Consider the following 57,671-nt stretch of genomic DNA (forward strand, 5'->3'; position numbering starts at 1 on the left):
CCATATGTCTGACCATCAAAACATATAAATTAAATAATTCTATGTTTTAATTTTTAAATAAACCATCACACAAAGTGCGTACAACATAATATTTATGCCTTAAATAATATTATGCTTTAAAACTGAACAAATAAACAGCAAAAAACACTGCCGATTTGATACTATTTATAATAGTAAACAAAAATTTATATAATCCCAAATAAATAATCAGCGCCAGACAGCATAAATACAAGAGAAAAACACATCAGCATATATAGACCAATCAGCATCTGAAAAATTAACTATATTAAAATAAAATTCTATATTACATTGATATTTAAAAGAATCATTCATACTCAGAAAAATAAAATATGAACAAAGTAAAATAAATGATTTTAAATCGCCAGAAATTCTGAAAATTCTTGTACTGATCCAGTACCTCACCTAAAAACCGATAACAAAAATATTAATTAGTATTATGAAAGTTTATACCGGTTCAAAAACACATGAACGCCCTATTTTCAGAACGAACCAGATAACATATCTGCCCGCATCCTCAACCAATAAGCTACCGCCTCAACATACAGATATCAGCAGCAAGAGCAGTACCGCGAGTGTTACAATGGCCATAAATTCACGTAAAGAGCCATGACATGAAGAAAATAACGCCCCAAAGCTATGAAGAAGCCATCCAGCAACTGGAAAAAATTACTGAATCGATGCAAAACAACGATTTGCCTTTAGAAGAATCACTGGCAGCCTATGAATATGGTCAGGAACTGGTGCAATACTGCCAGCAGAAACTGGCTGAAGTAGAACAAAAACTACAGATACTTGATCACGGTGAATTAAAGGAGTTGAAACTTGAAGCAGAGGAGTGACTTTACCAGTTGGCAAAAACAGGCACAAACATACACCGAACAAACCCTAATCCGATTGTTACCACCAGCCAGTCAACTTCCTGCCCCACTGATTGAGGCCATGCACTATGTCATGCTGGATGGCGGCAAACGTTTGCGCCCGATGCTGGTTTTGGCTGCGGCCGAACTGGGCAACGCCATTACAGAAGCAGTGGATTATGCACTGGCCGCCGTCGAATGCATTCATATTTATTCCCTTGTACACGACGACATGCCGGAAATGGATAACGATAGCCTGCGTCATGGCAAAGCAGCCTGCCACATACAATATACACCAGCAACAGCCTTACTGGTTGGCGACGCCCTGCAAAGCATGGCATTCAGCCTGCTAAGCCAGCCAACCAGCCTTGCTGCCACACGCCAGCTGCACATGATACAGACACTGGCACAGGCTGCCGGCTGTAATGGCATGGCGGGCGGACAGGCCATTGATCTGGCTCATGTGGGTTTGAGCCTGAATCAAACCGAACTTGAGCGCATGCATCAGTTGAAAACCAGCGCACTGATTCGCGCAGCAGTCACACTGGGCGGACTTTGCTGTCAGGACATCGATCAGCAGGCACTAACAGCACTCGACAACTATGCCGCCCATCTGGGACTGGCTTTTCAGGTTATTGATGATGTACTGGATTATGAACAGGACAGCCACATATTGGGCAAGACTGCCGGTAAAGATGCTCAGGCCAACAAACCTACCTACGTTAGCCTGATGGGGCTGACTACAGCACGCCAGTATGCCGAAAACCTGGTACAAAAAGCTATTGATGCGCTGGCTGGTTTTGATCAGCGTGCAGTTCACCTGCGCTCACTGGCACAATTTGTTGTTGCCCGCAACCATTAGATGCACATCATACCTAAAGAAAACAACCATTGCTGTATAAATGCCAGACATCCCGTTTCTGCCATATGTACAGATATTTACCAATCAGCCAGTAGACGGAATAACTAACGCAGCCGCTTACCAGATACCCAGTCAACAATCTGGCTGGGTTGTTTGCGCCCGCCAGTGCGGCCACTCAAAATCATCACCCGACGTCCAAACTGGCGCCTGACTTCCCGTTCCGTGCGACAGACTTTTTTTCCAGCTCGGTTACATGAAGTAGACACCAGCGGTCTGCCTACAGCCCTGCACAAAAAGCGCGCCGTAGCCAAATCCGGAATGCGTACCGCCAGTGTTTGCCGGCCTCGCCCACGCAACGCCGGCAGAACCTGCCGCCGCCGTACTGGTAACAACAAAGTTCGTGGTGCCGGCCACTGCTGAGTGATAGCGGTTATTTCAGTTGTGGTCAATGGAGCCAGCAAAGGTTGCAGCTGAGAAAAATCAGCAGCAATAACAATCAGACCCTTATGTTGCGGCCGTTTTTTCAGCGCAATCACTTTTCGTAGCGCCGGCGCATAATCAGGCAGACAGCCAAGCCCATAACTGCTTTCCGTCGGATAAGCAATCAGACCACCTTGACACAGATGGGCGCGCAGACGATGTAAAAACCGGCCAGCCGGCCGGACAGGATGGCGCATAAAAATTCAGAGAAATAAAACCAAACTATTATAATAGCAGTACAGAATAAACCAGACTACTCATGCACCCAGAGACTACCATGATCACTGATGAACAACTATTGCGTTACAGCCGGCATATTTTACTGGATAAACTGGATATTGCCGGACAGGAAGCCATTCTTGCCGCACGGGCACTGGTGATTGGTGCCGGAGGCTTAGCACATCCGGCACTCACGTATCTGGTGTCCAGCGGAGTAGGGCACATCACCGTTGTAGATAACGATAGCATCGAAATCAGCAATTTACAACGCCAGTACTGGTTTAGTGATCAGGACATCGGTGAGGCAAAAGCCCGTGTATTGTGCCGGCAACTACAGGCACATCATCCACATGCTCAATTACAGCCGGTTGTGGCCAGAGCAGATACCAGCCTGTTACAACAACAGGTACAGCATGTCGACATTGTTCTGGATTGTACCGACAATTTTGCCAGCCGCCGTCTGATTAATCAGGTCTGCTTCAATGCGCGCAAACCACTGGTTTCAGCCTCAGCCTTAGTATTTGCTGGGCAATTGGCCGTGTATGATTTCCGGGATGGCCACGGCCCCTGTTATCAGTGTCTGTTTGAAAAAGAAATGAATGACGAAGGTTCCAGTTGTGCTAAAAATGGTGTTTTTGCACCACTACTGGGCATAATGGGCGCAGCACAGGCAAGTGAGGCGTTACAGGTAATTGCTGGTATTCACCCGTCAGGCTGCTGGTTACACTGTTTTGACGCCCATCACTTTCAGTGGCAACGTTTCCAGCTGGCGGCCAATCCGGACTGCCCGGTATGTGGACAAACAGCTTTATCCACAAAACCTTGTGGATAAAGCTGTGTATATCTGTATTATTTCTGAAAATCAGACAGCTTGCGATCCTGACCGGCTTTCCAGCCGGATACAGTAATCACCAGTGCAGCCAACAGCATTAACCATAATGCAGGAAACCATGAATGAATGATATCGTGCAAAGCACCCATTAATACCGGCCCCACCGACGCTAACAGATAACCACAGGTTTGTGCCATTCCGGATAACAATACCCCCTCAGTAACACTATCGCTGCGCAGACTGAAAAACATCATACTCAGACAGAAAGCCCCACTGATTCCCAGCCCCAGCAGCAGTACCGCCGGTAAATAGCAACTACGCCACGGCAACATCAGCAATAATATCGACAATATCAACGCTACCCCACACATCGCACCAATCCAGTGCTGCTGTTTTAATCTGGCTGCATAAATTGGTATCAGCAAATTAGTCGGTACCATCACCAACTGCATCAATCCAAGCCAGCCACCGGCCTCAGTTGCAGACACACCGGCTTTGGCCACAATCAGCGGCAACCAGCTAACCGTTGAATAAAACAGGAATGACTGAAATCCCATAAACAGAGTTACCTGCCACGCCAGCGGGTTACGCCACAGATGTAACGTGACTGTGCGTGAGCGTACAACCGGTCTGGGTATAGCATTAGCGGCTTTAAAGGGCCGCCACCAGATCACCATCGTCACCAGCGCTGGCAGCACCCAAATCATCAGCGCACCGCGCCAGCCCCACAGATTGCTATGCGCCAGAGGCGCGCTTAAAGCAGAACCTGTGGCTCCGCCTAAATTCATTACCAGTGCATATAATGCCGTAACCAGCCCCATTTTTAATGGAAAATACTGTTTTACCATGCTCGGAATCAACACATTACCAACCGCAATCGCACTGCTGAGTAAGGCCGTACCGGTTAGCAGCAAAAACAATCCGCTACCACAGCAACGCAGCACCAGCCCCAAAGTTAATACCCACAGAGCAAAAAAAACCATTTGTTCCGAGCCCAGACGTGCAGCTATTCTGGGGATAAAAACGGAAAACAGACCAAATGTCAGCAATGGCACCGTAGTCAGCAATCCTGCCAGCGTACTGCTCATCTGCAACTGAGCCTGAATATTCTGCAATAAAGGTCCCACACCAGTCAGAGGTCCGCGTAAAACAAAAGCCAGCGCCAGAATAGCCAGAAAAAGACTAAGCCGGTGCTGTGTGTTCGATACAGTCGAATTCGTTTTCATTACCTCACCAAATACCATTACCCTTAATCTGATAGATTAAGACTGAAAAAACATTTAATTTAACGGCCACCGCTGCACTAACGCACGACCGCATTCCAGACCAGCTGCATAACTATAGCGCAAACGACCGCCATCACGGCACAGGCGTCCGGCCATTTTTTTGTCATCAGGAGGATTGATTTCAATAATAGAGCGACAGTTTTCAGCCTGTCGCATCCATGCCAACGTAGCATTATAATGCTTTACCCGCTGACGTAATGCCTGTGCAAACCCGCAAGCAGATAAGTGCCGCGCCAGCAATGCATCACCCAAACCACCTTTCTTAACATAATCATGTGAGCGGGTGCGAATAACCACCACTTGGCCAATATTTGGCTGCGACAAAGCCCACCGTACCGGCAAAGCATCTGCCACACCACCATCAAAATAAAATTCATTATCAATTTGTACTGGCTTGCGGATAAAAAAGGGAATTGAGCTCGAAGCACGCAACACTTCCAGAAAAGATTCGGGTTTGGCAACAGCATATCGTGGCAGACCACTAACTGCATTACTCAGCACGATCCGGAAATCACGCTGCTGCGCAAACATACGCTCATAATCCAGCGGATTTTCCTGTTGTACCACCCGCCATAACCAGCCAATATCCATCAGATCGCCACCACCAATAAAGCGTGACCAGCGAATAAATTCCGGCCGGCATGATTGATCAAGCAACACAGCCAGATTGCGCCCTTCTTGTCCCGCCAGATAACTGGCAATAATACTGGCGCCGGAAGATACCCCAACCAACAAAGTAAATGGATTAAATTCTGCCTGTAAAAAAGCATCGGTAACCCCACTACTGAACGCAGCGCGCATTCCTCCGCCCTCTACAACCAATGCAATCTGCTTTCCGGCTGGCTCCTGCTGAGCATCAGACATTATTTACCATTTCCATGTTTATGTAATATTAAATTACCATTATTATATTATTAAATATATAATACTAGTTGAATTAAATCAATAAAACACCCAACAGACGCATCACTGTTCAGTTCATTACAAGCTATTCACATTTTAATTTAACGTATTACCAAATCATAAAAAAAACTTCCGGATTCAGAAGAAATCCGGAAGTTGCTTTAGCATTCAGCAAATGGTTTAGTTATTGCTCCATTTGAAGCCGATACCGGCATTAAAGCCAACCTCTTTGCCTGTGGTGGAAACACCAGCACCCCAGCCAATATTACCGCCATTGCTGATTGCCTTATAGTTGGCGCCTACAGCAGTATAGCCACGATAGTTACCAACACCCACACCAACTGCCTGTTCACCGGCATTCAGAGATGGCAGATAAGCACCGGATAAGGCCATGGCTAATGCAGTACCAGAATAAGCACGACGTTCAGTACGTTGCAAACGCTCATTTACCTTATTCACATATTTATTGACGTTATTAATCTGATTATTAACACCTTTAAGCTGAGCCACATTCACAGCATCTGTGTCCTCAGTACCTGCCGCAACTCCGGTTATCTGACGGTATTCACCATTCGCTGCATCACCTACCGATACCGCGCCATAATGCTTACTCGTTGTTTTACGGATTGCGTCTGCCTGCTGCTGCGTTGCCGTTACCGGAATATAACCTTCTTTTCCGGCTACCCTATCCGCTACTGATCCGGCTCCCAGTGCAACACCTCCGGCTTGTTTTACCTGTGCACCGTTGCCTAGCGCAACAGCATTGGTTTCTGACGCACGTGCATCATTACCTATCGCAATGGCTGCTGTACCACTGGCCAGTGAAGCTCCGCCTATAGCTATCGAATCATTACCCCGAGCCGCTGATGCTGCTTTTGCAGAATTAATCTTGGCATACTTCGTACCATCATTGTGTATATTATTCAGCGCCTCAGCTACACTTTTTGCTGTCTTATCGGTTCCATCAGTAGCAGAAGTACTGTAGCTTGGCGTCACAATACCACCACTTACTGAATTAGGCGTACCCAGTGCTGATGCTATTGAGTTAATACTACTGCTAATTGAAGTTGACAGGCTGATCAGAGCATCGTGTGAAATATTGCCTGTAGGCAAGCTATTTACCCGTGTCGTCAGATTATCCAGATCGTTTTTCACATCCCACAGCTGGCCTGCATTAACTGCATCGGTAGAATTTTTTGCGATATTGCCACCAGCTACATTGATAATTTTTTTCTTTCCGTTTTCTTCGCCATGGCTTGCATCATAGGCTTTCAGAGAGCTATTCCATTGCAATGCATCGGCTTTCAGGCTACTAATATCGGTATTTTGCAGCTTACTGGTTATCGAAGACAGACTGGATAAAGTGGCGGTAGATAAGCTGGCCAGATCACTTTTCACAGTAAACAACTGTCCGCCCACTACTACTTCATGCGAACCCTCTACAATATCACCACCTTCCACATTAATAATCTTGCGATAAATGGGGGCACGAGTCAGATTATTTGGTTTTCCGGCATCAAATCCGCCTTCATCATTATTCCATTGCAGGGTGTTCTCTTTCAGATAATCAACCTCTTTACGAACTTCCTGACTTGCAGTAGACAAACTGCTCAGACTGGCACTCGTACTACTTGTCAGCTTATCCAGACCGTCTTTGGCTGTACTCAGACTAATTGACAGACTATCGTATCCGGTCGATATGGAGCTACTGATGTTGTTGATTTCGGAAATCACTGTTGTCGAAATTACTGTTGACAAACTGTTCAGGCCTGTTGAAGTAGAGCTGGACAGGCTGAAGAGCTGGCTGCCATTGATAGCATCAGTAGAATCTGCTGCCATACGGCCCGCTGCCACATTACTAATGCGCTGTGCTACACCATTATGGCTGGCATCATAGGCATTCAGAGAGCTGTTCCATTGCAAGGCATTCTGCTGTAATGAAGTCAGATTCTGATTAGTGGCGCTCAGACTGGCCGTTAAGTTGTTCAGATCGGTTGTTGTTGACAACGATAGACTGCTCAAACCAGTGCTGACACTAACCAGCCCTGCCTGAGTGACAGTCGACAGACTATCCAGACGGGTATTTGCTGCATTCAGACCAGACACAGTAGATGATGACAGACTGCTCAAACCGGTGCTGGTACTGTTCAGACCTGTCTGCGTCAGTGTTGACAGACTATACATCTGAGCGCCGTTAACGGCATCACTTGAGCCGGCACTAATGTTGCCACCAGTAATCCCTGTTAATTTCTGAGCAAAACCATCACGAGTTGCATCATAGGCGGTGCCATTCCATTGCAGCGCATCTTTCTGCAATGCAGCAACCTTACCAGTAGCAGAATCCAGTCCAGTTGACAGACTGGATACATTTTTATTTACCGTACTCAGACTATCGGCCACGATGCTAGACAGGCTGCCGAGCTGATCGTGAATAACGCTACTCAGATTAGTCGACAAACTGCTCAGACCGGTTGAAGTAGAGTTGGACAGGCTGAAGAGCTGGCTGCCGTTGATGGCATCAGTGGAATCCGCAGTAACATAACCAGCTGCTACATTGGTAATGCGCTGTGCACTGCCGCCATGGCTGGCATCGTAAACACCGCCATTCCATTGCAAGGCATTAGCCTGCAAAGTAGCCAGATCCTGTTTAGTGCTGCTCAGTCCGGAAGATAGGCTGCTCAGTCCGGTACTGGTGCTGGACAACCCTGTCTGAGTGACAGTCGACAGACTATCCAGACGGGTATTTACTATATTCAGACCAGATGAAGTAGACTGTGACAGACTGCTCAAACCGGTGCTGGTACTGTTCAGACCTGTCTGTGTCAGTGTTGACAGACTGTGCATCTGGGCGCCGTTAATAGCATCACTTGAATCCGCACGAATATCGCCACCCATAATACCAGTCAGTTTCTGAGCACTGCCATTGCGCGTTGCATCATAAGCACCATCAGAACCAATGCTACTATTCCACTGCAATGTATTTTGCTGTAACAAGGTGACATTGTTATTAGTAGTACTCAAGCCAACAGATAAACTGGATACATGGCTGTTTACAGTACTGAGGCTGATAGAAACCGTGCTCGACAGACTACCCACCTGATTGTTGGTAATATTACTCAGGTTAGTCGATAAACTGCTCAGTCCGGTTGAAGTAGAGTTGGACAGGCTGAAGAGCTGGCTGCCGTTGATGGCATCAGTAGAATCTGCTGCCATACGGCCCGCTTCCACATTGGTAATACGCTGCGCGCTGCCACCATGGCTGGCATCATAGGCTGCACCATCCCATAGCAATGCATTTTTCTGTAATGCATTTACTTTGGCATTAGTTGAATCCAGAGCATTATCCAGTTTAGTTGACAACGATCCTAGACCGGTTTTCAGCGTTCTATTCAGATTATCTGACAGATTAGACAGACCCGTTTCAGCTGTAGTAGATAAAGTTCTTAATCCACTATCTAGACTGGTAGATAGGCTGCTGACAGCAGTATTGGTGGTAAACAGCTGGCCACCAGTAACCACATCGCTGGAACCCGATGATAAAGAAGCATCAGCCACATTGGTGATTCTTTCTTTTCCGCCTGCTACGCCATGACTGGCATCATATGCTTCACCATTCCATTGCAGTGCATTTTTCTGTAATAGACTTACATTGCTGATAGTAGAGCTTAGATTATTATCGACAGCAGTGGAAAGAGAACTCAAACCACTAGACAGCGACTTATTCAGGCTAATTGAAAGATCACTCAGGCCAGAAGAAGCCGAACCAGACAAACTACTCAGCCCATTAGACAAGCGATTATCCAGATTGCTGATACTGGTATTGGTATTGAACAACTGTTTACCGGTTACAACATCGCTGGAATCGGCATCTAGTGTAGCATCCTGAACATTGGTAATCTTTTGTACGCCATTTGCAACACCATGGCTGGCATCATAAGCTTTGCCGTTCCATTGCAAAGCATCCTGCTGCAAACTTGTGATATCAGAATTAGTAGTACTCAAACCATTACTGAGTGCAACAGACAGGCTGCTGAGCCCCTTAGCAGATAAACCCTCTAGTGAAGTAGACAAACTACTCAAACTGGCTACTGTCGAGCTAGAAAGAGTATACAACTGCTTACCCGTTACAACATCTGTTGAATCTGGTGCAAGATTACCATCCAATACATTGGTAATGCGCTGGTTTTCATTTTCATATTTGGCGCTGTAAGCCTTATCAGCACTACTCCATTGCAAAGCAGATTTTTGCAGAGCAGTGATATCTTTCTGACTACCATCCACAAGTGTAGACAAGCTATTAATAATCGAGGTAGAAGAGCTATTTAAAGCTGTACTTAAGCTACTATAACCTCCACTAATTGATGTAGATAATGAATTCACATCAAGATTAGTTTCATATAGCTGCGCACCAATAACCACATCAGAAGAATTTGGTGTTACATCACCTCGAGCCACACCAGTAATTTTCTGCTCAGCACCATCTTTATTACGCGCGTCATATGCTGTTATATTTGAATTCCATAACAGTGCCTGATTTTTTACCTCTGTTATTTGAGCTTTGCTGTCAGCTAACTCTGAGCTAAACGAGGTTTTAACATCATTCAGTTTAGTTACAGTAGCAGTAGAAAGGCTGAACAACTGGCCACCATTAATTACATCAGTTGACCCCTGATCAGTATTACCAGCTTTAACATTGGTAATTTTCTGCGGAGCATCATTATGGCTGGCATCATATGCATTATTTTTCCACAGCAGAGCATTACTTTGCAGCGTACCAACACTATCATTGATACTGCTAACCACTGTAGACAGGCTACCGATATCTCTTGAAGTTGAAGTATTCAGTTGGTCTGACAAACCACTCAACCCACTAGAAACACTTCCACTTAAAATAGCCAGATTTGAATTGGTTGTATACAGCTGGCCGCCATTAACCGCATCGCTGGATGTAACAGATGTAATATCACCAGCGGCAACCTGAGTAATTATCTGTGCACTACCCGCACGGGAGGCATTAAAAGCATTACCTTCCCATTGTAACGCATCAGTTTTCAGCTTCTGAATGCCTGTAGCTGTAATAGAGCTCAAACTGCTTAAGGCTACACTTATACTGCTATTATTAGTACTGATAGAACCTGATACATTATCTACTTTTTGGGTAAGCGCTCCAGAAAGGGTTGTAATCTTGCTGTCAATTTCTGTCGACAGTGTTAATAGCTTCGTATCTGCCTCTTGCAAACTCGTTGCAGTGTTTGTTGACAGTGTACTGATCTTGGTATTGGTAGTATATAACTGCGCGCCGATAACCACATCACTGGATGTACTTGATTCTATATCACCAGCAGCCACATTAGTTATCTTACGATCTATTCCGCCATATTTGGCATCATAAACACCGCCCTTAATCTTTAAAGCTAGATCATCAAGACGCTCAATACTGTTGCTGGTTGAAGTTGCCAGTTCCTTAATCTTCTCGTTAGTGCCTTTAATTTCTTGCCCGACAGAATCGGATACTTCTTTTATCCGCTGTTTTAATTGACTCTCACTCTGTGTAATGGCAGTAGAGAGACTAGAGATACTGGAATTAGTTGTAAACAGCTGTCCACCATTAACTACATCAGTCGATGTGGCAGAAGAGGTATCACCGGCAGCAATATTTGTAATTTTCTGTAATTTTCCGTCGCGGCTAGCATCGTATATATCATTTTTCAGCTGCAACGCATCACGATTTAACTTATCAATACTGGTTGAAACGCTATCAATAGTGTTGTTGAGTTTATTCGTTGATTGAAACAGTTTCTCATTAACGGAAGTAGACAATTTCTCAAATTTATCTACTGCAGTAGAAATACTGCTTCCCGCAGTAGAACTTAAACTGGATAATGCCGTATTTGTAGAATACAACTGTCCGCCATTAATGGCTTCAGTTGACCCCGGCGCAGAAGTATCACCGGCTTCAACATTAATAATTTTTGCTGCTTTTCCCCCGTGTGCCGCATCATAAGCCTGTTGATTCGAATTCCATTGTAATGTATCTTCCTGCAAATGTTGAATACTGGTTGAAACCGAATTACTTACCGAAAATAAACTAGTAGAGATTGTACTAATGCGGCTATCAACGGAAGTTACAAAAGTACTCAGGCTGGAGTTAACTGACGAAATACTTGTAGAAGTAGATAAACTCAGATTAGATAAATTACTGTTAAGCGTACTTAAACTGCGTGAGGTTGAAGAAGACAGTGAGGAAAGACTGGATGACGTGGAACTATCCAGACTTCTTAACTGCGCCACATTTACAGCATCAGTATCCTCTGAACCTGCTGCCAGCCCGGTAATCTGCCGAGTGATGCCTCGTTCAACATTACCAATAGCCACGGCGTTTTCTGTGCTTGTCCATACTGATGATGATAGTTCGTCGGCACGAGTAACACCAGCCGAAGGATTATATCCGGTTTTACCTTTTGCTGTAGCAGCCACAGAATCGCTACCCAGAGCTACACCATTATCAAGAATGACCTTAGCATTTTTACCTATAGCAACACCATTAATTCCGGAAACCTCAGTATAATTACCCAGAGCCAGAGCATCAGCGGCACTGACTTTAGCGGCATTACCCACTATCATGGCACCGCTGGCTTTTGCAGAAACGGTATTGTTATTACCCAATATCCTGACATTATCGGCTTTATCTGAGCCAGCAGAATCAATTTCAATAGTATTCTGATTACCAAATACGCCAGTATTGTTAGCAGCGATCACACCGTTCTGATTACCGAAAGAATAGCTTCCGTCACCTTTTACTTCTGTTACTCCGCTAGCATCTGCTGACGTTTTACCATTTACTCCATCATATAGAGTAGTTGTAGCAGAACCACCAATAGCGCCAGAACCTTTGCCGCTGACTTTATTGGCTGAACCAATACTGATACTTTGTTCGCCCGTTGCCTCAGCAGAATTACCGATAGCCACAGCCGAATGTTTTTGAGCCTTTGCCTGTACGCCTAATGCTACAGTACCATCTTCACTGGCCTCAGACATCAGACCAGCTGCCACACTGCCCACACCTTTAGATGTAGCTACTGAACCCAAAGCCACACTGGAAACACCGGTAGCCTCAGCGCCAACACCAAAAGCAATTGAAGCACGCCCAGAAGCCAGAGCTGCCGTTCCGATAGCCATTGCACCACCGGCGGTAGCAGTAGCATTAGTACCGAAAGCCACTGAATAGTTACCACTGGTATAAGAACCACAACCGGAGGCAAAAGAATGGACGCCATAAGCTACCGGCATTTTACTTTTAGAACCACCAGTGAGGGTTCCCTGCATGGCTGCAGTATTAGCATTTACAACGCCGGTGTTTGTACCATATGGATTTTTATTGTTAAATGCCCGATTTTCAGCAAAGCGATTATATTCTTCTAATGCGCTTATTTCATTAATGCCATCACGACCAGGTTCTCCCCTACCCGCAACATCATCAGCACCGCAGGTAAGACGAGCGTCAGGAAGCAGCGTACCATTACCACTATTTGCAAAATCATTGGCACCATTAAGAATAACAGAACCGTGGCTGGCGTGTTTATAGCCAGATTGAGGCAAACCATTATCACCTCTGTTATCACCCCCGATAATCGCTGTGTTAGCAGCATATACAGTTGCTGATAGTAACGATATATTCAAAACTGAGGCCACAAGACTCAGTCTGAAAATTGAACTAAATCTGGACTTACTGCTTATTAGGCCAGCAGCAGGCAAAAAGGAAACTGTATCAGATTTAGTCCTGCTTTTAGCTAGTTCGGAAGCAGCTACCCAAGTCTGGGTTGATTCATTCCATATAGCACGATATATTTTATTCAATTGGTTTACTCCTGATTAGAAATCATGCCGTCAAACAAATTTTAGATAACTAATAGATATAGTTAAAATTTAAAGTTAAATCTTTAAGTAATATAACATAAATATTTGTTTGCATGAAGTAAATAAGAGCAGATAACAATTAACTGGATTCAATAGCAGCTATTTTTTTATAATTATAAATATTTGAAAGATATATATATTTAAAATATTAAATTTTTATATTGTACATATATCTATGTTTATTAAATACATTGTTTAGACAACATTATTGTCTTATTAACACCACAATTTCCCGATTAACAGCTATTTACCCTGATTAAAAAATAATTACCAATTGGCATATTTTTAAATACTGGCAAAAAATCATTGATTATCAAAAATTCAATCCGCTAAAAAAGGGACAATTTATTTAAAATCAGACCATACCGTATCAAGCGTAGAAAAATGGCTGGTTAGCACATCAACCAGCTACTAGCAATAAAGCGGTTAAACACGATAACCGGCATGATTAGCGGCTAGTGTTAAAGCATATAGAAAATTCTGCCAGTCATCCTCACACAATAATGATTATTCGTTTTATCAGATCTAAAATTTGCTTTGGATAATATGCAGATACATTAAGATGCTAATAAACAGCAGACAGATCAGTTCTGTCTGCAAAACAATAAAATTTTCAGCCAGCACCATAACAATATAACAAATACTATTACTGCGCCATTTGCTTTTCAACATCAATTAAAGCCCGGCGGGACAGAGCCAGATTTGCTCTACTGCTGTCTAGGACAGAATACAAAAACAGGCTGCCCAGCTTTTTCAGCGGCCGGATCAGATGATATTGATGACCAAGGGTAATCAGTATATCTTCAATTTCATCGTTCAACTCCAGCATCTGCATGGTTTTGATTTTTGAGCGGATAACTTCGGTACTGCTGGCTGCGGCAATTTCCAGATCAATTTTATTGATAGCACTACCAGCCATCAGCATCCCATTATCATAATCAACCACTGCAGCTGCCAGTGCACCTTCTACGTTGAGTAATTGTGCTACAACAGCCTGATAATTCATTTTCTTATCCCCGAATAGTGAATATACATAAGCCAGATGATACCTATATTGGCTTTGCTATTTTAACGGTGTTGGAATTATAGCATATTCTGTGTCTGATTAATGCTATATTCTCTTTAGGCTACCTGAGGCAGAGGATGAAAAGCTGAAGACAATTGTCGATTATGTGGAAAAGTTACCCACTCATACGTTTCCGGCTGAGCCAGTAATTTACGCAGCAGCGCATTATTTATTGCATGGCCGGATTTATAGCCTTCAAAAGCACCGATAACCGGATGACCAAGTATATAAAGATCGCCGATGGCATCCAGAATTTTGTGACGCACAAACTCATCCGGATAACGTAAACCTTCCGGATTAAGAACATCCATATCATCAATTACAATCGCATTACTCAGGTTTCCCCCCAGCCCCAGATTGTGGCTGCGCATCAGCTCCACTTCCTGCATAAACCCAAAAGTCCGCGCCCGCGATATTTCATCCACATAAGACTGCCCAGCAAAATCAATCTGAAAAGTCTGGTTGCTGCGATTAAAAACCGGATGATCAAAAGCGATAGTTAAGGTAACCTGAAAACCATCATAAGGAGTAAATCTTACCCATTTATCACTTTCTGTAAGCATGACCGGCTGCTTAATCCGTAAAAACCGTTTTTCAGCAGGCTGATCAATCACTCCGGCATCCTGTAACAGATAAATAAAAGGTAAACTGGAACCATCCATGATGGGAATTTCCGGCGCATTCAGTTCCACAAGAATATTATCAATACCATAGGCTGCGAATGCCGACATAATATGTTCTATAGTACCGATACGAATACCATCTGTTGTGACTACAGTGGAAGACAGACGCGTATCATTAATCAGTTCAGGCGTCAGCCGTACTATCCGCCCCTGTTCTCCGGCCAGATCAATCCGCCGGAAACGAATACCACTATCCGATGCTGCCGGATGCAGTCTGAGCCGTACCCGTTCTCCAGAATGCAAACCCACACCGGTAACACTGATACTTTTTGCTAGTGTACGCTGCAACATGTCTATATTCCTGCTTAATCCGATTGCACTATGGTAGCGAATTTCCCCAATCTAAGTAATGAATTTTATCAAAAAGTGGATAAATTATCGCTATCAGCATTCTTTTTCGGCAGTTATTCACAAGCAGACTAATTTCTATCAAAGTTATCCACATAATCCACAATTCATACCCCGAAGCAGGTTTTGACTTGTTAATACACAATCACATGATTAATTTGAACTTTTTAAGTTTTCCACAGGATGTATGGCTTCTTCTTTATCCCCATCCTTTTATTATTTATATTTTTATTTGAATAGTAATTCAATACTACACATGTTTTCTTAACCCGGTAACTTCAACAATATTGTCTTTAATCTGAAACAAAACATCCCAATCAAGTAAGTGCATAATAAAAATCTTGTCTGCATGATGCTGATGTGCAGGCCGCGGATCCTGAGCCAGACTCTGGGTAACTAATTGATAGTAATTTGAATCTAAAGAAAATAATGCCAGTTGTTCTAAAGCTGTCTGCGACCAGTACACGCTTAGTAATTCACGCTCATGTGCAAAACCACAATTTACATCTGGTTTAGACTCAACAAAAGGAATATAGGGTTTGATATCAATAACGGGAGTCTGATCCAGAAAATCCACCCCGCTTACATGCAAACGGATCTGTGGACAATATTCAATCTGCTCAAGTTTAACCAGTGACAGACCAAGATGGTTCGGGCGGTGCGGACTGCGAGTGGCAAAAACGCCTTTTTTTTCTTTTCCGCCCAGTTTCGGTGGTCTGATCAAAGCTTGCCAGCCATCTTTAATGGTTGCATGAAAAACAAACTGTACCCAGATATAGTCGTAATCATTTAATCCGCGCACACAATCAGCGGTGAATTCTGCAGACAAATCTATATATGCCCGTGCTGCCGATACCAGACCCGGCTGCCGGGCAACACCAAACTTTTGTTTATACGGAGAATAAACGTAGCCAATTGGTTGGATCGTCCAGTGCACATGCGGCACTGTGGAAAAAGAAGACATAAAACCGGACACCATATTATTTATCTGAACAGCAACTATTATATGAAACAAGTGTATATATATGTATATAAATTGTGGATAAAATATGCAGCTTATTATTTAGATTGGTATTTAATTTTAAGCAGATTTTTTTTCACAGTTGATAACTGCTCACTGCCCACTTTTTACCATTGAAGTAGCTGGCTTTGAATTAAAACTAAGTTTATTTAACATGTTGATAATTATTAATAAATTTACATTTTGCTTAGCTGGTGTCAATTGCTCGGCAGCATTCTGGCGTATATAAATGCTCTGATTGTGGATAATCAGTATCGCTGGCGCACTGATGGCTCCACATTAATTGTCGCTATGTGGATATTGTCTGGGATTGCGCTTAGCCTGAATAATGTAAAGATCAAGCTTAAATACAGTGGCTGATTACAGTATTATCCTTAGCTGTTAATAAACCTGTCAGAGTAGGGTAGTGGTTAAATATATAATTAATATTATTAATTTATCTTCCTGTCTGGCATGTTTCGTAATCAGTCAAGAGTGCATAGCTGGCGGAAAATATCGGTTATCGTTATTGATTAAAATATTGTTCAGCAGGGGCTGCAATGTGTGAAGGAATGCATCTATGGCTGCCAACGGATATTATCCACAGGCTAATGATGCCAGTAGAATGTTACTACCGGCTAATTATCGTCAGCTTACCTGTACTTATGCTACTATGTCAGGTTAGTTAAGAATTATGGTAACAGTTGAATCATATTAATTGGCTGATTTTCTATATTAGGATGGTTCGGATGAAAGTATTGGTAGCAGTAAAACGCGTTGTTGATTACAACGTCAAAGTACGCGTAAAAGCAGATGAATCAGATGTGGACATTGGTAATGTAAAAATGTCGATGAATCCGTTTGATGAAATAGCGGTGGAAGAGGCTGTACGTTTAAAAGAGGCAGGCAAGGCTACTGAAGTGGTTGTGGTATCGCTCGGGGTGAAACAGTGTGAAGAAACCCTGCGGACAGCTCTGGCCATGGGCGCTGATCGTGCTATTCATGTGGAAACGGATGAGGAACTCCAGCCACTGGCTGTCGCTAAGCTGTTAAAAGCTGTGGCCGCTATAGAACAGCCACAGTTATTATTGCTGGGTAAACAGGCAATTGATGATGATGCCAATCAGACTGCGCAAATGCTTTCAGCCTTAATGCAGCTTGCTCAGGGCACTTTCGCCAGTAAAATAGAACTGGCTGGCGATGAAGTACTGATTACTCGCGAAATTGATGGCGGGCAGGAACGGCTGGCGCTGACCTTGCCTGCGGTAATCAGTGTTGATCTGCGCCTAAATGAACCGCGCTATATCAAGCTACCCAATATCATGCAGGCTAAAAAGAAACCGCTGGAGAAAAAAACAATAGCTGAGCTGGGCGTGGATATCAGCCCTCGGCTGATACAGCTGAAAGTGACTGAACCGGCCGCCCGTTCGGCAGGTATGATGGTTGAAAATGTAACCGAACTGGTGGACAGGTTACATAATGAAGCTAAAGTTTTTTAAAGGAGATACCAATGTCAGTACTGATTATTGCTGAACAGCAGCAATCCTGTCTGGATGAGGCTACCTTGTCTGCGGTATCAGCCGGACGGCAACTGGGTGAAGTAGATATTCTGATTGCAGGACATAACGTGGCTGAGATAGCCATGCAGGCTCAGCAAATAGATGGTGTACGCAAGGTTTTGCTGGCAGATGCAACTGTCTATGCTCACGCTCTGGCAGAAACATTGGCTCCGCTGGTGGTGCAACTGGCTGACTCATATAGCCATATTATTGCTGCTGCTACCAGTTTTGGTAAAAATCTGCTGCCGCGCGTTGCTGCCTTACTTGATTGTGCCCCCGTTTCCGACGTAACGTCGATTGTAGATACGCAAACCTTTATTCACCCGATTTATGCCGGCAATGCATTACAGACTGTGCGCAGTCAACAGTCAAAACAGCTACTTACTATTCGTACAACAGCATTTGCTCTGGCCGAACTTACTGGCGGACAAGCTGTTATCGAACATATTGCTCCTGTGGCCGTACCACAGCTGAGTCGTTTTATCGATCTTCAGCTGACAGAATCCGAACATCCGGAATTGACCACAGCTAAGATCGTGGTAAGTGGCGGGCGCGGGCTTGGCAGTGCAGAAAATTTTGCAGCTTTGCTGAATCCGCTGGCCGATACCCTGAATGCAGCTATTGGTGCTTCGCGTGCAGCTGTAGATGCAGACTATGCCCCAAATGATTATCAGGTAGGGCAGACTGGTAAAATTGTGGCACCCGATTTATATATTGCTATTGGTATTTCTGGTGCTATTCAGCATCTGGCCGGAATGAAAGACAGTAAAGTAATTGTGGCTATTAATAAAGATGCAGATGCGCCTATTTTTAAGGTTGCTGATTACGGCTTGGTGGCTGATTTACATACCGCTGTTCCTGAACTCATTCAGCAGATAAAAGCAATTGCCTGCTGAATTGGTGATTACAGATATAGCAATGTTTCACGTGAAACATTACACTATGTAGCCAGTATGGTAAGTTGATTACTCATTTTCGTATCCGGTATAAAAATATTTTTATTGTTTATTGTTACCGCTGGGTTGCCTGAATATGAGTTGTATTCAGGCAGTTTTTATTATACCGTTCATAAAATTTCTGTTTGGTGTATACCCATGAATTGTTTACATGATAATCAGAGTTTTGCCTTTGCATCAGATAATTACGCTGGTATACACCCTAAAATTTTACAAGCATTGATGGTGGCTAATGGTGGCCATCAGCCTGCATATGGTGCAGATGTCTACACTATTGCCTTGCGGCAGAAAATAAAACAGTTATTTGGCGAAGAGGCTGAGGCTTTTCCGGTTTTCAATGGTACCGGTGCGAATATTACTGCTCTACAGGCATTACTGCCTCGCTGGGGAGCAGTCATCTGTGCTGATAGTGCACATATTCAGTGTGATGAGGGTGTGGCACCTGAACATATGGCTGGTGTGAAGCTGTTAACTATTGCTACCACTGATGGTAAATTAACACCACAACTGGTTGCAAAACAGGCTTATGGTTTTGGAACAGAACACCGCGCTCAGCCAGCTGTGGTGTATATCAGTCAGACAACTGAACTGGGTACTTGTTACAGTGTGGCTGAAATCCGCGCGCTGGCTGATTACTGTCATCAGCATAATATGAAGCTATATATGGATGGCGCCCGGCTGGCCAATGCACTGGTAGCAGAAAATACGGATGTCAGAACCATGATTGCTGATACAGGTGTGGATATGCTGAATCTGGGCGGTACAAAAAACGGGATGTTACAGGGTGAATGTATTATCAGCATGTGCGCCGATACGCATGCAGCCATGCCGTATTTACGCAAAATCAATGCCCAGCTCGGATCCAAAATGCGATTTATTTCTGCTCAGTTTCTGGCTTGGCTGGAAGATGACTTGTGGCTGAGTTTAGCAGCCAACAGTAATCTTATGGCAGCACGTCTGGCGGCATCACTGGCTGGAATTCAGAATATTACGCTTACCCGCAAAACGCAGGCTAATGCAGTATTCGCTGTTTTGCCAGCTGCCGCCCGCACCCGGCTGCACCAGCTATTTCATTTTTATGACTGGGATGAAGCCAAAGGAGAGGTGCGCTGGATGACTAGTTTTGATACCACTGCTGAACAAGTTGATGCTTTTGTGGCAGCCATCAGACAGGCTGTAGCAAAAACATGAATCCGATTTATCAATATACTACGCTGGCTGCTCCTGCACAGGCCGAATTTAAGGATAAAGGCAGCCGTTTTCTGGCATTTGCCTGGCCGGTACAAAGTGAAGCTGAAATCCGCCAGCATGTGCAAACATTGCGTGAGCAGCATCATAAAGCACGACATTGCTGTTTTGGCTGGCGTCTGGGCGTAGACGGTAACCGTTATCGTGCCAATGATGATGGTGAACCCGCTGGTAGTGCCGGCAGACCAATTCTCGGCCAGATTGATTCTGCGGCCATTACAGATGTTCTGGTGGTAGTAATACGCTATTTTGGTGGTACCTTACTTGGTGTGCCGAGGCTGATTCAGGCCTATAAAACGGCAACAGCTACTGCGATAGCAACCGCTGATAAAATCCGTCTGGATGTATGCCAGCAATTACAGCTTTATTGTGATTATGCACATCTGAGTGAAGCATTGCGCTGGTGCAAGCAGCAGCAGGCGCAAGTATTGCAGCAGGATTTACAGCAGCGCTGCTGCCTGCATGTACGCATACCGCTTGCACAACTGGAAAATGCGCTGGCTGTTTTACGGCAACAGCGGGCAATTGATGTTAAACTGGACTATTGAATAGCGCAGATTATTGCTTAAAGGTACAGATAAAGATTTACAGACAATCTGCGAACCATATTCTGGCGAGGGGAATATATGAAAATACTGGTCATAGGTAGTGGCGGGCGAGAACATGCTCTGGCCTGGCGGCTGGCACAGTCGCCTAAAGTGAGTACAGTGTATGTGGCGCCGGGTAATGCCGGTACTGCTACTGAACCGAAACTGCACAATATTGCAATAAGCGATCATCAGCAACTGATTGCATTTTGTCGTGAACAGCAGGTTACGTTTACAGTAGTTGGACCAGAAGCACCACTGGCCGCCGGAATTGTGGATGATTTCACTGCTGCGGGTCTGGCTATTTTTGGCCCGAGCCGGTATTGTGCCCAACTGGAAAGTTCCAAGGATTTTGCCAAAGCATTTATGGCCAGAGAGGGAATTCCTACAGCAGCCTATCAGACTTTCACAGATGCCGATGCTGCACATCAGTATGTTAATCAAAAAGGTGCTCCTATTGTGATTAAAGCAGATGGTCTGGCTGCGGGCAAAGGCGTAATCGTAGCCATGACACTGGTAGAAGCTCATCAGGCAATAGACGATATGCTGCTGGGCAACGCCATGGGCGCAGCCGGAGCCAGAGTGGTTATTGAGGAATTTTTACAGGGAGAAGAGGCCAGTTTTATTGTAATGGTAGATGGTGAACATGTTTTACCTATGGCTACCAGTCAGGATCACAAGCGTTTACTCGACTACGATAAAGGACCTAATACTGGCGGAATGGGAGCTTATTCACCTGCACCGGTGGTGTCCCCGATTGTGCATCAACGGGTCATGGATGAAATCATTCTGCCTGTGGTAAAAGCCATGCAGGCTGCTGGCCATCCTTATCGCGGTTTTCTGTATGCAGGTCTGATGATTGATGCAACTGGTGCTCCGTATACTATCGAATTTAACTGTCGTTTTGGTGATCCGGAAACACAGCCGGTTATGTGCCGCTTACAAAGTGATCTGGTGGAGCTGATACAGGCAGCACTGGCTGGCGAACTTAATACGGTAACCGCGAGCTGGAGTAGTCAGACTGCTGTTGGTGTAGTATTGGCTGCCGCCGGTTATCCACAGGCACCCCGCAAAGGTGATGTGATTTCCGGTGTGGTTACTGCCAATCAAACAGGTAAAGTATTTCATGCCGGTACGGCACTAAATTCCCGCCATGAGCTGATTACTAATGGTGGGCGGGTACTGTGTGTAGTGGGTCTGGGCACTGATGTGAATGCAGCACAGAAACAGGCTTATGCTGCTTTGGAACCAATACATTTTGAAGGGATGCAATACCGGCATGATATCGGAGCAAAAGCGCAGAAATCAGCAGATGGCTGAACAGACCATCAGCAGCTGTATTTACAGTTTTGCCAACTCATTTAAATTATTGATTCTTGGCTATTATAAATTTAAGCATTAATGAAATGGATTGTGGATAATATTTTATGTAGCGGTACAGACTACAAGCAGAATAATACAAGATAAAATTACTGGCCATGCTGGTATATCTGGCTGCTGAGCAAAAAAACGGATACGATTATGCAATTGTTTAGCAGCTTCCGATAAAAGGTAGGTTTATCATTTCTTTAATAGCCTGCCTGATTCTGTTTACCTATCCAGTTTTTCAGCTTATTTATCTGTTCAGGTAAACTTATTGAACGCCGAACCATTCAGGGAGAGATTATCGGCAGACTGATAGCCGTAAAAAATATACACAGTTTTATTTTATTCAATGTCTTGCAGGCACTTCTCCTTGTATATTGTGTGGATAGTTGTGAATAACACGGTTATAATCATCAGCTTTCTGGTACGGCTGTGCCAAGGATATTAACGGCTATACTAAAAATTCTTTATGCGGATATGATGTAGTGGTAGCATAACTGCTTCCCAAGCAGTTCGGGCGGGTTCGAATCCCGTTATCCGCTCCAGCAGGCTTAAAACCATTGCTGAGCACAGAATAAATAGCTGTAAACTGAATCCAACAAAAGTATCCCCATCAATCTTAGCTGAATGGATACTGCATTGACATAGATATACACATGGATAAAACTTACGCTATGAAGGCAAGGTTGCAGTGTGTTTATCACAGATTAATTATCTGCTAAGGCAAAATAGATTTTTTTGGCAGAACAACATTTTGATGCAGAAGTAATTGCTGGCTTTAGTGGCTATTAATGCAGGACGAGGCGGATTGCTTACAGTTCATTAGAAAGTAATCTTCTAAAACCTCATATGGCGTTTTGCCCGGAATCGCTTTATGCAGTTTAACACTAATTAGTTGCTAATAAACCGCTTAAATTTTGGTTTCCTGTCTTTGCAATACTGAAATATTTACTGATTAGCCATCTGCATTTATGCCTGCGTCCCTGTTCAGCTTGATTACTCGTCTGTGAACAGGCGGGCTTGTTATATTCAGCCTTATTTGATGGTTATCACATATTTTTAACAAGCTGGTATTTTCATATTCTCTGATGCACATGTTCAATATCTGAATGAATACATTCAATAACATCAGGCTAAAACATCATGTGCAAAACCTGCGCTAAGCTAAATTGAAATAGAGCGGAGTCAATACCTGCGTATCGTTTGCGCCAGAAATCAGCAATCGCGACAAATAACTATTTTCTGCCCAATTACTTTATCTCAGTATTAAGTAAAGGCTGAGGTTTGGTGTATATTACATTTTGTCCGGACAAATGGTGTTATAGCACTTAATTAGCCGTCTTAATTTATTTCCAATGGCTTTCAACTTTAACCAGACATTTGAGCGCATAGTTTTATAGCGTCCATTCTAATTGGCAGTGCGGCTGTACATTACTATAGATTTAATATGTATTAATCCACTATTGCCCGAACAGGCAGATAAAACGGTCTGCTTGAACTACTGTGAATATATTAACAATATCCTGTTTACTTAATTCACTGTTAATGCTAATGATAATAGACATAAGCTAAGTTATTTAGCATATTGTCGCTTTTATAATACATCTAATTCCGGATAAGCAGATGATACATTAGTGATGTAAATACTGGTTCTAATTCTAAAATATATATAATATTTTGTTTATAAAAAAAATTTATTTTAGGCCAGATTAAGTGGCCGTTGAGCCAGTTAAACAGCCGTACTCAGTTAACTACAATTATACAAATATTTATGTTATATTACTTAATAATTTACCTTAAAATTTAACGAATTTTTAAGTTATCCGGATATTTTTGATAAACGCATGATTTTAAAAAATTAGGAGTAAACCAATTGAATAAAATATATCGTGCGATATGGAATGAGACCACTCAGACTTGGGTGGCTGCTTCCGAATTGGCTAAAAGTAAAACCAAAGCAAATACAGTTTCTGCCCAGACCTCAGTACGATCGCTGGTAGGTAAAATCAGCTTGAATACCTTTAAAGTAGGCGTGATTACGTCGTTAGTAAACATGTCTTTGGCTATTCCAAATGCTTATGCTGCAGATCGGTTGAATGTGAATGGTTATAACATATGGGGTAACGCTGGACAGGTCAGTGTCAATGCAGTTATTCTGCAGGGAGATGATAATGTTTGTGGTCATGACATTGTTGCAGGTCGTAGTAGTAGTCTTTTTGGTCTTTCAGCTCTGGAAGAATATAAACGGTTTGCACAAAATTACGCCTCTGTTATAGGCAACAAAACCTATACTCCATACGGTGAAACCACTAAAGTAGAAATTTGGTCGGCAATTGGTATTACCTCTGGCAATTCAGGTTATCAGTCAAACAATACTACTGGTGGAGCGAATGAAGGCAATGGAAGGGCATATGGTGTTAATTCATTTGTTTATGGCTGTGGTTCTTACGCTACGGGTAATCATAGTCTCGCTTTCGGTGCTAATGCCACAAGCATAGCCGGCGGTGCTCAGGCGTTTGGTGTAGCTGCACTGGCTAGTGGACGTGCTTCCAATGCTATCGGTGTGTCATCACAGGCTACAGGTGTATCTGCTGTTGCCTTAGGTTCTGTAGCTAATGCTGATGGAGTGGGCAGCGTTGCTCTTGGCTTGCAGTCAAATGCAGCTGTAGATGGAGCTGTAGCAGTTGGGGTGCAATCACAGGCTGATGGGAACTCCGCTGTAGCCATCGGTAATAGCAATGTGGCTGCTGCAAAGGAAAGTATCAGTATTGGCTCCGGTAATGCGGTTTCGGGAGAGGGGTCAATCGCTGTGGGCAACTCGGGGGCAGCGACCAAGTTCAATTCTGCTGACGGTCTGCAAGCTGCTGGGGCATCAGATTATACCCGTATTACAGGAAACTATACCCTGTCTTTGGGTAACAGTAATTCTGGTGCTGATACTAATTCTGATATTACAGCTGCCAATACCACTATATTCGGAAATAATAATCACATTAATCATGCTATTGTTAATGCACATATTATAGGTAACAACAATGCAGTGGATGTTGCTGCAGACGCTAACGGTAGTAGCACAATAGTAATTGGTAATAATGTCAATGTCAGCGCAAATGATACTCTGGCGCTGGGTAACAATACCACTGTCAATGGTATTGGCGCAATTGCGGTGGGAAATCAAGCCAAAGCCACGGCTAATGGTGCGGTTGCTCTGGGTAACGGCTCGCTTGCAGATAGAACTGAAAATACAGCTGGCTATAACCCTGATACTGATTCGGACGCAGGCACACCAGTATGGAAAAGTACCTCTGGTGCTGTAACAGTAGGAAACTCGGAACGAGATATTACACGTCAGATAACAGATGTTGCAGCCGGTACACAGGATACCGATGCCATCAATGTTGCCCAGTTAAAGAATCTGTCTTCTTCTGTTTCAGGCAGTGTGAGTAGCTTGTCTACAAGCCTTGAGGCTGCTCTGCCTCCAATTAATACTGCTATTGAAAGTGTTTCCTCTTCAGTATTTGATAACATAACTGAAATTGATCGCATAATAAATTCTACTTCATCAGATACCAATGAAAAATTAGGAAAGATAAGCACAAATATCTCTGACTTGGAAACTTCTTCTGCTACAGATATTGATTCATTAAAACAGGTTGCATTGCTGTATACAGATGGTGCTTATAATGTTGGTTCTTCCGACAACAGAGATCAGCATAAAATAATCAATGTGGCTGCTCCTGCGCAGCTTTCTGCTGATTCTACCGATATGGTTAATGGCGGGCAGTTGTATACAACAAATTCTGTCTTGAGTAGTTTGTCATCCACAATACATAATGGTCTTAATATCCTCAATATAGACGCGGATAAATTGGAGTCATCCGTTAGTAACTCAGTGGACGCCATAAATGAAGGAATAAATAAATTAGCCTCAAGTAATAATGGCATCAGCAAGTTGCAGCAAACAATACTGGCATGGGATAATAAAGAAGCATTCGTTTCCAGCGACGAAAAGAAAATAACCGGTGTGGACGATGGCAATATTGGCAGCATAGATTCTACTGATGCTGTAACTGGTAAACAATTACGTGCTACTAACACGCTGGTTAATAAGGTGAAACAAGACGTCAATGACAGTTTAACTAAGAATGAGATTGCAGTTAAAGATCTGGAATTAAATGCAAAAGAGCAATTGACGGCAAGTTTCGACAATTACAAAGCATTGTCTACTTCAGTTTCAACAGGTATCAGCCAGATAACCCGTGATGCATTTTTGTATAATGATACTAAAGGAGTATATGAAGCAGATACGAATAAGCCCCTGCAAAAAATCAGCAATGTAGCAGAGGGTGACGCAATCCCAGGATCTTCTGATGCGATTACTGGCGGACAGTTATATAAAACAAACGTCAGTCTATCAACTTTGTCTTTTTCTATTTCTACCCAATTGTCTTCTATAACCAAGGGTCGTGGTGATCTTTCAACTGGAGCAAGTACTGATCTTAGCAGTTTATCTACTACAATATCCACAAGTCTGGATAACTTAACGAGCTCAACTTCTTCATCATTAAAGACGCTAAATAGTAATCTGCAGGGATTGTCATCTTCTACATCTACTGCTATTAGTAATTTGCGGGAAAATACTATACTGCGGGATGAGGCAGATTCGAAATTTCATGCCACTCATCATGGTGTGGCGCAGAAAATCACCGGTGTTGCTCCGGCCGATATAAGTAATCCCAATTCAACGGATATGGTTAATGGCGCGCAGTTGTATACCACTAATTCGAATATTACCAGCCTGTCCAGTACGGTTAGCAGTAGTTTCAGCAGTTTATCTAATTCACTATCTGCGTCAGTTCACCAGCAGCTGACACAAGTATCGACCAACCTGAATGTAGTTAACGATAAAATATCTGCTTTGCAAACTGATGCTCTGCAATGGAATGAAAATGCTCAGGCATACAGTGCTAGACATGATCATGATGGTAAAGTTGAAGACCAGAAAATTACTCATGTTCAGGCCGGTGATATTGCCAGCTTGACATCAACTGATGCAGTAACCGGTGGCCAGTACTATGATCTGAATACTTCAATAGATACTCGCGTAGGCGAGCTTAAAACATCTGCCCTAAGTTCGGTTGGTGATGTTAATAAAGATATCTCCACTTTACAGCGACAAATGTTGCGGCTGGCCGGTGACAGTTTTAATGCTCAGCGGGTTGAACAAAACCAGAAAATAACTGGTGTTGCCAAAGCTACTTTGAATAGTGCATCAACGGATGCTGTCAATGGAGCACTACTTTATTCTACAAGTGTATCTTTGAGCACATTAGCAGATTCAGCTGCAAGTCATCTGTCTGATCTGCATTTACAGTTACAGCAGAATTCTGACGATACACTGCAAAGCGGGACAAACCTTGTAAATAGCCTTAATACTAGTATTGATGCTTTACAGAAGGAAGTAATGCAGTGGAATGGCTCAGATAAAGCATACAGTGCCAAACATGGTATTGATGGAAAACAGAGAATTACCAATGTAGCTGCTGGCAATATCGCACCGGGCTCAACTGATGCGATAATTGCTGCCCAGATTCACTCATTCTCCCTTTCTACTGCTTCAGCAATAGAGGAAGTAAATCAAGAATTAAATGGTGTATCCGCAAGCGAAATTAGGAAACTGGCAGCTGCTATTGAAAACGGTCTTAAAACGCCTAACAGCAATATAGCAACATTAAAGCAAAATGCATTGCAATGGAATAGCTCTCTGAAAGCCTATGATGCCAGCCATGGCGTAGCAGGCGGAAAGGAAAAAATTACCAATGTAGCTGTTGGCAATATCGCACCAGGTTCTACTGATGCAGTGACTGGTGGTCAGTTATCTAAAACTAATGCTGATATCATACGTCTGAGTGCGACAGTTGACACAAATTTGGGTGGGCTTTCTAGCGATATAAATAATCATCTTAATGCTGAAAAGAACAAGCTGAGCAATTCTATTACTGCTGGTATCAATCAACTGGCAAATAGTATAAATCTTGAGATACAGGAAGCTGATTCCAGTATCGAGACTCTGAAACAGACTGCATTGCAGTGGAATGGTAGCGCTTATGATGCCAGCCATGGTCAGGTAGGCGGCAAAAATAAAATCACTAATGTCGACCAAGGTAATGTACATGACAAATCTACCGATGCCGTAATTGGTGATCAGTTAGTCCGCACCAATACCAGTGTTGCCTCTCTATCTACCAGTTTGGATAGCGGATTGAGTAGTTTATCCAGCTCAGTTGCTTCAAATCTGACTAATTTTTCAAGTAATTTTAATAATTCACTGACTAATAAGTTGGATTCTTTCTCGATGGCTATCGACTCTAGTCTGGCTGCTACGGATGCTAGTTTGAGTACCATTAAGCAAAATGCATTACTGTGGAATAGTAGTTTCTATGATGCCAGCGATGCTAATGGCAATAAGGCGCGCATTACTAATGTGGAAGCAGGCCGTATGGCAGCAGATTCTACTGATGCCATCAACGGCAGCCAGCTCTTCAGCCTGTCCAACTCTACTTCAACCGGACTGAGCAGTTTATCGACTAACCTGAGTAATATTACCAACAATCAGGTGGGTAGTCTGTCGAGCACGGTTTCTATCAGCCTCAGTACTGTAAACAGCCATGTATCCAGTTTATCTGTTGGCTTGAGTACAACTGATATCAATGTAGCTGCATTGCAGCAGAATGCATTGCAATGGAACAGTGTAAGAGGTGTTTATGATGCAACGCGCAATGGCAGTGCTCAGAAACTGACTGGTATTATTGGTGGCGATATTCGTGCGGATTCAAGTGATGCTATTAACGGCGCCCAGATGCACAGTCTGTCAACACTGACACAGACAGGTCTGAACAGTACCAGCACCGGTTTGAGCAGTCTGTCACAGTCTACTTCATCTGGTCTGAATATAGTAAATACCCGTCTGGATAGTCTGTCGACTGTCACTCAGACAGGGTTGTCCAGCACCAGTACCGGACTGAGCAGCCTATCTTCCGGACTGAGCAGCACTAAACAGGATCTGGCTACTTTGCAGGCTAATGCCTTGCAATGGAATGGCGGTGTTTACGATGCCAGCCATGGCGGCAGTGCACAGCGCATTACCAATGTAGCAGCTGGTTATGTTACTGCGGATTCCACTGATGCCATCAACGGCAGCCAGTTCTTCAGCCTGTCCAACTCTACTTCAACCGGACTGAGCAGTTTGTCGACTAATCTGAGTGCTGTTACTGACAACCGGCTGGGAGGTCTATCCAGCATCGTTGCTGATGGTTTCAGTACGGTAACCGGTAACGTATCCAAACTGTCTACCAGCCTGAGTACAACTAACAGCAATATCATCTTGTTGCAGCAAAATGCATTGCAGAGAAACAGAATAAGTGGTGATTTTGATGCAAGACGTGATGATAATGATCAGAATTTGACCGGTATTGCGGCTGGAGACATTAATGCTACTTCAAGTGATGCTATTAACGCTACGCAGATGCACAGTCTGTCAACACTGACGCAGGCTGGTCTGAACAGTACCAGCACCGGTTTGAGCAGTCTGTCATCATCTACTGTGTCTGGTCTGAATGCAGCAAATACCCGTCTGGATAGTCTGTCGACTGTCACTCAGGCAGGGCTGGTTAGTGTCAGCACTGGTTTGAGCAGTCTATCGTTGTCAACAACAACCGATCTGAACAACTTAACGGCCAGTCTGAGCGCCACTAATCAGAATCTGACTTCATTACAGCAGAATGCCTTGCAATGGAACAGCTCTCTGAATGCCTATGATGCCAGCCATAATGGTGTAGCACAGCGCATTAGTAATGTGGCAGCGGGCCGTATGGCAGCAGATTCTACTGATGCTATCAATGGCAGCCAGCTCTTCAGCCTGTCCAGCTCTACTTCAACAGGCCTGAACAGTTTGTCAACAGTAATTTCGACAACAGTGATTTCCGAAATCAACAACATCAGTAGCTCCATATCGACCGGATACGATAGTCTGTCAATTAGTCTGAGTACAGCCAAAGACGGTCTGGATAAGCTGACAAGTAGTACGAGTGCCAGTCTGAGCAGTTTGTCTACTGCAAGTCAGGAAGTTCGTAAAGAGGTTGATTATCTGAAAGAGAACACCCTGCAATGGAATAATGATGAAGGCGGATTTGATGCCGGAAAACCAAATAATCTGACTCGTGCCCCCATTTATCGCAAGATTATTAATGTGGAAGGTGGTGATATTGTAGAGGGTTCGCATGAAGTAGTAGTGGGCGGACAGTTGTTTACTGTGAAAAGTGATCTGGCCAGCTTATCTACCGCCACTTCATCCAGCCTGTCTTCATTAGGTAAGGATTTAGGTGATCTTATCAATAAAGAAAATGCCTTGCTATGGAATGGCAGTGCTTACGATGCCCGCCATCGCGGCATTACCAATGTGGCAGATGGCAATATCGCACAAAATTCTACCGATGCAGTTAATGGTAAACAGCTGTGGAAAGTGGAAAACGATCTGAAGAATCTGTCTACAACGGTAAACAATTTACCTACAGGCAATATTTCACACGATGCTCTGATCAGCCTGTCAACTTCAATTAGCAGTAGTATTAACTCAATAGCATCAGCACTGGGTACGCCTAATTCAGTAAGTGGTGGTATTGTGACGCCAAGCTACAGTACTTCTGCTACTGATGGAACCGATAAGACAGCAAAAAGTGTAGCTGAGGCGCTGAATAATATACACAATGATGGTACGAAGTATGCCAAGATTAATTCTGCAAAAGCAGCATCAGCGGCTCGGGGTAATGATTCGATAGCTATAGGCGGAGCTTCACTGGCCAGTGGTACAGCAGCCATTGCGATAGGTAATGATGCACGTGCGTCAGAAACCAATGCTGTTGCGCTAGGCAACGGTGCACAGGTAAAACAAGCCGGAGGTGTTGCACTGGGAGCCGGATCAGTAGCGGATAGGGTAGCCGGAAAAGAAGGTTATATTCCGGTAACGGCAACGCAGCAGCAGGCAGACGCAATCCGTAAAACGAAGAGTCGTAACTACGGCGCGGTATCGGTAGGTGATGCATCGAGAGAAGAATACCGTCAGATAACCGGAGTTGCGGCAGGTACTGCGGACACAGATGCTGTGAATGTGGCTCAGCTTAAGGGTGTGGATAATCAGGTTAGCAAAATAAATGAATATGTTAACCAGTTAAATGACAATATTCACCATGTTGAGCGTCGTGCCTATTCAGGTACGGCAATGGCCATGGCATTGTCTGGTGCTTATCTGCCATCTGTAGGTGCTGGCGAACAGACTGTAGGTATCGGTGTGGGTGCATACCGTAGCTATGGTGCCGTTGGTATAAACTATAAGGCCGCAAGTAAAGACGGCAAAATTACATGGGGTGCAGGTGTTTCCACCACCGGTAAGGAAGCAGCTATTAACTCCGTAATCGGCTTTAAGTGGTAAAAAAATAGCTGAGTAGACTTCTGGTCTTCCTTCTGTGAAGTCCAGAAGTCTTATTTGTTTATCAGTAATAGCATTATTACTAAGAATACGGATTAATATGCGCATCGGTATTTCTGTTATCACTCATGCTAACCAGAATATCTGGGAAAATGGCATGAGTCAGAATATTATATTTTTGGCTCAAAGTCTGAAGGCTATCTCATTTGTTAAATCAGTTGATTTGATTAATGTGGGCGGGCAGCCGGGTATGGCTGAACAAGTTGATTTAAATTTATTTGATTTGCGTTTGATGTCGGAGCAGGAGGCGGGCGATGCTTTCGATGTCATTATTGAACTGGCAGGCGCATTAAATCCACAATGGCTGGCTTTACAGCGGACTCGCGGGAAAAAGGTGGTGTTTTATTGTGTCGGCCAGCCTTATGTAGGGTTGGTGGAATATAATATATTTGAAAAATCGACCAATTTTCCGCCAGTAGACCGTTCTGATGAGGTATGGCTGTTACCAAAAGATAAGGCTTATATTCCTATGCTGCGTACGATGTATCGCTGTCCGGTACATGTTACGCCATATCTGTGGGATTCGATGTTTGTATCCAAACGCAAACAGGAAATTGGTGAGCTTGGTTTCCATTTTGGCTGGCGCAGCAATTTGCATGATGGCGTTAAAACACCTTTGAATGTAGCCATTTTTGAGCCCAATATTTCCGTTGTAAAAACTTCATCCATTCCGATGCTGGCCTGTGATGAGGCTTATCGCCAACAGCCACAGTCAATAGGTATGATGCATGTGCTCAATACGCTGCATATGAAAGAACATCTGACTATGCTGTATCTGGCTAATTCGCTGAATCTGGTTAAGGAGCACAAAGCCTGTTTTTATGGCCGCCATGATATAGCTGGATTTATGGCGCAGCATGCGAATGCTGTGGTATCACATCAGTGGTGTAATGACCAGAATTATCTGTATCTGGATGCGCTGTATGGTGATTATCCGCTGATTCACAATTCGCCGTGGTTAAAAGAGTTTGATGCTGGCTATTATTATCCGGATTTTGATGCACCTGAAGCGGGCAGACAACTGACTCTGGCCTGGCAGCACCATGAGGAAAATCTGGATAGTCAGCGTCAGGCCTCGCAGGCATTATTTAAAGCTACTGCGCCTTTAGCTGAAGCTAATATCGCTGCCCATGCACAACTGTTGTCTAATCTGTGTGCTGATCGTCCAGAATTATTAAGAGGTTAATTCATGTCGTCTGTGTCTTCACTTCGTGTAGGTGTTTCGATTTATGTGCGTAAAGGAGCACAGTCGCTGTGGGAAAACGGCATTTTCCAAAATTGTCTGTTTCTGGCGATGTTATTACAAAAATCACCGATTGTTGATAATGTGGTACTGGTAGCAGGCTCCGGCGATGGTGATATGCAGGATGCAATGAATTTTCTGCAGGATTCACCGGTGCCGGTAATTGATATGGCCAGTGCCATAAATGAGCTGGATGTCATGATTGAAATGAGTGCCCAGCTGGCCAAGGAATGGATGATAGATTTCAAGGCCAAAGGTGGTAAAGTTGTTAGTATGCGGGTAGGTAATGATTATGTGATTGATATTGAACGTATGCTGTTCGATAAACCATCTGCTTTGCTGATTACGGGTGCGCCATATGATGAGGTTTGGACACTACCGGAATACGAAAAAACCTGTATGCCATATTTCTCCAGTACATTTCGTGCGCCGGTAAGGATTATGCCTCATTTATGGAGTCCGGTTATTCTGAATCGCGCCTGTGAAAAATTACCAGAGGGCGAACAGTTTGGATATCAGCCTGGTCGCAAACGCTGGCGTATTGGTATATTCGAACCTAATATGTGTATGGTGAAAACCAGTTATATGCCTATGCTGGTCTGTGAAAGTGCGCATCGGCTGAATCCGGATTTTATTGAGCATATTTATGCTTGTAATACGTTGAATCTGAAAAAACAGAATACTTTCAATCTGTTTGCTCAAAGTTTGGATATTATTCGGCATGGCTTAACTTCGTTTGAAGGTCGTTATCCAATCTGGCAGGTTGTATCCAGTTATTGTGAAGCGATTGTTTGCCATCAATGGGAAAATGCGCAGAATTATATTTATTATGAAGCTTTGTATGGTGGCTATCCGCTGATTCATAATTCACACTTGATTGGTGATTGCGGATATCGCTATCATGATTTTGACTGTGAAGAAGGTGGGCAGTCATTAGCAGATGCATATAAAATGCATGATGAAAATCTTGCCAGTTACCGTGAACAGGCAAATATTTTTCTGGCTACGCTAGATCCTGAAGCAGAATGTAACGTCCGCAGTTATACTGAAGCACTTGAGTCGTTGTTTAAAGCCTAGATACGCTAATTGTGCTTACTCTTTAGTATAATGTATACATAAAACCAGCCAGCAATAAAACATTTCTATTGAAATTATGAATTTATCTAATGCTCCGAATTTAGTTTCCAGCCATAGTCAGGACGTTACGCCAGCACGTTTGCGTATTGGGATTACCATTGGTTTGGGCCACCCTAAAGAAACGTTGTGGAATAATGGCATAAAACAGAATGCTGTTTTTCTCGCTGATGCACTGAAAAATTGCTCTAATGTAAGCTCTGTGGTGCTGGTAAATACAACTGATGTGCCGATTACATCAGGTTTGCCATGGGATTTGGAGATATGGCCGACTAAAAGTTTTGTTGAAGCTAAAGATCAGATTGATGTGTTAATTGAGCTTGGTGGACAGATTAATGCTGAGCAGACGGCCTACATTAAGGACAGGGGCGTACGCCTGATTTCTTATTGCTGTGGTTTTGAATATATCCATATGATGGAAGCAGTTTTGTTTTCCCGTGATATGGGTGGTGGTAATCTGTTCATTAACCAGCGTTATGATGATATCTGGATGATTCCACAGGTTGCCAATTGCAGTCGGGCGTATTTTGAGGTATTTCGTCGCCATGAGGCACGTGTGGTACCGTTTGTATGGAGTCCGGTATTTCTGCTTCAGAAAACCGCAGCCATGCCATTTGAGGGCATATGGCAGCAGCCGGATTCGTGCAAGGGCTGGCGCTTGTCGATAATGGAACCGAATATTGATGTGGTGAAGTTCTGTCTGTACCCGATTCTGATTGCTGAAATGGCGTATCGTAGTGAACCGGAAGCCATTAGTATTCTGCAGGTTTGCAATACTTTGCCGATGGCGCAAAAATCGATGGAATTCATTGCGCTGATGAATCAGCTGGATATTGTGAAGAATCACAAGTCGGTATTTCTGGGTCGTTATGATACGCCAACATTTCTGGCTACCAATACTGATGCGGTGATTTCTCATCAGTGGGAAAATCCGCTTAACTATTTTTATCTGGAAGTGTGCTGGCAGGGTTATCCTCTGATTCACAATGCCGAGCTGATTTCAGATCTGGGTTATTATTATGCTGGCAATGATGTGCAGGCAGGTGCCAAACAGTTGCTTGCAGTGATGAGCAATCATGCCTATAACGCAGCTCAATATATGTATGATCAGCGGCAGCAGATCGCCCGCTTCCTGCCGAATAATTCTGATCTGGTGGCCAGCTATTCTGCTTTGCTGGCAGAAGTAGTGGCCAGACCATTACGCTAATTGCTATTATTTTTTACGCATAAAAGTATTGATGTTATCCTCCAGCATGGTGCAGATACGCTGTATGGCTTCTTCGCTGCCCCATGCCATATGCGGAGTAACAATCAGATTAGGTAGCTGAGCATGTAGTAATGGATTACCATGTACGGGTGGTTCTTCGCTCAATACATCTACGCCTGCTCCGCCTAACTGGCCATACTTCAATGCGGCTACTAAAGCCTGTTCTGCTACCAGACCACCACGTCCGACATTAATCAGTATGGCCTGTGGTTTCATCATTTTTAATTCTGCTTCATCAATCAGATTACGGGTTTGTTCATTCAGTGGGCAATGCAGGGATATGACGTCGGCTTCCTGTATGAGCTGGGTAAATGGTGTGTAACCATGACGGCAGTTGGCGGCATTTTTGTGTTCTCCCCAGAGAATACGCATTCCGAAAGCCTGAGCACGCTCTGCTAATGCCTGCCCGATGCCTCCTTTGCCGAAAATACCCAGTGTTTTACCATTCAGATCACGCATAGGAGCTCCAAAATGACAGAAAAACGGGCTGTTTTGCCATAATCCAGCCGCTACATCGCGCTGGTAGGCGGGTAGCTGACGCATTAAAGCTAGAATCAGCATCATTGCATGTTCGGCAACGGTATCGTTACCGTAGCCACGGACATTGCGGATGTCTATATTACGTTGTTGTGCTGCCTGCTGATCAATGTGATCCAGACCGGTAGCGGGTACAGCAATTAATTGCAGTTGTGGACTATTGTTGATGGCATCTGCATTAATACGTACTTTGTTGGATACAACAATATTGGCCTGAGCGATTCGGGCAGCTACCTGATCCGGACTGCTGTGGCTGTAGTTGGTGATGTGATGGGGAAAATCAAAGTTAAATGGAAATTCGGGTAGGGTGGCTCGATCCAGAAAAACAATTTCGCAAGTATTCATGTTGTCTCCTGATAAATGAAATGATTGTTATAGACAATAACATGCATGGGTTATGTGTCTGTGTTACAGTGTACGCTAATTTGTTAGCCAAGGATGTATGAGTATGAATTTGGTGATTGAAGACTTGCAGCAAGGTAGTGGCCGGGAAGCTGTAAAGGGTAAGGAAATTACGGTACATTATACTGGTATGCTGGAAGATGGTACGGTGTTTGATTCCAGTGTTAGCCGGCAGCAGCCGTTCACATTTACTTTGGGTGCTGGTTTGGTGATTGCTGGCTGGGATGAAGGTTTTGAGGGGATGAAGGTTGGCGGTAAACGTAAGCTGACTATTCCGCCACATATGGCCTATGGCCGCCGTGGTGCTGGCGGAGTGATTCCGCCTGATGCTACGCTGATTTTTGATGTGGAATTATTGCAGGTTGATGATTGATTTGCAGTTGTGTGCAGGTTTTGTTCAGGCAGCTGTTTCAGGCTGCCTGAACTGTTTTGATGAGCTGGGGTTTTGATGATGGAGAATAATCCGACTATTGTTGCAATTGCAACTGCGCCTGGGCGCGGTGGTGTGGGGGTAGTGCGTTTATCCGGTAAAAATCTACTGCCTCTGGCACAAAAATTAAGTGGTGGCAAAACGCCTGTACCACGTAGGGCGATGTATACGGATTTTGTTGATGAGCAGGATGCGGCTATTGATAATGGTTTGCTGCTGTATTTTGCTGCACCGGCCAGTTTTACTGGTGAGGATGTGATTGAGTTACAGGGACATGGCGGGCCGGTGGTATTACAGATGTTATTGCAACGCTGTCTGCAACTTGGTGCGCGGCTGGCTGAGCCGGGGGAATTCACTAAACGTGCTTTTTTAAATAATAAGCTGGATCTGGCACAAGCTGAAAGTGTGGCAGATTTGATTGATGCTTCTAGTCAGTCAGCAGCACGTATGGCGGTACGCAGTCTGAAAGGGGCTTTTTCGCAGGAAATTCACCGGCTGGTAGATGAGCTGATTACTTTGCGGATGCTGGTAGAGGCAACTTTGGATTTTCCGGAGGAAGATATTGATTTTTTGCAGGCCGCAGATGCCAGCGGCAAGCTGGATCAGTTACGCAGCCAGTTGGATAAGGTGTTGCTGCATGCACAACAGGGCGCGCTGTTGCGTGAAGGTATGAATGTGGTGCTGGTAGGAGCACCCAATGTTGGTAAGTCGAGTCTGCTCAATGCGCTGGCTGGTGATGATGTGGCAATTGTTACTGATATTGCTGGCACGACGCGGGATATGGTAAGGGAACAGATTACGCTGGATGGTGTACCGGTACATATTATTGATACAGCCGGTTTGCGGGAAACTGAGGATGTGGTTGAACGTATTGGTATTGAACGCAGTCAGCAGGCGATACAGCAGGCAGATGTGGCGCTGGTACTGGTTGACCGGCGTGAAGGTATTAATGCCACTACAGCGGCGATTTTGGCGCAGTTGCCAGCTGGTTTACGCAAGATTGAGGTGCATAATAAGATTGATTTAACTGGGGAAGCTGCGGCAAGTGTTTCACGTGAAACCGGTGTGCTACAGGCGTTTACAGATGCCGGGCAGGTGATTGCTCTGTCTGCCAGAACGGGTACTGGTCTTGAGTTGCTGCGTCAGGCGTTGTTGCAGCAGGTAGGCTGGCAGGGGGAAAGTGAAGGGCTGTTTCTGGCACGAACACGGCATATTCAGGCACTTGAACAGGCTCAGCAGGAGCTGGTGAATGCCAGTATGTGTCAGGATAATCAGATTGAGTTATTCGCAGAACATTTGCGTCTGGCACAAAATGCATTAAATGAAATTACTGGTGAGTTTAGTGCCGATGATTTGCTGGGGGTGATTTTCAGCCGCTTCTGTATTGGTAAGTAAATTTTTATCCTTTTGCCGGAAGGTGGTTGTTTGCTGGTAGTACTAATTATTGTTTTTATATGAATACAATAATTGCTCTACTGATAAAGTGAAAAGATTAATTGTTGCGGATAGTCTGTTCCAAAAAATTATAAGTATAAAAAGGATAAAGTCTATCCAACACTTTTAATCAGCTACAGTGGATCGCTTATATATTCAGAATCCATACTGATTAAGGTTGTTGATATTTATCAGTCTGATTAAATTTTCTGGCGTTTAGGGATAACTATATTTGTTATCCACACAATGACTATTACTAAGTTTCTGGCTAATTTACGGGGGTGCTCAAGTTTCAATGATCAATATGGCAATTTTCAATAGATGGTGGAGCAACAGCTAAGTGGCAAAATCAGTAGAATATAAAATATTCTGGTTGTAGCAGGTCTGCTGGTGAAGCATTGGTGATGCTGCCTGCTGATAATATGAATCCATATTGATAAGGCATATTGAGTAAGGGTTATTTTGGGCAGAAGTAGTATCAGTAAGATTATTTCTTCAGGGCGCTATTTTATTTTTATGCGGGTTATTATTCTGAATAAAATGCCAATATTAATGCATACGATTTTTCAGGGATAAAATCAATTTAACTCTAAAAAAAGTAGATGAATCAGGTAAGGCATGGTTGTGATAATAAACCCGGCAGGGAGTGCGAATCAGGCTACAGCGGCTGTAGAAGGGCAAATCTTGGTAGGGTCTGGCCATTGAGTGTTATGGTTTCGATAAACATGCTTTTGGGGCGTACCCATGTTGAGTAATCACCATACAGACACTGGTAGATAACCAGTTCTTCTTCGGTTTCGCTATGGCGTGCCGTTCCGATAACCTGATACAGCTTGCCTTTGTAATGCTGGTAAATGCCACGTTGCATATATGTTTCCTGCGCTGGGTGAATGCAGCCGATGTGTTATGGCTGCGGGTGATATAACTAAAATCTCTTTGATTACAACTCGGTATTCTTTTGGCTATTTGCTGATTAATTATACAATGTTTTGAATGAATTATAACAAGATGCCATATTAAGGAATACTGTAGATGAATAATGACCCACGTGCCAGAATGCCTGATGCGCCATTGTCTGACAATGAGCGCCTGAAAGGTGAAAGTAATTATTTGTATGGTGAGATTGCTGCTGATTTAGATGATGGAATTACCGGTGGGTTTAATGGTGATGATTTCCAGCTGATTCGCTTTCATGGCATGTATGAGCAGGATGACCGTGATGTACGTGCGCAGCGACAGGCTGCTAAGCTGGAGCCGTTGAAAAATGTGATGATGCGCTGTCGCCTGCCCGGCGGAATTATTACGCCGAAACAGTGGCTGGGAATTGATGAATTTGCTACTGCACATACGCTGTATGGCAGTATTCGCCTGACTACGCGCCAGACTTTTCAATTTCACGGGGTGCTGAAACATGATATCAAGCCGATGCATCAGTGGCTGCATCAGCTGGGGCTGGATTCGATTGCTACGGCTGGTGATATTAACCGTAATGTTTTGTGTACCAGTAATCCGGTTGAAAGCAGTCTGCATCGGGAGGCTTATGAATGGGCATGCAGGATTTCTGAGCATTTATTGCCACGGACACATGCTTATGCTGATATCTGGCTGGACGGGGAAAAGGTGCTCAGCTCGGAACAGGCTGCGCCTTTGTCGGAGGGTGGCAGTGATGATGAGGTAGAACCGATTAATGGCAAAACTTACTTACCACGCAAATTTAAAACTGCGCTGGTTATTCCGCCACTGAATGATGTGGACTTACACGCCAATGATTTGAATTTTGTAGCCATTGGCGAAGCCGGCCGACTGGTTGGCTTTAATGTGCTGGTGGGTGGTGGTTTGTCTATCGATCATGGTAATCAGCGTACGTTTCCTAATACAGCCAAGGATTTTGGTTTTATTCCGGCAGAGCAGGTACTGCGCTGTGCTGAGGCGGTGGTGACAACGCAGCGTGACTGGGGTAACCGTAGTGATCGTAAGAATGCGCGCACACGTTATACTTTGCAGCGTGTGGGGGTAGATGTATTTAAGGAGGAGGTTGAGCGGCGGCAGGGCTTTAAATTCGCAGCCAGCCGTGCTTATGAATTATCTGAACGCGGTGATCGCATTGGCTGGGTACACGGTGAAGATGGCTGCTGGCATCTGACTTTGTTTATTGAGAATGGGCGTTTGCTTGATTATCCGGATCGGCCGCTGAAAACAGGTATGCGTGAGCTGGCCAGAATTCATAAGGGTGATTTCCGGCTGACTGCCAATCAGAATGTGATTGTGGCTGGTGTTCTGCCTGAAGATAGGGATGAAATTGAACGGGTTGCGCGGAAATTCAGGTTGATTGATGATGGGATTACGGAGCAGCGCAAAAACAGTATGGCCTGTGTTGCTTTTCCAACCTGTCCGCTGGCGATGGCTGAATCTGAACGTTTTTTGTCTGGCTTTATTGATCAGGTTGATATGTTAATGGCGCAATATGGTCTGGCGCAGGAGCATATTATCCTGCGTGTTACAGGCTGTCCGAATAATTGTGGCCGTGCATTACTGGCTGAAATTGGGCTGATTGGTAAGGCAATCGGCCGCTACAATCTGTATGTCGGTGGTAATCGTGCCGGTACGCGTATTCCTCGTCTGTTCCGTGAGAATATTACGGTTGATGAGGTGCTGGTTATCTTGCAGCAGTGGATTGCACGCTGGGCACAGGAACGTAATTCTGCTGAAGCTTTTGGTGATTTTGCTATTCGTGTCGGTATTGTCAAACCGGTGCTGGATGCTGCTGTTGATTTCTGGGATGCAGACAAGGTGTCTGTATGAGGAATTAGTCTGGGGAATTGTGTTACTGGGTTCGAAGTAAATGGTCTGGATAGCTAAATGGCTGATTCAGACCATTTTAATATTGATATTTTTAATTTATGGCTTCGGGCTGGCATAGAGCTGGTCAAATATGCCGCCATCACTGAAAAAACGTTGTTGAGCTGCTGTCCACCCACCAAATTCTTTATCAATGCTAACCAGTTGCAGACTGGGAAACTGATGGCGGTATTCGGCCAAGATTTTGGGATTAACCGGCCGGAAATAGCTTTGCGCAATCAGTCGTTGTGCGCTGTCGCTGTATAAGTGTTGCAGATAGGCATTGGCCAGTCTGCGCTTGTTGGGGGTGGTCATATTGCTATCAACTACTGCTACCGGAGGTTCGCACAGAATAGACAAGGATGGGGTAATGATTTCAAATTCGTCTGGCGCCTGTTTGAGTGCCAGTCTGGCTTCATTTTCCCATGTCAGTAATACATCACCTAGCTGGCGATGAGTAAAGGTAATGGTTGCAGCACGCGCGCCGGTATCCATCATGGGTACGTGCTGGAGCAGGGTGCGCAAAAATGCCTGAGCACTGGTATCGTTACCGCCGGGCTGGTGTCTGGCCCAAGCCCATGCAGCCAGAAAATTCCAGCGCGCTCCGCCTGATGTTTTTGGATTGGCGGTAATGATCTGGATATTGTTCTGAATCAGGTCTCCCCAGTCATGGATGTTTTTGGGGTTACCTTTGCGCACCAGAAAGACGATGGTAGAGGTATAGGGGGTGCTGTTATGGGGTAAACGCTGTTGCCAGTTCGGTTGCAGTAATGCTTTTTTGCCATGATTCAGGGCATTGATGTCGCCGGCCAGTGCCAGTGTTACAACATCAGCTTTCAGGCCGTTTTGCACGGCAATAGCTTGTTTGCCGGAACCACCATTGGACTGGCGAATATGAATTTTCTGTCCGGTTTGCTGATACCAGTAGTGCTGAAAATCTGTATTGTAGTGTTGGTATAGCTCGCGTGTGGCATCGTAAGAAGCATTGAGCAGGGTTGTTTTATTATGATTGCTATCACATGCTGCTAAGCCTGCCAATATTGTCAGTAACAGGCGATGGTACCGAAATATGTTCATACCAGTTTTTTGTTTGTAGACGAATGTTTTAATGTAGCAATGCTGGTGTGAGGATGGAAATACTGTTTTTTTGTTTCTTTATAACTAAAAACTAGGTGCTGTTTTGGCTGGATATCCAAGTGCAGGTGCGGCGGATTTGAAAAAGTTCGCCGGGGCTGTTATAAACCGCTTTTGATTTTAATCTGTTTGATTGAGAAAGTTACATGAAGAGCCAGAATGCAGAGCTTGCAGCTGATAGAAAGCTGTTGACACGGGAAGATGTGCGTACTTTTATGCTGTCATCCTTTGGTGGCGCGCTGGAGTTTTATGATTTTGTGATTTATGTTTTTTATGCCAAGGTACTGTCTGAACTGTTTTTTCCGGCTGGGTTAAATCCGTTCTGGGCGATGCTCAATACCTATGGTATTTTTGCTGCTGGCTATCTATTCCGCCCGCTGGGTGGCATTGTGATGGCACATTTTGGTGATTTGCTTGGTCGTAAACGGTTGTTTGCATTGTCTATTATGATGATGGCGCTGCCGACGCTGTTTCTGGGGCTGATGCCTACTTTTGCTACTATCGGCTATGCTGCACCAATATTGTTGTTGCTATTACGCATGATACAGGGCGTGGCGATTGGTGGCGAAATTCCGGCAGCTTGGACTTTTGTATCCGAACATGTGCCTGAAAAACATGTGGGTATGGCCAATGGCTTTCTCACCGCAGGTCTGTCGCTGGGCATTTTACTCGGCTCACTGATTGCGCAGGTGATGGCAAAACATTTCAGTAATGCTGAGATTTTGGAGGGTGCATGGCGTATTCCCTTTATTCTGGGCGGTTTGTTTGGCTTGCTGACTTTGTATTTACGCAGTTATCTGCGTGAAACACCGGTTTTCAAGGCCATGCAGCAACGTAAGGAGTTAGCAACGGAGATGCCGGTTAAAATGCTGATTAAACAGCATAAAAGTGCTGTTGTGATTGGTATGCTGCTCACTTGGTTTCTAACAGGCTGTGTGATGGTGATTCTGCTGGCCATGCCGCAATTATTAACTGGCAGCTTTGGTTTTTCCAGTACTCAGGCATTTGAAATGCAGAGTATGGCTATTGTGATGCAAATGCTTGGCTGTGTGACGTATGGTTTACTTGCCGACCGTATAGGTACGGGGCGGATACTGATTGGCGGGATTGCGTTTACTGCTTTGATGGCTGCGGTATTTTATCCGGCTCTGGGGCAGTACGGTGAGGGTATGATTTTTGCTCTGTATATGCTGCTGGGGCTGGCTACTGGTGTGGCCGGTATTGTTTCTGCGGCCATGATCAGGATGTTTCCGCCAGCTATTCGCTTTACGGGTATTTCTTTTTCATATAATGTGGCTTATGCGGTCGTTGGCGCTTTAACGCTGCCACTGGTGCAATGGTTAAGCAGCTTTAGTCCGATTGGCGGCATGTATTATATTTTGCCTTTATGTGTACTGGGGTTGCTGACTGCTTGTGTATTTCAGTGCCGTTATCAGCGCTGATGCAGTAGCCGCCACAAAAAACTGCTTTATCCACAGTGTTTGCTGCACTGGGATAAAGCAGTTTTTTTATCTACAATCAGGCGTTACCTGCGTTAGCCTGTTCAGCCTGATACATTGCTTCGAAGTTGATCGGAGCCAGCATGACAGGTGGGAAGCCAGAGCGGGTAATGGTATTGGATACGGTTTCACGTGCGTATGGGAACAGAATGTTTGGTGCAGCCACGGCCAGCAACATTTCCACGTCATCTTCAGGAATATTGGCGATACGGAAAATACCGCTTTGTGCCACTTCGTTCAGGAATAGAACACGTTCTTCGGTCATTTTGGCCGTAACGGTTACGGTTACGGTTACATTATAAAATTCATCTTCCAGTTTTTCAGCGGCAGAAGTTACGCGCATTTCGATTTGTGGCTCGCCATTTTCCAGGAAGATTTGTGGTGCATGTGGTACTTCTAGTGACAAATCTTTCAGGTAAACTTTTTCAATGCTGAATACCGGTTGTTGTGTAGTTTGTTCTGTTGCTTCTTCTTTTTTGCTCATGCTTTTTCTTTCAACAATGGAATAAAGGTTAATGCTGCAGATTAATCCAGCAATGCTGGACGAATGAGAAAAAATAGTTCGTGTTTAGCCTGCCAGCAGTGCGTCTAGTTTACCTGCTTGGTTCAATGCATTCAAATCGTCAAAGCCGCCAACGTGTACTTCACCAATATAAATCTGCGGTACAGTGCGACGGCCAGTACGCTGCATCATCTGTTCACGGGTTTGTGGGTCGGTATCAATGCGGATTTCATTGATATCGGTATCGGTTACACCTTTCTGCTTGAGTAATGCTTTGGCCATCTGGCAATAAGGGCATACACCTGTGGTATATATGGTAATCGGTTGCATTGCAGTTTCCTTGTGTATGTACAGATAGAATAGAGTAGCATACCGCGAACTGGCAATACTGAACAGGCGTATGCTTTTTTTGGTCGTATGCTGCGGTATAATTGACCAATATTCATATAACAAACGGACATATACAGATGATTCGTTTTGAGCAGGTTTCAAAAACGTATCCGGGCGGTTTTACTGCACTGAAAAACCTCAGTTTTTCTATCAACAAAGGTGAGATGATTTTTATTGCCGGCCATTCTGGAGCAGGTAAGTCAACCATTCTTAAGCTGATTAGCGGTATTGTTAAACCAACCAAGGGAAAAGTGTGGCTGAATAATCAGGACTTAGGACGTCTGAATGACAACCAGCTTGGTTATTTGCGCCAGCATATCGGTATTGTGTTTCAGGATCATAAATTGCTGTTTGACCGCAATGTATTGCAGAATGTAATGTTACCGTTGCGTATTACCGGCTATGAGCGTAAACAGGCAGAGCGCAGGGCTCGGGTGGCAATCGAAAAAGTTGGGCTGAGCGGGCGCGAGCTGGCGGATCCGGTTACGCTGTCCGGTGGTGAGCAGCAGCGGCTGTGTATTGCACGTGCTGTTGTACACCAGCCCAGTTTGCTGATCGCTGATGAACCATCGGCCAATCTGGACAGAGCCTATGCACTGGATATTATGGAGCTGTTCAAAACATTTCATGAGGCCGGCACTACGGTGATGGTAGCAGCACATGATGAAACATTAATGGCTGATTATGGACACCGTATTATCCGCTTGCAGGAAGGCAGGTTATACGCATGAATCAGTTTATCTCACTGCATAAAGAGGCTGGTTGTAAAGCATTACGCCAGTTGCTGCGTCAGCCGGTTGCAACCATGCTGATTTTACTCATGCTGGCGATTGCCATGACTTTACCGCTGGCTTTGTACCTTGGGGTACAAAGTGGGCAGCAACTACTGGGACAGATGAATGAAGTCCCAACCATGACGCTGTATATGCAGATTGATGCTAAGGACAGTGATAATCAGACTGTAAAAAAAGCCTTACATGACAATAAACAGCTGGAAAAAGTAGTGTTTGTGAGTAAGCAGCAGGGGCTGGAAGAGTTACAGCACAGTATGGGTAATCAGGACTTGATTTCAATGCTTGACAGCAACCCTTTACCAGATGCATTTACCGTTACTCCGCAAGTGGATACGCCAGAGGAAGTCGCTGCATTACAGGCACAGCTGGCACAGCTACCTATGGTAGAGAGTGTAAAAATGGACGCTGAATGGATGCAAACCCTGTATCAGATGAATCGGTTTGTCCATCAGCTGTTGTGGTTTCTGGCCATTACACTGGGGCTTGCGTTTGCACTGGTAGCCTATAACACTATTCGTTTGCAGATTCTCAGTCACCGCGAAGAAATCGAAATTACTAAATTATTAGGGGCTCCAGCGTCTTTTATCCGGCGGCCATTTCTGTATCTGGCCATCTGGCAAAGCCTGTTGGCCGCAGCCATCAGTATCGGATTGTGTTACTGGCTTAATAGCCAGACTCAGCCCTTACTCAGTGACATCTTGCAGCCATATGGCGTACATGTTGTCTGGCGTTTTTTCAATCTCTGGGAAGTGCTGGCCATCTTACTAGTGGTCTGTGGATTGGGTATGCTGGGTGCATGGCTGGCCACCCGCCAGCATTTGCTCAGTTTTAAATCTGTACAGTAAAAGATATCCCCGCAAGTAGCGGGGATATTTTTGAGTAGGTCTTATCAGCAAAAATTGGTGTCTGTGAACAGTCCGGTAATCTATATAAATTATTTTTGCAGACGCGCCTGTGCTGCCTGTGCCAGTAGAGCAAGCATGGTTTCTGTTTCCTCCCAGCCGATGCAGGCATCGGTGATACTCTGGCCATAATTTACCGGATGGTCTTGTCTTCCGGCCATCAGGTTACTTTCTACCATCACGCCCATAATATGTTGTTCACCAGCCTGAATCTGGGCAGCAATATCCTGTGCCACTTCCATTTGCCGGCGATAATCCTTGCAGCTGTTGGCATGGCTGCAATCAACCATCAGGTTAGGTGTTACCTGATGTTTGTTCAGTTCATTCACTGCTGCCTGCACATATTCATGACTGTAATTGGGCTCTTTACCGCCGCGTAAAATGATGTGACAGTCTGGATTGCCACTGGTGCGCACAATTGCCGAATGACCTGCTTTAGTGACGGAAAGGAAATGATGCGGATGGCTGGATGCACCAATGGCATCAATGGCAATTTTCAGATTACCATCAGTACCGTTTTTAAAGCCCACCGGACAGCTTAAACCGGAAGCCAGCTCGCGGTGTACCTGACTTTCTGTGGTGCGGGCACCGATTGCTCCCCATGAAATCAGATCGGCAAAATATTGCGGGGTAATCATATCCAGAAATTCTGTGGCTGCCGGCATACCCATGTTGTTCAGCTCCAGCAATAATTTGCGAGCCAGACGCAGCCCGTAGTTAATATCATAGGAACCATCAATATGCGGATCGTTGATAAACCCCTTCCAGCCTACGGTGGTGCGTGGTTTTTCAAAATAAACCCGCATCACAATCAGCAACTCTTTTGCATATTTTTCGCGTAATACATTCAACCGTTGCGCATATTCCAATGCAGCTTTTGGATCATGGATAGAACACGGGCCGATAATGACCAGTAAACGCTTGTCATGGCCGTGTACCAGATTAGCAATGGCATCGCGTGTATTGTGTACTATTTCAGAAGCTTTTTCAGTAATGGGTAGTTCATATAAATGCGCAATGGGTGGCAACAGTTCCTTGATTTCTTTAATTCTAACGTCATCTGTTGAGCGTGATGCTACCTGATTCATAATAATTCCTGTCTAATTCTATTATTGTAAATTTTAATCATTTGCCTATCAGGCTATAATGAAAATGCTTAAAAAGCAAGGCTCAAACTTTTGAATAGCTATATTATTGCTTCAAAATTAATTTACATGGCAGATAATCAGTATTTGTACCTGAATTAAACATATTATTAGAATAACATATTAAAAATAACCATTTTATTGTCTTTGTGCAATAATTAAAATATTGCAACTATGATTTTAATTCCAAGTAAATTTCGGATATAATCGCCCACCCTGTGGTTCGTAAACCTCCCACATTAAAAAACTAGGAAATCAACTATATGCGTGCACAAAATGATCTGGGCACAGTAAGCTTGTTGGGTAATCAGCATACAGAATACCGTAGTGATTATGCGCCGGAGCTACTGGAAGCCTTTGATAACCAACATCCCGATAACGATTATTTCGTTAAATTTATCTGTCCCGAATTCACTAGCTTGTGCCCGAAAACCGGCCAGCCCGACTTTGCCACCATTTATATTAATTATCTACCGCACTTGCGCATGGTGGAAAGTAAATCTTTAAAGTTGTATTTATTCAGCTTTCGCAACCATGGGGATTTTCATGAAGATTGTGTCAACATTATCATGAAAGACCTGATTGCCCTGATGCAGCCAAAATATATCGAAGTATATGGTGAATTTACACCGCGCGGCGGTATTGCCATTCATCCATATGCTAATTACGGTAAAGCTGATACGCGCTATAGCGATATGGCAGTACAGCGTTTACTTCAATTTCAAGTGAAATAATAGTCGCACATCGCATTACGATAGCTTTTGTCAGACTCTGCGCATTGGAGTGGTTTTCGCTATCTGACGCGATGATGGCTGGTTGATTGACAGGAACAAATATGTATGAATTTTCTGCTGCGCAGCGCCATAAAGCACTGCGCTGGCTCACTTTCTGGCACATGCTGGTGATTGTGGCCAGTAATTATCTGGTACAGTTTCCCTTTACCCTGTTTGGCTTACATAACACCTGGGGTGCTTTTACCTTTCCGTTCATTTTTCTTACTACGGATTTAACCGTACGGATTTTCGGTTCGGGCTTGGCCAGACGAATTATTTTCTGGGTAATGCTGCCTTCATTGCTGTTTTCCTATGCCATTTCCGTGTTATTTCAGGATGGGCACTGGATGGGCTGGGGCGCATTAAGCCATTTTGATTTATTTGTGGCACGGATTGCCTTGGCCAGTTTTAGCGCATATGTTGTCGGCCAGCTGATGGATATTCTGGTATTCAACCGGCTGCGCCAATGTCAGCGTTGGTGGCCGGCACCCAGTGCCTCTGCTGTTCTGGGCAGCGCAGTTGATACCTTACTGTTTTTTGCCGTGGCTTTTTACCACTCGCCGGATGCATTTATGGCCGCCAACTGGTTACAGATATCTTTGACGGATTATGCCTTTAAAATTACCGTTGCTGCACTTTTCTTTTTACCGACTTATGGAATTGTGCTGCGTTATCTATTGCACCGGCTGACCGCTTTAGCACCGCATACGGTAAACAGATAAAATTTCTGTGAATCAGCTCAATTCATCATTTTTTATTCTCATCAGGCCACTTTGAAAGTGGCCTGATGGCCATGGCTGCTTCTGTTATAATACGCGCCTATTTTCAAATATCTGGCTAAGAGAACATCATGGAAGCGGAGCAGATTAATCAGTTAAACAATATCCTAGATGATATGGCATCCCGTAGTCACGATTTACGGAGGTATCTTTGACTACGCTGGCAAAAAAGACCGACTGGAAGAAGTAATTGGTCTGTCAGAAGACCCTGAGTTGTGGAACGATCCGAAAAAAGCGCAGGAAGTAGGCAAAGAGCGCAAAGTGCTTGAAGGCATTGTGTTGACACTGGATCACCTGCATAGCGGCATCGAAGATAATCGTATGCTGCTGCAAATGGCCGTAGAAGAAAATGATGCCGACGGCTTTGCTGCGGTACAGGCAGATATTACCGCCTTGCAGGAAGAAGTAGTACAACTGGAATTCAAACGTATGTTTAACCAGCCGGCCGACGTCAACAACTGCTTTATTGATATTGTTGCCGGTGCCGGTGGCACAGAAGCGGAAGACTGGGCCGGCATGTTATTGCGCATGTATGTGCGCTATGGTGAACGAAAAGGCTTTAAAGTAGAAATTCTCGAAGAAGACGAGGGCGAAATTGCCGGTGTGAACCGGGCTACCATCAAGCTGGATGGTGAGTACGCCTATGGATTGCTGCGTACCGAAACCGGTATCCATCGTCTGGTACGCTATTCACCGTTTGATTCCAATAACAAACGGCACACTTCGTTTGCCTCAGTATTTGTTTATCCCGAGGTAGACGACAGTTTTGAAGTTGAAATCAATCCGGCAGATTTACGCATAGATACATACCGTGCATCTGGCGCCGGCGGACAGCACATCAACAAAACCGACTCAGCCGTACGCATTACTCACGAGCCTACCGGCATTGTCGTGCAATGCCAGAATGACCGTTCGCAGCATCGCAACCGTGAAGAAGCAATGAATATGCTCAAAGCAAAATTGTTTGAACTGGAAATGCGTCGCCGCAATGAAGAAAAGCAGAATCTTGAGGCCAGCAAAGATGATGTGGGCTGGGGGCATCAGATTCGTTCTTATGTATTTGATTCATCGCGAATCAAGGATTTGCGTACTGGCTATGAAGTAGGCAACATCAAAGCGGTTATGGATGGCGACCTTGATGGCTTTATCGAAGCCAGCCTGAAACAAGGCGTCTGAATCAAGGGTTAAAAGGCTGCCTGCTGTATCAGGGCAGCCTTAATTTTTTAAGGTATGTTGTATGAACTGCATAGATGTCATCATTCCTTGCTACAACGCAGAAAATACACTGGCGCGGGCAATTGATAGTGTGCTGGTACAGCCGGAACTGGGCTGTCTGTGGCTGGTTGATGATGCTTCTACCGATAATACTGCCAGCCTGATTAAGCAATGGCAGCAGCGGTATCCGCAACAGATTCGGGCAGAATTTCTGGCCACTAACCGTGGGGCTGCACTGGCACGTAACTGGGCAGCATTACTTTCTGCCAGCAGCCATATTGCTTTTCTGGATGCTGATGATGCCTATCAGACCCATGCGCTACAGGCAGCCAGTGCTGTATTCCGCTTTCGCCCACAGACTGGTTTGCTGCGTTTGCCGGTAAGCGGGCACAATATTCCGGAACATTATCGCCAGCATGTGCAATTTGCGCTGGTCTGGCGTACTTTCGAAATGATTACGGCTACCAATACAGTTTTTAACCGTGCTTATTTTCTGGCGTGTGGCGGCTTTCCGGCTAATGCGCTTTTTCGACGTCTGGGTGGCGAAGACGGCGCCCTTGGTCTGGCTACCGTAGAAAGCTGCATGGTGGCTACCCTCTTTGATGAGGTCGGGATGGCTGATATTGGTGTTGATTTTTATGGTCATGACAGCATGCATGTACGTAAACTGCTTGATGCCATGCTGTTCGGGCAGAATCGTCCTGACTGTGATGATGCAGCATTGCAGCAGGCAAATGCCGTTACACAAACCATAGTGCAACGTTTGCAGAATTTACGCCAGATACTGGATTATGCCAATCCGGGTAAACAAGCGTTACAGCTTTTTACAGATTAACCGGTACTCACCGTGTGCCATGATTAACTGAATTTTGTCTTTTTATAACTCTGGAAGTAGAAGAAACATGATTAATCCGTTATCCGCCCTATCTCCTCTGGATGGGCGCTATGCGCCGGCAGTTGCCGACCTGCGGCCGATTTTCTCTGAATATGGCCTGATGCATGCGCGCGTACAGGTAGAACTGGGCTGGCTCAAAGCACTGGCAGCCGAAGCCGGAATCAGCGAAGTACCACCATTCAGTGCAGCTACCATTACCGAAATTGACCGCGTCATTACCGACTTTTCTCTCGAAGATGCTCAGGCAGTTAAAGCCATTGAGGCTACCACCAATCATGATGTAAAAGCCATTGAATACTGGCTGAAACAACGTTTTGCCAATGTGCCCGAAGTACTGGCCGTCAGTGAATTCATTCATTTTTCCTGTACCAGTGAAGATATCAACAACCTGTCACATGCCCTGATGCTGAAACAGGCGCGAGATGAAGTATTACTGCCTAAGCTTAACCAACTCATAACCGTATTACGTAATCTGGCACATACCCATGCGGCCTTACCGATGATGAGCCGTACTCATGGACAGCCAGCCACACCCAGTACCCTTGGCAAAGAGATTGCTAATGTAGTGGCACGGTTACAGCGCCAGATTCAGGCCGTACAACAACAGCAGTTTCTGGGTAAAATCAATGGAGCCGTAGGTAATTACAATGCCCATCTAGTGGCTTATCCCGATATAGACTGGGAAGGACATTGCCGTCGATTTGTTGAATACAATCTAGGGCTGACTTTCAATCCCTATACCATTCAGATTGAACCACATGATTATATGGCCGAGTTTTTCCAGACCATCAGCCGCATAAACACCATCCTGATTGACTTTAACCGCGATATCTGGGGCTATATCTCTATTGGTTACTTTAAGCAGAAGGTGAAAGCCGGCGAAGTAGGTTCATCTACCATGCCGCATAAAGTCAATCCGATTGATTTTGAAAATTCAGAAGGTAATCTGGGCATGGCTAACGCCATTCTGGGCTTTCTGGCCGAAAAACTGCCGATTTCACGCTGGCAGCGTGACTTAACCGACAGTACCGTATTACGAAACATGGGCGTGGGTTTTGGCTATACCATACTGGGTCTAACAGCCCATTTGCGTGGTCTGAACAAATTGGAAATCAATTCGGCTGCCTTTGCCGCAGATCTGGATGCCACATGGGAATTACTGGCAGAACCGATTCAGACAGTTATGCGCCGCTACGGAGTCGCCAATCCCTATGAACAGCTCAAAGAGCTCACTCGTGGTAAATACGGCATCACACCTGAAAGCCTACAGGTGTTTATTAATCAACTGGCTATTCCGGAGACTGCAAAAGCGCAGTTACTGGCACTGACACCTGCATTATATGTCGGAAAGGCGCAAGAACTGGCTGAACGGATTTAAATCTTTTGCACATATAACGGTGGGCAATGCCCACCGTTATTATTTATCTGTATATAAAAGAACTTTTTTAGTCCAAACTAAAAATGTAGCACAATTAAATACAAGTCACTTTTATTAATACTAATTTTATCCGGTTGTGGATAACTTGGCAGCAATTATTCAGTGATTATCATTTATGTGGATAATTTGCCCGCTCAATATGATGATTATCCGGATCATGAATATAAATCGCAGTGTTTTTTCCACAGGCGCCAGTTCTGGCTCTTGACTCAAATTCATACTCCTGCTGGCGTTAATTAATTTTCATCTAAACAAAATGTCGTGCGATTATCAGCGAAAGTGCTTATCTTTATACTAAATGCATAAGTATAAAAGGCACACGATGCCTGAATATCTTTAACATTTAGTACCAAATAATCTGGTACTTCAATCTGCATAAACTCTTTCTTGACCATTAAATGAAGAATTTTAGTTTTAGTATCAATCTGGTTTGTCTGATACAAATATGAATTCTTATGCTACAACCTGACACAATAAAATCATTATCACTAGTCAAAGTGTTGAACATAATATAATTAATCAGATTGCAAAATTATTCCAATGATTCATCCTTTTATATAGAAAACTACCTTATCACTGAAACAATATATCGGACAAAATGAAATTACCATATTTAATATCATTGGTATGGTTTATTTTTTATATAATAATCAATCAATTAAATCCTATATTTTATCTGTGGTTCATCCTTAAAGCCTGCTGCTTTAATGGAGACTAAACGTACACCAGTATTTCTGCTAATCATTTTTCCTGTATTAACTATTATTGTTATCACATATTATGCAACCTATTTTTTTATCACTGTCCCTAATTACATAAATACGCCTATTGCTGACTTAAATATTAACAAAAAATCTTTATTACAATAAAAACATATCCGCTATCATTCGGTAATAAAATCCTATTTTAACTATGATTTTCATATTAATTAACTTATCCACCAGTTTATATTCAAACAAACCTCCTGAGGGGAAAATGTCTCTGATTCAGATTTTGGCAAAGTTATACAGCGTCGAAGCCTATAAAAGGTATTGAGAAATCATAACTAGCCATAATTAATATCTGCTAGCTGAGTATCCAGTGGTTTAAGCCTACAGTATATTGGTTGATAGAGCATAAATATATGGGTAGCTTACTTATTACACATAATATTTGTAGTAGTTAATATCAGCCCAAATTAGGTAACAGATATATATGATAATTACGCAATAAACCTATTTTATCCATTTAAAAAGAAACATTCTGCAAGTGATAGAAATAAAAACGCCAATGCTTTCTAAGAGCATTGGCGTTAATAACTAGGCCATTTATTCCATACGTAATTCCGCTGCGCGGGCATGTGCTGTCAGCCCTTCACCATGTGCCAGAATACTGGCAATCTGGCCTAACTCTCTAGCTCCCTGAGCCGACACCTGAATCAGACTGCTGCGTTTTTGAAAATCATATACACCCAGCGGAGAAGCAAAGCGGGCAGTACGGCTGGTTGGCAAGACATGATTAGGGCCGGCACAGTAATCCCCCAGACTTTCACTGGTATACTGCCCCATAAAAATAGCACCCGCGTGGCGAATTTTCGGAGCCCAGTTTTGCGGGTTGGCTACTGATAATTCCAGATGCTCAGGTGCCAGATAATTAGCAATCTCACAGGCTTCATCCAGATTCCGTACCTGAATAATGGCTCCGCGATTGGTCAGTGACGCCTCAATGATATCTTTGCGCGGCATCTGTGCCAATAATGCCTGCATCTGCGCCTCTACTTCGCGCGCATAGTCTGCATTAGTAGTAATCAGAATCGCCTGAGCAATTTCATCGTGTTCTGCCTGACTGAATAAATCCATCGCCACCCATTTAGCCGGAGTAGTGCCGTCGGCAATAACCAGAATTTCACTTGGGCCGGCTACCATATCGATACCCACCACACCAAATACACGTCGTTTGGCGGCGGCAACATAAGCATTGCCCGGGCCGGTAATCTTATCAACCTGAGCAATACTCTGTGTACCGTAAGCCAGTGCTGCTACAGCCTGCGCACCGCCGATGGTAAATATCTGTGTTACCCCAGCAACATAGGCCGCAGCCAGAACGATATCATTGCGTTCTCCATAAGGCATGGGTACAACCATCACAATTTCAGCCACACCAGCTACATGTGCGGGCATGGCATTCATCATTACTGAGCTCGGATAGGCGGCCTTGCCACCGGGAACATAAATACCCACCCGATCCAGAGCAGTAATTTGCTGTCCCAATAGCGTACCGTTTTCATCCTCATACTGCCAGGACTGCTGTTTCTGGTGCTGATGATAGCTTTCAATCCGTCTAGCTGCCGTTTGCAGTGCTGTCTGTACGTTTTTCGGCAAACGGGCGAATGCTGCAACCAGATCAGCCTGACTTAAAGTCAGCTCAGCCATAGATTGAGCCTGCGTATGGTCAAAACGATTGGTGTATTCGATTACAGCATCATCACCACGCTGCTGTACATCTGCACAGATAGCAGCTACCGCAGCATCTACCTGTGGATCCTGCGCGGTTTCAAACGCCTGTAATGCAGCTAACTGAGTCTTAAAATCAGCATCCTGCGTAGAAATATATTTCATACCTTTGTATTTCGGGCAGCCTAGGCCGCCCGATCCAAATATTATCAATTAAAGATTGTTACCAAAATTATCATCATCGTCATCAATAACCGGTGCTATTGATTTGGCTGCTAACTCATGTGCCGGAATAGTATTACCATCTACTTCAACATCGTAAGGTTTAACTACCCGCACCCGCAAGCCACGGCCAGCCTTGCGGCTGTCTACCCATTCACTGCTAATGGCTGCAATCGCATTATTTGCACTATCAAAGCCATAATCTCTGGCATTGAAGCCACCATCGCCGGTTACCAGCTCACGGGCAACCGAGCTGACCGTTGCCCAGCCTTCGATATCACAAGTGCGTTCAATGGCTTTCTGCACCAGTGGCACCAGACGGTTCCAGTAATGCCGGCTGGAAGTTTCATTACCAGAACGGCCGGACTTGGTTGAACGGTTATTGAAAGTAGATTTAGGCGGACGACCACGACCACGGCTTTTTTCCGCCGGAGTTACAGCAGACTCAAATACAATTTTGCGTGGGCGACCACGGCCGCGCTTGGTTTGTTCTTGCCGGGTTTTATCATAGCTGGTAAATTCCGAGCTCTGAGTTTCAATTTGTACCAGTACCGGTTCTTTATCTTTCTTTTTCTCTTCCGGCTCAATAGTTACGCTAACCTTTTCTGTCGGCATTGCCGTATTAACAGCCGGAATGGTAATTACCAGCGGTGCATCATTGTTCTGCTGCTGGAAAGCCGCCTGTTCATTAACCGGTGCATAAAGCTTATTTTCTGTTTTGGGTGCAAGATTGTTATTGCGTTTTTTCAGACGCAGCCATAAATGATTACCATGCATCTGAGTTTCAAAAATATCGATGGCATTAATCAAATAGGAAAGTTTGGTATAGCCATAATTGCGCGCATCAAAATCAGAATTCACCTTATTGATATATTGGCCAACAACTCCCAGTGATGTCCAGCCCTCATCATCAGCATGTTCCTTCACCGCATTCCGGAACAGATTTATCAGCGCAGTATCCTGTTTCAGTTCTGCCGGTGTTTTGCGTTTATTACGGAAAATGGGTGTCTGAATTTTGTCTTCACCAATTTCTACCGTAGTATGGCTGAGCAGATTTTCAGTATAAATAAATTTGTCACAAGCTTTGCGGAATGATTCTGGTGTTTTTTTCTGTCCGAATCCATAAACAGTCAGACCATTTTCGCGGATACGAGAAGCCAGACGGGTAAAGTCACTGTCGCTGGAGACAATACAGAAACCATCAAAAGTATTACTATACAATAAATCCATCGCATCAATGACCATAGCCATGTCAGTAGCATTTTTTCCTTTTGTATAGGCAAACTGCTGAACAGGCGTAATTGCATGTGGTAGCAGCGCATCTTTCCATTTGGATAAACCACTGCTCCAATCACCATAAATACGTTTAACACTGGCAATGCCATATTTCGCAATTTCTTCCAGTAAAGACTCAACAGTGGTAGCAGAAGTATTATCTGCATCAATAAGTACCGCGAGTTTGGCTGAATTTTCTGTAGTCATCTTAAGAATTCCTATTACATATAAAAAGTTTAAATTTCTTGATTTCTTGCATGAGCAAAAACATCAATAATGGGTTGTATGGCTGCATATTTCAGCTTTAAAGCTGCCTTGTTTACCACCAGCTGGCTGGAAATATCCACCACATGTTCTACCGCGTGCAGATTATTTGCCTGTAATGTATTACCGGTAGAAACCAGATCGACAATTGCATCGGCCAATCCTACCAGTGGAGCCAGCTCCATCGAACCATACAGTTTAATCAAATCAACATGCACACCTTTACCGGCAAAATGCTCTGCTGCAATATTCGGGTATTTACTGGCTACCCGTAAACGGCACCCAGGCTGAGAAGCTGCCACATAATCAAAACCCTTGCGTACCGCCACCATCATCCGGCATCGGGCAATATTTAAATCTAAAGGCTGATATAATCCGTTGCCATCATGTTCAATTAAAACATCTTTTCCTGCAATTCCAAAATCGGCCGCACCATATTGCACATATGTAGGCACATCTGTAGCTCGGACAATAATTAAACGGATATTTTCATGATTAGTATTAATAATCAGTTTACGGGACTGAACCGGGTCTTCGATCGCAGTAATTCCCGCTGCTGCCAGTAATGGCAAAGTTTCTTCATAAATTCGACCTTTGGATAATGCTATAGTTAGTTGGGCTGTCATTTTTATCAGTATAGTGGAAAAGCAAAATTTTTTAGCTATAAATTTATTATTGCGTAAAAATAAATTTGCACAAAATATAAAAATATTAATTAGATAATTTTAATCTAACAATTGTTTTATGTCATGGGTCAATTGAGTAGCCGTCTGACTGTGTGGTTCATAAACCACGGTATGTCCCTGTTTATCCAGCAAATAAGTGCCTGTACTGTGGTCAACTAAATATTCATCTGCGCTCCTGCCTGCTACTTTATGTACAGCGATTTTATATTGATCAATAACATTATTAAGCTCCCCGAAGTGCTGTTTGTCTACTGTTAAACCAATAAAATCCGGATTAAATGCGGAAGCATAAGCACTCATAACTTCCG

At 44.2% G+C, this 57,671-nt stretch carries 40 protein-coding genes, 1 tRNA gene, 1 pseudogene and 1 riboswitch (1 of these 43 running past the window's edge); of the genes and pseudogenes, 24 read left to right on the plus strand and 18 right to left on the minus strand.

Features of this window, described 5'->3' with window-relative positions:
• The first annotated feature begins 632 nt into the window (after window positions 1-632).
• A complete protein-coding gene (locus tag J6578_RS03870) occupies window positions 633-860 on the plus strand; it encodes an exodeoxyribonuclease VII small subunit (protein ID WP_093093835.1) in 228 nt (75 codons plus the stop codon).
• Window positions 844-1,740 (plus strand): polyprenyl synthetase family protein, encoded by an 897-nt coding sequence (locus tag J6578_RS03875; protein ID WP_239349616.1) that lies wholly within the window; start codon window positions 844-846, stop codon window positions 1,738-1,740. Before J6578_RS03870 ends, J6578_RS03875 begins: the two co-directional genes overlap by 17 nt.
• Before the next feature lie 104 nt (window positions 1,741-1,844).
• Here J6578_RS03875 and J6578_RS03880 read toward each other — a convergent pair whose 3' ends face one another.
• On the minus strand, window positions 1,845-2,417 hold the full coding sequence (locus tag J6578_RS03880) for an L-threonylcarbamoyladenylate synthase (RefSeq protein WP_239428189.1): 573 nt from the start codon (window positions 2,415-2,417) through the stop codon (window positions 1,845-1,847).
• An 80-nt stretch (window positions 2,418-2,497) separates the two neighbouring features.
• On the opposite strand from J6578_RS03880, the gene J6578_RS03885 reads away from it, so the two are divergent.
• On the plus strand, window positions 2,498-3,271 hold the full coding sequence (locus J6578_RS03885; RefSeq protein WP_287953938.1) for a HesA/MoeB/ThiF family protein: 774 nt from the start codon (window positions 2,498-2,500) through the stop codon (window positions 3,269-3,271).
• Between the two features lie 17 nt (window positions 3,272-3,288).
• On the opposite strand, the gene J6578_RS03890 is transcribed toward J6578_RS03885, so the two are convergent.
• From J6578_RS03890 to tsaA, 7 genes and pseudogenes are all read right to left on the minus strand, one after another.
• Complete coding sequence (locus J6578_RS03890; protein ID WP_176715117.1) at window positions 3,289-4,497, minus strand: CynX/NimT family MFS transporter; 1,209 nt, start codon at window positions 4,495-4,497, stop codon at window positions 3,289-3,291.
• 54 nt (window positions 4,498-4,551) lie between these two features.
• Window positions 4,552-5,421 (minus strand): patatin-like phospholipase family protein, encoded by an 870-nt coding sequence (locus J6578_RS03895; protein ID WP_093093827.1) that lies wholly within the window; start codon window positions 5,419-5,421, stop codon window positions 4,552-4,554.
• A 219-nt stretch (window positions 5,422-5,640) separates the two neighbouring features.
• On the minus strand, window positions 5,641-13,140 hold the full coding sequence (locus J6578_RS03900) for a YadA-like family protein (RefSeq protein WP_287953939.1): 7,500 nt from the start codon (window positions 13,138-13,140) through the stop codon (window positions 5,641-5,643).
• Between the two features lie 93 nt (window positions 13,141-13,233).
• A pseudogene (locus J6578_RS10300) lies at window positions 13,234-13,317 on the minus strand (ESPR domain-containing protein); the annotation flags it as partial.
• A 706-nt stretch (window positions 13,318-14,023) separates the two neighbouring features.
• Window positions 14,024-14,383 (minus strand): hypothetical protein, encoded by a 360-nt coding sequence (locus J6578_RS03905; RefSeq protein WP_093093779.1) that lies wholly within the window; start codon window positions 14,381-14,383, stop codon window positions 14,024-14,026.
• A gap of 116 nt (window positions 14,384-14,499) precedes the next feature.
• Window positions 14,500-15,417 (minus strand): UDP-3-O-acyl-N-acetylglucosamine deacetylase, encoded by a 918-nt coding sequence (gene lpxC / locus J6578_RS03910; protein ID WP_287953940.1) that lies wholly within the window; start codon window positions 15,415-15,417, stop codon window positions 14,500-14,502.
• Between the two features lie 307 nt (window positions 15,418-15,724).
• Window positions 15,725-16,411 carry a tRNA (N6-threonylcarbamoyladenosine(37)-N6)-methyltransferase TrmO gene (gene tsaA, locus J6578_RS03915; RefSeq protein ID WP_287953966.1) on the minus strand — a complete coding sequence of 229 codons (687 nt, stop codon included), beginning with the start codon at window positions 16,409-16,411 and terminating at the stop codon, window positions 15,725-15,727.
• Between the two features lie 812 nt (window positions 16,412-17,223).
• Between tsaA and J6578_RS03920 the strand changes: the two genes are divergently transcribed.
• The 10 genes from J6578_RS03920 to J6578_RS03965 all read left to right on the plus strand — a co-directional run bounded on the left by J6578_RS03920 (window position 17,224) and on the right by J6578_RS03965 (window position 35,317).
• On the plus strand, window positions 17,224-17,973 hold the full coding sequence (locus J6578_RS03920; RefSeq protein ID WP_093093783.1) for an electron transfer flavoprotein subunit beta/FixA family protein: 750 nt from the start codon (window positions 17,224-17,226) through the stop codon (window positions 17,971-17,973).
• Window positions 17,974-17,984: 11 nt separating this feature from the next.
• Complete coding sequence (locus tag J6578_RS03925) at window positions 17,985-18,929, plus strand: electron transfer flavoprotein subunit alpha/FixB family protein (protein ID WP_287953941.1); 945 nt, start codon at window positions 17,985-17,987, stop codon at window positions 18,927-18,929.
• A 198-nt stretch (window positions 18,930-19,127) separates the two neighbouring features.
• Window positions 19,128-20,180, plus strand: coding sequence for a threonine aldolase family protein (locus tag J6578_RS03930; protein WP_287953942.1), 1,053 nt, complete (start codon window positions 19,128-19,130; stop codon window positions 20,178-20,180).
• A complete protein-coding gene (locus J6578_RS03935; RefSeq protein WP_100150916.1) occupies window positions 20,177-20,785 on the plus strand; it encodes an IMPACT family protein in 609 nt (202 codons plus the stop codon). Before J6578_RS03930 ends, J6578_RS03935 begins: the two co-directional genes overlap by 4 nt.
• Window positions 20,786-20,863: 78 nt before the next feature.
• On the plus strand, window positions 20,864-22,144 hold the full coding sequence (gene purD, locus J6578_RS03940) for a phosphoribosylamine--glycine ligase (protein WP_287953943.1): 1,281 nt from the start codon (window positions 20,864-20,866) through the stop codon (window positions 22,142-22,144).
• A gap of 516 nt (window positions 22,145-22,660) precedes the next feature.
• A tRNA-Gly gene (locus J6578_RS03945) sits at window positions 22,661-22,734 on the plus strand.
• A gap of 1,328 nt (window positions 22,735-24,062) precedes the next feature.
• A complete protein-coding gene (locus J6578_RS03950; RefSeq protein ID WP_287953944.1) occupies window positions 24,063-31,676 on the plus strand; it encodes an ESPR-type extended signal peptide-containing protein in 7,614 nt (2,537 codons plus the stop codon).
• 97 nt (window positions 31,677-31,773) lie between these two features.
• Window positions 31,774-32,919, plus strand: coding sequence for a DUF2827 domain-containing protein (locus J6578_RS03955; protein WP_287953945.1), 1,146 nt, complete (start codon window positions 31,774-31,776; stop codon window positions 32,917-32,919).
• A 3-nt stretch (window positions 32,920-32,922) separates the two neighbouring features.
• A complete protein-coding gene (locus J6578_RS03960) occupies window positions 32,923-34,053 on the plus strand; it encodes a DUF2827 domain-containing protein (protein ID WP_287953946.1) in 1,131 nt (376 codons plus the stop codon).
• 76 nt (window positions 34,054-34,129) lie between these two features.
• Window positions 34,130-35,317 (plus strand): DUF2827 domain-containing protein, encoded by a 1,188-nt coding sequence (locus tag J6578_RS03965; protein ID WP_287953947.1) that lies wholly within the window; start codon window positions 34,130-34,132, stop codon window positions 35,315-35,317.
• Between the two features lie 6 nt (window positions 35,318-35,323).
• On the opposite strand, the gene J6578_RS03970 is transcribed toward J6578_RS03965, so the two are convergent.
• Window positions 35,324-36,259: a D-2-hydroxyacid dehydrogenase gene (locus J6578_RS03970; RefSeq protein WP_100150919.1), complete on the minus strand. Its 936-nt coding sequence runs from the start codon at window positions 36,257-36,259 to the stop codon at window positions 35,324-35,326.
• 103 nt (window positions 36,260-36,362) lie between these two features.
• Between J6578_RS03970 and J6578_RS03975 the strand changes: the two genes are divergently transcribed.
• Together J6578_RS03975 and mnmE are read left to right on the plus strand one after the other, a co-directional pair.
• The gene (locus J6578_RS03975) at window positions 36,363-36,689 is read left to right on the plus strand and encodes an FKBP-type peptidyl-prolyl cis-trans isomerase (protein WP_093093408.1); all 327 of its coding nucleotides are present in this window, start codon (window positions 36,363-36,365) and stop codon (window positions 36,687-36,689) included.
• Window positions 36,690-36,764: 75 nt separating this feature from the next.
• Window positions 36,765-38,141, plus strand: coding sequence for a tRNA uridine-5-carboxymethylaminomethyl(34) synthesis GTPase MnmE (mnmE, locus tag J6578_RS03980; protein WP_239349724.1), 1,377 nt, complete (start codon window positions 36,765-36,767; stop codon window positions 38,139-38,141).
• Between the two features lie 697 nt (window positions 38,142-38,838).
• On the opposite strand, the gene J6578_RS03985 is transcribed toward mnmE, so the two are convergent.
• Window positions 38,839-39,048, minus strand: a complete 210-nt coding sequence (locus J6578_RS03985; protein ID WP_093093403.1) for a DUF1653 domain-containing protein — start codon at window positions 39,046-39,048, stop codon at window positions 38,839-38,841.
• Window positions 39,049-39,212: 164 nt separating this feature from the next.
• On the opposite strand from J6578_RS03985, the gene cysI reads away from it, so the two are divergent.
• On the plus strand, window positions 39,213-40,982 hold the full coding sequence (gene cysI / locus J6578_RS03990) for an assimilatory sulfite reductase (NADPH) hemoprotein subunit (protein ID WP_287953948.1): 1,770 nt from the start codon (window positions 39,213-39,215) through the stop codon (window positions 40,980-40,982).
• 96 nt (window positions 40,983-41,078) lie between these two features.
• Here cysI and J6578_RS03995 read toward each other — a convergent pair whose 3' ends face one another.
• Window positions 41,079-42,095 carry a sulfate ABC transporter substrate-binding protein gene (locus J6578_RS03995; RefSeq protein ID WP_239363635.1) on the minus strand — a complete coding sequence of 339 codons (1,017 nt, stop codon included), beginning with the start codon at window positions 42,093-42,095 and terminating at the stop codon, window positions 41,079-41,081.
• Window positions 42,096-42,298: 203 nt separating this feature from the next.
• Here J6578_RS03995 and J6578_RS04000 point away from each other — a divergent pair, with 203 nt between their 5' ends.
• Window positions 42,299-43,594, plus strand: a complete 1,296-nt coding sequence (locus tag J6578_RS04000; RefSeq protein WP_093093399.1) for an MFS transporter — start codon at window positions 42,299-42,301, stop codon at window positions 43,592-43,594.
• Window positions 43,595-43,670: 76 nt separating this feature from the next.
• Here J6578_RS04000 and secB read toward each other — a convergent pair whose 3' ends face one another.
• Both secB and grxC read right to left on the minus strand, forming a co-directional pair.
• Window positions 43,671-44,135, minus strand: a complete 465-nt coding sequence (gene secB / locus J6578_RS04005; protein ID WP_093093397.1) for a protein-export chaperone SecB — start codon at window positions 44,133-44,135, stop codon at window positions 43,671-43,673.
• An 84-nt stretch (window positions 44,136-44,219) separates the two neighbouring features.
• Entirely contained in the window at window positions 44,220-44,483 is a 264-nt protein-coding gene (gene grxC / locus J6578_RS04010; protein WP_093093395.1) for a glutaredoxin 3, read from the minus strand.
• A 137-nt stretch (window positions 44,484-44,620) separates the two neighbouring features.
• Between grxC and ftsE the strand changes: the two genes are divergently transcribed.
• Both ftsE and ftsX read left to right on the plus strand, forming a co-directional pair.
• Entirely contained in the window at window positions 44,621-45,274 is a 654-nt protein-coding gene (gene ftsE / locus J6578_RS04015) for a cell division ATP-binding protein FtsE (RefSeq protein WP_093093393.1), read from the plus strand.
• Window positions 45,271-46,182, plus strand: a complete 912-nt coding sequence (gene ftsX / locus J6578_RS04020) for a permease-like cell division protein FtsX (protein WP_239363620.1) — start codon at window positions 45,271-45,273, stop codon at window positions 46,180-46,182. The genes ftsE and ftsX overlap by 4 nt, the downstream gene beginning before the upstream one ends.
• Window positions 46,183-46,271: 89 nt before the next feature.
• Here ftsX and aroG read toward each other — a convergent pair whose 3' ends face one another.
• Entirely contained in the window at window positions 46,272-47,327 is a 1,056-nt protein-coding gene (aroG, locus tag J6578_RS04025; protein WP_239428477.1) for a 3-deoxy-7-phosphoheptulonate synthase AroG, read from the minus strand.
• 269 nt (window positions 47,328-47,596) lie between these two features.
• Window positions 47,597-47,641, plus strand: a riboswitch (PreQ1 riboswitch).
• Window positions 47,642-47,647: 6 nt separating this feature from the next.
• Between aroG and queF the strand changes: the two genes are divergently transcribed.
• From queF to purB, 5 genes are all read left to right on the plus strand, one after another.
• A complete protein-coding gene (queF, locus tag J6578_RS04030; RefSeq protein WP_037408048.1) occupies window positions 47,648-48,118 on the plus strand; it encodes a preQ(1) synthase in 471 nt (156 codons plus the stop codon).
• Window positions 48,119-48,219: 101 nt separating this feature from the next.
• Complete coding sequence (locus J6578_RS04035; RefSeq protein ID WP_093093385.1) at window positions 48,220-48,879, plus strand: 7-cyano-7-deazaguanine/7-aminomethyl-7-deazaguanine transporter; 660 nt, start codon at window positions 48,220-48,222, stop codon at window positions 48,877-48,879.
• 128 nt (window positions 48,880-49,007) lie between these two features.
• Window positions 49,008-50,112 (plus strand): peptide chain release factor 2 gene (gene prfB / locus J6578_RS04040; RefSeq protein WP_287953949.1). Its coding sequence is split into 2 segments (ribosomal slippage): window positions 49,008-49,088 and window positions 49,090-50,112, totalling 1,104 coding nucleotides; the frame shifts between segments, so codons are not numbered across the junction.
• A 61-nt stretch (window positions 50,113-50,173) separates the two neighbouring features.
• On the plus strand, window positions 50,174-50,986 hold the full coding sequence (locus J6578_RS04045) for a glycosyltransferase family 2 protein (RefSeq protein WP_287953950.1): 813 nt from the start codon (window positions 50,174-50,176) through the stop codon (window positions 50,984-50,986).
• Between the two features lie 67 nt (window positions 50,987-51,053).
• Window positions 51,054-52,424, plus strand: a complete 1,371-nt coding sequence (purB, locus tag J6578_RS04050; RefSeq protein ID WP_287953951.1) for an adenylosuccinate lyase — start codon at window positions 51,054-51,056, stop codon at window positions 52,422-52,424.
• 1,367 nt (window positions 52,425-53,791) lie between these two features.
• Here purB and hisD read toward each other — a convergent pair.
• From hisD to J6578_RS04075, 4 genes are all read right to left on the minus strand, one after another.
• Window positions 53,792-55,081, minus strand: a complete 1,290-nt coding sequence (gene hisD, locus J6578_RS04055) for a histidinol dehydrogenase (protein WP_287953952.1) — start codon at window positions 55,079-55,081, stop codon at window positions 53,792-53,794.
• A 48-nt stretch (window positions 55,082-55,129) separates the two neighbouring features.
• On the minus strand, window positions 55,130-56,620 hold the full coding sequence (locus J6578_RS10365) for an NYN domain-containing protein (protein ID WP_502957986.1): 1,491 nt from the start codon (window positions 56,618-56,620) through the stop codon (window positions 55,130-55,132).
• Window positions 56,621-56,649: 29 nt separating this feature from the next.
• Window positions 56,650-57,303: an ATP phosphoribosyltransferase gene (gene hisG / locus J6578_RS04070; protein WP_093093375.1), complete on the minus strand. Its 654-nt coding sequence runs from the start codon at window positions 57,301-57,303 to the stop codon at window positions 56,650-56,652.
• A gap of 99 nt (window positions 57,304-57,402) precedes the next feature.
• On the minus strand, window positions 57,403-57,671 hold the final stretch of the coding sequence (locus J6578_RS04075; RefSeq protein ID WP_287953953.1) for an SCO family protein. The gene runs 379 nt beyond the window's last position; 269 of the gene's 648 nt are visible here — the last part of the coding sequence; the start codon falls outside the window, past its right edge — the gene reads right to left on this strand; it ends in the stop codon at window positions 57,403-57,405.

Origin of the sequence: Snodgrassella sp. (assembly GCF_024103505.1) — a bacterium.
GTDB lineage: Bacteria > Pseudomonadota > Gammaproteobacteria > Burkholderiales > Neisseriaceae > Snodgrassella > Snodgrassella communis.

What these genes read in the sequence shown, in the direction of transcription:
- J6578_RS04000 (WP_093093399.1), top strand. Translation starts at nt 42,299, where the DNA reads ATGAAGAGCCAGAATGCAGAGCTTGCAGCTGATAGAAAGCTGTTGACA.
- J6578_RS03885 (WP_287953938.1), top strand. Translation starts at nt 2,498, where the DNA reads ATGATCACTGATGAACAACTATTGCGTTACAGCCGGCATATTTTACTG.
- purD (WP_287953943.1), top strand. Translation starts at nt 20,864, where the DNA reads ATGAAAATACTGGTCATAGGTAGTGGCGGGCGAGAACATGCTCTGGCC.
- cysI (WP_287953948.1), top strand. Translation starts at nt 39,213, where the DNA reads ATGAATAATGACCCACGTGCCAGAATGCCTGATGCGCCATTGTCTGAC.
- lpxC (WP_287953940.1), bottom strand. Translation starts at nt 15,417, where the DNA reads ATGTTGCAGCGTACACTAGCAAAAAGTATCAGTGTTACCGGTGTGGGT.
- J6578_RS03985 (WP_093093403.1), bottom strand. Translation starts at nt 39,048, where the DNA reads ATGCAACGTGGCATTTACCAGCATTACAAAGGCAAGCTGTATCAGGTT.
- hisG (WP_093093375.1), bottom strand. Translation starts at nt 57,303, where the DNA reads ATGACAGCCCAACTAACTATAGCATTATCCAAAGGTCGAATTTATGAA.
- mnmE (WP_239349724.1), top strand. Translation starts at nt 36,765, where the DNA reads ATGATGGAGAATAATCCGACTATTGTTGCAATTGCAACTGCGCCTGGG.
- J6578_RS03890 (WP_176715117.1), bottom strand. Translation starts at nt 4,497, where the DNA reads ATGAAAACGAATTCGACTGTATCGAACACACAGCACCGGCTTAGTCTT.
- J6578_RS03975 (WP_093093408.1), top strand. Translation starts at nt 36,363, where the DNA reads ATGAATTTGGTGATTGAAGACTTGCAGCAAGGTAGTGGCCGGGAAGCT.
- J6578_RS10365 (WP_502957986.1), bottom strand. Translation starts at nt 56,620, where the DNA reads ATGACTACAGAAAATTCAGCCAAACTCGCGGTACTTATTGATGCAGAT.
- J6578_RS03880 (WP_239428189.1), bottom strand. Translation starts at nt 2,417, where the DNA reads ATGCGCCATCCTGTCCGGCCGGCTGGCCGGTTTTTACATCGTCTGCGC.
- J6578_RS04045 (WP_287953950.1), top strand. Translation starts at nt 50,174, where the DNA reads ATGAACTGCATAGATGTCATCATTCCTTGCTACAACGCAGAAAATACA.
- J6578_RS03920 (WP_093093783.1), top strand. Translation starts at nt 17,224, where the DNA reads ATGAAAGTATTGGTAGCAGTAAAACGCGTTGTTGATTACAACGTCAAA.
- purB (WP_287953951.1), top strand. Translation starts at nt 51,054, where the DNA reads ATGATTAATCCGTTATCCGCCCTATCTCCTCTGGATGGGCGCTATGCG.
- J6578_RS03930 (WP_287953942.1), top strand. Translation starts at nt 19,128, where the DNA reads ATGAATTGTTTACATGATAATCAGAGTTTTGCCTTTGCATCAGATAAT.
- J6578_RS03870 (WP_093093835.1), top strand. Translation starts at nt 633, where the DNA reads ATGAAGAAAATAACGCCCCAAAGCTATGAAGAAGCCATCCAGCAACTG.
- aroG (WP_239428477.1), bottom strand. Translation starts at nt 47,327, where the DNA reads ATGAATCAGGTAGCATCACGCTCAACAGATGACGTTAGAATTAAAGAA.
- J6578_RS03925 (WP_287953941.1), top strand. Translation starts at nt 17,985, where the DNA reads ATGTCAGTACTGATTATTGCTGAACAGCAGCAATCCTGTCTGGATGAG.
- queF (WP_037408048.1), top strand. Translation starts at nt 47,648, where the DNA reads ATGCGTGCACAAAATGATCTGGGCACAGTAAGCTTGTTGGGTAATCAG.
- secB (WP_093093397.1), bottom strand. Translation starts at nt 44,135, where the DNA reads ATGAGCAAAAAAGAAGAAGCAACAGAACAAACTACACAACAACCGGTA.
- J6578_RS03960 (WP_287953946.1), top strand. Translation starts at nt 32,923, where the DNA reads ATGTCGTCTGTGTCTTCACTTCGTGTAGGTGTTTCGATTTATGTGCGT.
- J6578_RS03905 (WP_093093779.1), bottom strand. Translation starts at nt 14,383, where the DNA reads ATGAATTATCAGGCTGTTGTAGCACAATTACTCAACGTAGAAGGTGCA.
- J6578_RS03955 (WP_287953945.1), top strand. Translation starts at nt 31,774, where the DNA reads ATGCGCATCGGTATTTCTGTTATCACTCATGCTAACCAGAATATCTGG.
- J6578_RS03995 (WP_239363635.1), bottom strand. Translation starts at nt 42,095, where the DNA reads ATGAACATATTTCGGTACCATCGCCTGTTACTGACAATATTGGCAGGC.
- ftsE (WP_093093393.1), top strand. Translation starts at nt 44,621, where the DNA reads ATGATTCGTTTTGAGCAGGTTTCAAAAACGTATCCGGGCGGTTTTACT.
- ftsX (WP_239363620.1), top strand. Translation starts at nt 45,271, where the DNA reads ATGAATCAGTTTATCTCACTGCATAAAGAGGCTGGTTGTAAAGCATTA.
- hisD (WP_287953952.1), bottom strand. Translation starts at nt 55,081, where the DNA reads ATGAAATATATTTCTACGCAGGATGCTGATTTTAAGACTCAGTTAGCT.
- J6578_RS03895 (WP_093093827.1), bottom strand. Translation starts at nt 5,421, where the DNA reads ATGTCTGATGCTCAGCAGGAGCCAGCCGGAAAGCAGATTGCATTGGTT.
- J6578_RS03935 (WP_100150916.1), top strand. Translation starts at nt 20,177, where the DNA reads ATGAATCCGATTTATCAATATACTACGCTGGCTGCTCCTGCACAGGCC.
- J6578_RS03965 (WP_287953947.1), top strand. Translation starts at nt 34,130, where the DNA reads ATGAATTTATCTAATGCTCCGAATTTAGTTTCCAGCCATAGTCAGGAC.
- J6578_RS04035 (WP_093093385.1), top strand. Translation starts at nt 48,220, where the DNA reads ATGTATGAATTTTCTGCTGCGCAGCGCCATAAAGCACTGCGCTGGCTC.
- grxC (WP_093093395.1), bottom strand. Translation starts at nt 44,483, where the DNA reads ATGCAACCGATTACCATATATACCACAGGTGTATGCCCTTATTGCCAG.
- J6578_RS03970 (WP_100150919.1), bottom strand. Translation starts at nt 36,259, where the DNA reads ATGAATACTTGCGAAATTGTTTTTCTGGATCGAGCCACCCTACCCGAA.